Annotated in this window: 53 protein-coding genes (2 of these 53 running past the window's edge); 3 read left to right on the forward strand and 50 right to left on the reverse strand. The window is 41.2% G+C overall.

Annotated elements, in window-relative coordinates; genetic code table 11:
- From ACH9UM_RS04780 to alaS, 11 genes are all read right to left on the reverse strand, one after another.
- A protein-coding gene (locus tag ACH9UM_RS04780; protein ID WP_009243321.1) for a helix-turn-helix transcriptional regulator crosses the window boundary here: on the reverse strand, positions 1-160 show its 5' portion. 65 nt of this gene lie to the left of the window's left edge; only the first 160 of its 225 coding nucleotides appear in the window; its start codon is at positions 158-160; its stop codon lies off the left edge, out of view.
- A gap of 1 nt (position 161) precedes the next feature.
- The gene (locus tag ACH9UM_RS04785) at positions 162-1,325 is read right to left on the reverse strand and encodes an AIPR family protein (RefSeq protein ID WP_009243322.1); all 1,164 of its coding nucleotides are present in this window, start codon (positions 1,323-1,325) and stop codon (positions 162-164) included.
- 339 nt (positions 1,326-1,664) lie between these two features.
- Positions 1,665-2,135, reverse strand: coding sequence for an IS200/IS605 family transposase (tnpA, locus tag ACH9UM_RS04790; protein WP_009243324.1), 471 nt, complete (start codon positions 2,133-2,135; stop codon positions 1,665-1,667).
- Between the two features lie 239 nt (positions 2,136-2,374).
- Positions 2,375-3,007 carry a flavodoxin family protein gene (locus ACH9UM_RS04795; protein WP_004844951.1) on the reverse strand — a complete coding sequence of 211 codons (633 nt, stop codon included), beginning with the start codon at positions 3,005-3,007 and terminating at the stop codon, positions 2,375-2,377.
- A gap of 557 nt (positions 3,008-3,564) precedes the next feature.
- Positions 3,565-4,851 carry an IS110 family transposase gene (locus ACH9UM_RS04800; protein ID WP_004846577.1) on the reverse strand — a complete coding sequence of 429 codons (1,287 nt, stop codon included), beginning with the start codon at positions 4,849-4,851 and terminating at the stop codon, positions 3,565-3,567.
- Between the two features lie 211 nt (positions 4,852-5,062).
- Positions 5,063-7,498, reverse strand: a complete 2,436-nt coding sequence (locus tag ACH9UM_RS04805) for a cation-translocating P-type ATPase (RefSeq protein WP_004844950.1) — start codon at positions 7,496-7,498, stop codon at positions 5,063-5,065.
- A 169-nt stretch (positions 7,499-7,667) separates the two neighbouring features.
- The gene (ftsH, locus tag ACH9UM_RS04810; RefSeq protein WP_004844949.1) at positions 7,668-9,605 is read right to left on the reverse strand and encodes an ATP-dependent zinc metalloprotease FtsH; all 1,938 of its coding nucleotides are present in this window, start codon (positions 9,603-9,605) and stop codon (positions 7,668-7,670) included.
- Positions 9,606-9,668: 63 nt separating this feature from the next.
- Positions 9,669-12,290 (reverse strand): cation-translocating P-type ATPase, encoded by a 2,622-nt coding sequence (locus ACH9UM_RS04815; protein WP_004844948.1) that lies wholly within the window; start codon positions 12,288-12,290, stop codon positions 9,669-9,671.
- A gap of 363 nt (positions 12,291-12,653) precedes the next feature.
- Positions 12,654-13,988 (reverse strand): NADP-specific glutamate dehydrogenase, encoded by a 1,335-nt coding sequence (gdhA, locus tag ACH9UM_RS04820; RefSeq protein ID WP_004844947.1) that lies wholly within the window; start codon positions 13,986-13,988, stop codon positions 12,654-12,656.
- A 251-nt stretch (positions 13,989-14,239) separates the two neighbouring features.
- Complete coding sequence (gene rpsU, locus ACH9UM_RS04825) at positions 14,240-14,416, reverse strand: 30S ribosomal protein S21 (protein WP_004054229.1); 177 nt, start codon at positions 14,414-14,416, stop codon at positions 14,240-14,242.
- 176 nt (positions 14,417-14,592) lie between these two features.
- The gene (gene alaS / locus ACH9UM_RS04830; RefSeq protein ID WP_004844946.1) at positions 14,593-17,235 is read right to left on the reverse strand and encodes an alanine--tRNA ligase; all 2,643 of its coding nucleotides are present in this window, start codon (positions 17,233-17,235) and stop codon (positions 14,593-14,595) included.
- 211 nt (positions 17,236-17,446) lie between these two features.
- Between alaS and ACH9UM_RS04835 the strand changes: the two genes are divergently transcribed.
- Positions 17,447-18,391 (forward strand): DDE-type integrase/transposase/recombinase, encoded by a 945-nt coding sequence (locus ACH9UM_RS04835; protein WP_009243765.1) that lies wholly within the window; start codon positions 17,447-17,449, stop codon positions 18,389-18,391.
- A gap of 125 nt (positions 18,392-18,516) precedes the next feature.
- On the opposite strand, the gene ACH9UM_RS04840 is transcribed toward ACH9UM_RS04835, so the two are convergent.
- The 18 genes from ACH9UM_RS04840 to ACH9UM_RS04925 all read right to left on the reverse strand — a co-directional run bounded on the left by ACH9UM_RS04840 (position 18,517) and on the right by ACH9UM_RS04925 (position 38,889).
- The gene (locus tag ACH9UM_RS04840; RefSeq protein WP_004844945.1) at positions 18,517-20,028 is read right to left on the reverse strand and encodes a 4Fe-4S dicluster domain-containing protein; all 1,512 of its coding nucleotides are present in this window, start codon (positions 20,026-20,028) and stop codon (positions 18,517-18,519) included.
- Positions 20,029-20,147: 119 nt separating this feature from the next.
- A complete protein-coding gene (locus ACH9UM_RS04845; RefSeq protein ID WP_004844944.1) occupies positions 20,148-22,628 on the reverse strand; it encodes a homocysteine S-methyltransferase family protein in 2,481 nt (826 codons plus the stop codon).
- 60 nt (positions 22,629-22,688) lie between these two features.
- Positions 22,689-23,330, reverse strand: coding sequence for a vitamin B12 dependent-methionine synthase activation domain-containing protein (locus tag ACH9UM_RS04850; RefSeq protein ID WP_004844943.1), 642 nt, complete (start codon positions 23,328-23,330; stop codon positions 22,689-22,691).
- An 8-nt stretch (positions 23,331-23,338) separates the two neighbouring features.
- Positions 23,339-24,208, reverse strand: coding sequence for a methylenetetrahydrofolate reductase [NAD(P)H] (gene metF / locus ACH9UM_RS04855; RefSeq protein WP_004844942.1), 870 nt, complete (start codon positions 24,206-24,208; stop codon positions 23,339-23,341).
- Positions 24,209-24,480: 272 nt separating this feature from the next.
- Entirely contained in the window at positions 24,481-25,929 is a 1,449-nt protein-coding gene (glgA, locus tag ACH9UM_RS04860; RefSeq protein WP_004844941.1) for a glycogen synthase GlgA, read from the reverse strand.
- A 92-nt stretch (positions 25,930-26,021) separates the two neighbouring features.
- Positions 26,022-26,813, reverse strand: a complete 792-nt coding sequence (spo0A, locus tag ACH9UM_RS04865; protein ID WP_004844940.1) for a sporulation transcription factor Spo0A — start codon at positions 26,811-26,813, stop codon at positions 26,022-26,024.
- 107 nt (positions 26,814-26,920) lie between these two features.
- Positions 26,921-28,012, reverse strand: coding sequence for a SpoIVB peptidase (gene spoIVB / locus ACH9UM_RS04870; RefSeq protein WP_004844939.1), 1,092 nt, complete (start codon positions 28,010-28,012; stop codon positions 26,921-26,923).
- A 132-nt stretch (positions 28,013-28,144) separates the two neighbouring features.
- Positions 28,145-29,821 (reverse strand): DNA repair protein RecN, encoded by a 1,677-nt coding sequence (gene recN, locus ACH9UM_RS04875; protein ID WP_270188332.1) that lies wholly within the window; start codon positions 29,819-29,821, stop codon positions 28,145-28,147.
- A 9-nt stretch (positions 29,822-29,830) separates the two neighbouring features.
- Positions 29,831-30,289, reverse strand: a complete 459-nt coding sequence (locus tag ACH9UM_RS04880; protein WP_004844936.1) for an arginine repressor — start codon at positions 30,287-30,289, stop codon at positions 29,831-29,833.
- A 4-nt stretch (positions 30,290-30,293) separates the two neighbouring features.
- A complete protein-coding gene (locus ACH9UM_RS04885; RefSeq protein ID WP_004844935.1) occupies positions 30,294-31,127 on the reverse strand; it encodes an NAD(+)/NADH kinase in 834 nt (277 codons plus the stop codon).
- Positions 31,128-31,171: 44 nt separating this feature from the next.
- Positions 31,172-31,990 (reverse strand): TlyA family RNA methyltransferase, encoded by an 819-nt coding sequence (locus ACH9UM_RS04890; RefSeq protein ID WP_004844934.1) that lies wholly within the window; start codon positions 31,988-31,990, stop codon positions 31,172-31,174.
- 16 nt (positions 31,991-32,006) lie between these two features.
- Entirely contained in the window at positions 32,007-33,866 is a 1,860-nt protein-coding gene (gene dxs, locus ACH9UM_RS04895) for a 1-deoxy-D-xylulose-5-phosphate synthase (protein ID WP_004844933.1), read from the reverse strand.
- A 17-nt stretch (positions 33,867-33,883) separates the two neighbouring features.
- Positions 33,884-34,774, reverse strand: coding sequence for a polyprenyl synthetase family protein (locus ACH9UM_RS04900; RefSeq protein ID WP_004844932.1), 891 nt, complete (start codon positions 34,772-34,774; stop codon positions 33,884-33,886).
- The gene (gene xseB / locus ACH9UM_RS04905) at positions 34,764-34,976 is read right to left on the reverse strand and encodes an exodeoxyribonuclease VII small subunit (protein WP_009243330.1); all 213 of its coding nucleotides are present in this window, start codon (positions 34,974-34,976) and stop codon (positions 34,764-34,766) included. Before xseB ends, ACH9UM_RS04900 begins: the two co-directional genes overlap by 11 nt.
- 22 nt (positions 34,977-34,998) lie before the next feature.
- The gene (xseA, locus tag ACH9UM_RS04910; protein ID WP_004844930.1) at positions 34,999-36,207 is read right to left on the reverse strand and encodes an exodeoxyribonuclease VII large subunit; all 1,209 of its coding nucleotides are present in this window, start codon (positions 36,205-36,207) and stop codon (positions 34,999-35,001) included.
- 1 nt (position 36,208) lies between these two features.
- Positions 36,209-36,616: a transcription antitermination factor NusB gene (gene nusB, locus ACH9UM_RS04915; RefSeq protein WP_004844929.1), complete on the reverse strand. Its 408-nt coding sequence runs from the start codon at positions 36,614-36,616 to the stop codon at positions 36,209-36,211.
- Between the two features lie 187 nt (positions 36,617-36,803).
- Complete coding sequence (locus ACH9UM_RS04920) at positions 36,804-37,187, reverse strand: Asp23/Gls24 family envelope stress response protein (RefSeq protein WP_009243331.1); 384 nt, start codon at positions 37,185-37,187, stop codon at positions 36,804-36,806.
- Positions 37,188-37,296: 109 nt separating this feature from the next.
- Positions 37,297-38,889 carry a peptide chain release factor 3 gene (locus tag ACH9UM_RS04925; protein ID WP_004844925.1) on the reverse strand — a complete coding sequence of 531 codons (1,593 nt, stop codon included), beginning with the start codon at positions 38,887-38,889 and terminating at the stop codon, positions 37,297-37,299.
- A 223-nt stretch (positions 38,890-39,112) separates the two neighbouring features.
- Between ACH9UM_RS04925 and ACH9UM_RS04930 the strand changes: the two genes are divergently transcribed.
- Positions 39,113-40,441 carry an ISNCY family transposase gene (locus ACH9UM_RS04930; RefSeq protein ID WP_009321027.1) on the forward strand — a complete coding sequence of 443 codons (1,329 nt, stop codon included), beginning with the start codon at positions 39,113-39,115 and terminating at the stop codon, positions 40,439-40,441.
- 150 nt (positions 40,442-40,591) lie between these two features.
- Here the strand turns inward: ACH9UM_RS04930 and ACH9UM_RS04935 are convergent, their stop codons facing one another.
- From ACH9UM_RS04935 to spoIIIAC, 6 genes are all read right to left on the reverse strand, one after another.
- A complete protein-coding gene (locus tag ACH9UM_RS04935) occupies positions 40,592-41,203 on the reverse strand; it encodes a SpoIIIAH-like family protein (RefSeq protein ID WP_009242161.1) in 612 nt (203 codons plus the stop codon).
- A 23-nt stretch (positions 41,204-41,226) separates the two neighbouring features.
- On the reverse strand, positions 41,227-41,823 hold the full coding sequence (locus tag ACH9UM_RS04940; RefSeq protein WP_004846376.1) for a hypothetical protein: 597 nt from the start codon (positions 41,821-41,823) through the stop codon (positions 41,227-41,229).
- Positions 41,792-42,172: a stage III sporulation protein AF gene (locus tag ACH9UM_RS04945; protein WP_004846375.1), complete on the reverse strand. Its 381-nt coding sequence runs from the start codon at positions 42,170-42,172 to the stop codon at positions 41,792-41,794. Before ACH9UM_RS04945 ends, ACH9UM_RS04940 begins: the two co-directional genes overlap by 32 nt.
- Positions 42,173-42,262: 90 nt before the next feature.
- A complete protein-coding gene (locus ACH9UM_RS04950; protein WP_004847816.1) occupies positions 42,263-43,441 on the reverse strand; it encodes a stage III sporulation protein AE in 1,179 nt (392 codons plus the stop codon).
- Entirely contained in the window at positions 43,438-43,824 is a 387-nt protein-coding gene (locus ACH9UM_RS04955; RefSeq protein WP_004847817.1) for a SpoIIIAC/SpoIIIAD family protein, read from the reverse strand. Before ACH9UM_RS04955 ends, ACH9UM_RS04950 begins: the two co-directional genes overlap by 4 nt.
- Positions 43,825-43,886: 62 nt before the next feature.
- Positions 43,887-44,081 (reverse strand): stage III sporulation protein AC, encoded by a 195-nt coding sequence (gene spoIIIAC, locus ACH9UM_RS04960; protein WP_004847818.1) that lies wholly within the window; start codon positions 44,079-44,081, stop codon positions 43,887-43,889.
- A gap of 276 nt (positions 44,082-44,357) precedes the next feature.
- On the opposite strand from spoIIIAC, the gene ACH9UM_RS04965 reads away from it, so the two are divergent.
- On the forward strand, positions 44,358-45,527 hold the full coding sequence (locus ACH9UM_RS04965; protein ID WP_009243756.1) for an IS110 family transposase: 1,170 nt from the start codon (positions 44,358-44,360) through the stop codon (positions 45,525-45,527).
- A 148-nt stretch (positions 45,528-45,675) separates the two neighbouring features.
- On the opposite strand, the gene ACH9UM_RS04970 is transcribed toward ACH9UM_RS04965, so the two are convergent.
- The 15 genes from ACH9UM_RS04970 to ACH9UM_RS05040 form a co-directional block, all read right to left on the reverse strand.
- Positions 45,676-46,194, reverse strand: coding sequence for a stage III sporulation protein AB (locus ACH9UM_RS04970; RefSeq protein ID WP_009242165.1), 519 nt, complete (start codon positions 46,192-46,194; stop codon positions 45,676-45,678).
- On the reverse strand, positions 46,182-47,123 hold the full coding sequence (gene spoIIIAA, locus ACH9UM_RS04975) for a stage III sporulation protein AA (protein ID WP_004847822.1): 942 nt from the start codon (positions 47,121-47,123) through the stop codon (positions 46,182-46,184). Before spoIIIAA ends, ACH9UM_RS04970 begins: the two co-directional genes overlap by 13 nt.
- A gap of 128 nt (positions 47,124-47,251) precedes the next feature.
- The gene (miaB, locus tag ACH9UM_RS04980) at positions 47,252-48,703 is read right to left on the reverse strand and encodes a tRNA (N6-isopentenyl adenosine(37)-C2)-methylthiotransferase MiaB (protein WP_004847823.1); all 1,452 of its coding nucleotides are present in this window, start codon (positions 48,701-48,703) and stop codon (positions 47,252-47,254) included.
- An 18-nt stretch (positions 48,704-48,721) separates the two neighbouring features.
- A complete protein-coding gene (locus ACH9UM_RS04985) occupies positions 48,722-48,904 on the reverse strand; it encodes a DUF4250 domain-containing protein (protein ID WP_009242169.1) in 183 nt (60 codons plus the stop codon).
- Complete coding sequence (locus tag ACH9UM_RS04990; RefSeq protein WP_004847825.1) at positions 48,874-49,458, reverse strand: 5-formyltetrahydrofolate cyclo-ligase; 585 nt, start codon at positions 49,456-49,458, stop codon at positions 48,874-48,876. Before ACH9UM_RS04990 ends, ACH9UM_RS04985 begins: the two co-directional genes overlap by 31 nt.
- On the reverse strand, positions 49,436-49,657 hold the full coding sequence (locus ACH9UM_RS04995) for a DUF896 domain-containing protein (RefSeq protein WP_004847826.1): 222 nt from the start codon (positions 49,655-49,657) through the stop codon (positions 49,436-49,438). The genes ACH9UM_RS04990 and ACH9UM_RS04995 overlap by 23 nt, the downstream gene beginning before the upstream one ends.
- 135 nt (positions 49,658-49,792) lie before the next feature.
- Entirely contained in the window at positions 49,793-50,191 is a 399-nt protein-coding gene (locus ACH9UM_RS05000) for a hypothetical protein (protein ID WP_004847827.1), read from the reverse strand.
- Between the two features lie 60 nt (positions 50,192-50,251).
- Positions 50,252-51,937 (reverse strand): polysaccharide biosynthesis protein, encoded by a 1,686-nt coding sequence (locus ACH9UM_RS05005; RefSeq protein ID WP_009242171.1) that lies wholly within the window; start codon positions 51,935-51,937, stop codon positions 50,252-50,254.
- Positions 51,938-51,979: 42 nt separating this feature from the next.
- Positions 51,980-52,474 (reverse strand): rRNA maturation RNase YbeY, encoded by a 495-nt coding sequence (ybeY, locus tag ACH9UM_RS05010; RefSeq protein ID WP_009242172.1) that lies wholly within the window; start codon positions 52,472-52,474, stop codon positions 51,980-51,982.
- Positions 52,471-53,466, reverse strand: coding sequence for a PhoH family protein (locus ACH9UM_RS05015; RefSeq protein WP_009242173.1), 996 nt, complete (start codon positions 53,464-53,466; stop codon positions 52,471-52,473). The genes ybeY and ACH9UM_RS05015 overlap by 4 nt, the downstream gene beginning before the upstream one ends.
- Positions 53,441-54,691, reverse strand: coding sequence for a sporulation protein YqfD (locus ACH9UM_RS05020; protein WP_009319801.1), 1,251 nt, complete (start codon positions 54,689-54,691; stop codon positions 53,441-53,443). The genes ACH9UM_RS05015 and ACH9UM_RS05020 overlap by 26 nt, the downstream gene beginning before the upstream one ends.
- Positions 54,688-54,975, reverse strand: coding sequence for a YabP/YqfC family sporulation protein (locus tag ACH9UM_RS05025; RefSeq protein ID WP_009242176.1), 288 nt, complete (start codon positions 54,973-54,975; stop codon positions 54,688-54,690). Before ACH9UM_RS05025 ends, ACH9UM_RS05020 begins: the two co-directional genes overlap by 4 nt.
- 87 nt (positions 54,976-55,062) lie before the next feature.
- Positions 55,063-55,359: a Dabb family protein gene (locus ACH9UM_RS05030; protein WP_004847834.1), complete on the reverse strand. Its 297-nt coding sequence runs from the start codon at positions 55,357-55,359 to the stop codon at positions 55,063-55,065.
- Between the two features lie 33 nt (positions 55,360-55,392).
- On the reverse strand, positions 55,393-56,775 hold the full coding sequence (locus tag ACH9UM_RS05035; RefSeq protein ID WP_022003007.1) for an MATE family efflux transporter: 1,383 nt from the start codon (positions 56,773-56,775) through the stop codon (positions 55,393-55,395).
- A 314-nt stretch (positions 56,776-57,089) separates the two neighbouring features.
- Positions 57,090-57,671 carry the 3' portion of a transglutaminase domain-containing protein gene (locus tag ACH9UM_RS05040; protein ID WP_004847836.1) on the reverse strand. It continues 1,056 nt past the right edge of the window, so 582 of the gene's 1,638 nt are visible here — the last part of the coding sequence; its start codon lies beyond the right edge, outside the window; the stop codon is at positions 57,090-57,092.

The raw sequence follows: 57,671 nt of genomic DNA on the forward strand, positions 1-57,671 counted from the left end.
ATAAATGTTCAAAGTTAATTACCGTTCGTGTGCCGCGAACAATATCGCTTATCGTAGATTCTCTAATGCCAGATATTTGTGCAAGCTTTTTCTGTGTAATATTTCGTTCTTCCAACAATTCTTTAACTTTAAGTTTTACTTTATAATTTTTCTTTTTCATATTATGGCATATTCCTTAACATTATAGTCATATATGCAAGATCCCAAATATTTGAATCTTTACCAACCGCATTAGGATTATCTCCGATTGATGCTGCAAAATTCATAATTTTATTAACGAGATCTTCTTTGTTATTATCCCATACATCAATCGGTCCAACTCCATTTTTCCACTCATATTTCCCTGTAACTTTATTTTTTACAAGAAGTGAACGAAACGCTGCCACTACAGGATATAACAAACCATCCGGTACCTTATACTGCATTTTATTTAAGCCAAATTTGCTTTTTGCTACAATTTTCCCATCTTTGTAACCAGCATATTTTTTTCTTCCATAACGACCGCCACCAGCATTATAAGCATCAGCAAATTCCATTTCAACTGCATCATAAAGATCAAAAATATCCGGCATAATATTTACATATTCTCTATACTCTTCGGGATTTTTAAGGTACATATCCAACATTTTTGCTTTTGATGAATATGCTTGGGTAGGATGATGAAGCGCATCATATAAGCTAATATTAAACATACTTATAATTGCAACAATTTCACGAGCATCAATCATTTTATTTTTCTTACCTGTTTCATCATCTACGGAAATCTGATTCTGCTTAAATGCAATTCTCTTAAAAAATGGCATTCCTTCTAATCCTTCTTTAATAGGATCAAATTTTTCTGCTAATTCAGCCATTGATTTAGCATCTACCTGAACAGACGTATTTCGAGCCTCAGCTAAATTCTCTATAATATCTTCCACTCCTGTCATTACTTCAAACTGCACATACTGTTCTAAATTTTCACCTTTATGTTCGCAGACTATTTTGTATGTATGTCCACCATCAATATTCCCATGGCTCAGTTCATCCGAAAAAATAATCGTTGCAATTTTCTCTTTATTATTGTAATGAACACTCTCTGCAGAAAGAACAATACCTCTGTTCTTTAAATGAAAATATCCATCGTTGCTTAATAAGGACTCTTTAATCGCAGTCGCAACACCTGACGTTAATTTCTGATCCCTCGGATTTGTTGCCATTGGAATTCCTTCTGCCACATCATCTACTTTAACATAAAATACATATTTCTTAGCCGCTCCATTTTCAAAAGGATCTTCCAATTTTCTAAATGTATTTTCCCGTACTTTCATAGTTTTTTTAATCATAAGTGTCCTCCATTTTGTGCTTAGACCCAGAGATCTAACATCCGTTATCGCAATAACATAATAACGATATTGCGTTATTTTGCTTATTACGAAAATATCAATCATAAAAACTATGTTACAATACATCACTTTTTTGTCGCACTTATTTTTTCTGTATCTTCTTTATCTGAATTTCCAAGTTGATATATTCATAAAATTTTCACACCCGGACTTTAGCTCGTCGCTGTGCAAATAAACATCCACCCGCCTAGCGGGTGGTTTTTCATTTTCGGGCATAGCCCTAATATTACTAGCCACGCACAAGTGCGTCTTTTATTGGCCTGCCAGCCACGCGCAGGATTACTTGCTACCCGTAAACGGGTCTCGCGGATCGAATAGACTAATCTGATCCATTTCCTTATCTTGTTTTAGCTGGTTGGCTATGTAACTTTTTATTGCTGCCGTGTTCTTCCCTACTGTATCAACATAGTATCCCTTACACCAAAACTCGCGGTTTCGGTATGCAAATTTCATATTTCCGAATCTCTGAAATATCATTAGGCTACTCTTTCCTTTTAAGTATCCCATGAATCCCGAAACGCTCATTTTGGGCGGGATACTCAGAAGTAAATGAATATGATCCGGACATACTTCTCCTTCGATGATTTCAACACCTTTCCATTGGCACAGTGTTCGGATTATTTCACGAATTGCTTCTTTCTTTTCGTTATAAAATACTTTCCTTCGATATTTAGGTGTAAACACTACATGATATTTGCAATTCCATTTTGTATGTGCTAAGCTTTTTACGTCTGTATTTTGTTCTGACATTATACGGTCCTCCTAATGTGTTTTTATTTACGTAACTGGCAGGTCACGTTTTTATTATACACATTAGGAGTTTTTATTTCTGAATACACCGCTAAAGCTTTCACGGAACCACGCGACTATCGCGTGGTTTTCTTGATACAAAAAGAAACTGCCGTCATTTTGACAGCAGTTTCTCTGTAACCTGTTTCTCTGAATTAAAGATTCGCAACACTTTTTGTATTGATCCAAGTCTTGAAAACTCACGGATTAATAAAACTCGTATAAACCTTTTTCTCTTTTTCAGGAAGACCGAACGCTTCCTTTCCAAGCGCGATACTCTTCATTAGAAAGACCATATTTCTCGCAACACCGCGCATTGTCTGTTTCCCTTCTTCATCAAGCGCCGCCTCTCCGACCTTTCTTCCATGAATACAGTTCCAGTATTGTCCCGATGCGATCGGCATATCTGAAATTGTAAAATATTTATTTAACTCATCAAATGTTGCAGAACATCCGCCTCTTCTTGCACATACGACACTTGCTCCGACTTTCATCGTCTTATCGAATTTAGTACTGTAAAATAACCGGTCAAGACAGGCGATCAGCGTCGCATTTGCAGATGCATAAAAGACAGGACTTGCAATAACCATACCGTCTGCAGCCTCGAATTTCGGTGCAAGCTCATTCACGATATCATCAAACATACACTTTCCGTTTTTATAACATGTTCCGCATGCCGCACATCCTCTGATATCCATTTTCCCAACTTGGATCGTCTCATATTCCACGCCGTTTTCTTCAAAAACATGTTCCATCTCGTGGATCGCGATCGTCGTGTTGCCCTCTGTTCTAGGACTTCCGTTCAAAATCAATACTTTCAATTTTTCTGCCATTTCCCCTTCTCCTTTTCATTTCATCTCTCTTTGTTTTTCTGCTTATACTTTTTACTATATTTTTTACTATATCTCTTACTCTATCTCTATTCTATTTTCCGGTTGTATATTTCTATTCCTCCCTAATAAATCAAGTCTTTTTTCCTTTAAAATAAAGGTTTTTTAAAGTTTCTATCTCAGATGAATGAACAAGAATCATGGATATTTCTCTGTATCTGGTACGAAAATAGCTAGTTTAGGGTATACGAAATAAAACGTCTTTTTTATTCGTTTTAAATGGCCTTGTGTATTCCCTTCCATCTATGGCAACGCACCTCCCGTGTCTACCAGGATCATCACTTCGTGAGTCCTAACTTCCTTCGTTCTGCCTATCCATAATCCGGGTGTCAGCTTAGCTCCTTGTCAGGGTCTTGCCCTATGGAAAATATTCCTGCCAACTACCTGCTCATTCTTTGTTCCTATTATTACTGACTTGCTTCCTGTAACAGCACTTTTCAGTGGACGTTCCCCATTACATTCTGCTTTTGTACCTTTTCGGGTTGGTTACTTCCTGCACTCTATGCTGCAAGCATCTGTGGTCTCTTGATATCTTGCATCATCTTTGCACCGTCATAAGTCACACCTTTAGTCAAAATCGTATAAAAGATTCTTAAGACTTTACACGCAACTGCTATGACTGACTGCATCTTCTTTAGCGGATTTTCTTTTCTAGTTCGATAATACCGGTGTACTTCCTTAAATTCTTCATTCCTTGCAATCAAGGATATGGCTGCTTCATACAGTACATATCTGAGGCGTTTTCTTCCTCTGTAGCTGATGTGACTCTCGCCCTTATGTTTTCCCGAACTACACTCTACAATGGCATATCCAGCTAGTTTTTGCAGTTGCTTTGGATTATCAAAACGTGTGATGTCTCCTACTTCGGCAACAAATCCACTCACTGTTTTCAATCCAACTCCTTTGATTTCCAACAACTTATCTATATGAGGAATCTCTGACAACTTTTCCTCTGTCAGGCTCATCAGGTCTTCCTCTCTATTTTTGTAGATTTCATAATCGTTCAGTAGATTCTTCAATTCAATTCTTGCACTATCAGGTGCTTCCTGGCTTCCAATACTGTGCTCTGCAGCCGTTACCAGGGTCTTTGCCCTCTTCAGTCCAGCCGCTCTCAACTTAGCATCCCGCCAAATCTTATTGATTCCATCTACACCCAGTTTTACGATATCTTGTGGCAAAGGTGCCTCTTTTAATATCATAAGACCACTCACAGAATCCGGATTTCTATAAACGTCTTTGATTTCCGGAAAATAGATGCTAAACCATCTTGCGATACGGTTCTTGATCCTTGTAATTTCTTCCTGGGTTTGTAATCTGAGATTTGAAAGACTCCGAATCTCAGCATAAATACCAGTTGGTATATATGGATATGAAAATCTCCCTTCATTTACCAGCGCCGCAATTGTCTTTGGATCCTTACGGTCATTTTTGTTTGGATTATTGTCATCCAGTTCTTTTGACTTCTTTACATGATGTGGATTTACATGAACCGGTTTCATGCCGTTGTCCTGCAGGTATGCTCCAAGGTTGAACCAATAGTGTCCTGTTGGTTCCATTCCCGGAATCACAACGTTTTTACCGTATTTTTCTGCAAAATCCGCCATCCATGCTTTTAAAGTCATAAATCCAGCTTCTGTATTACTGAATTCCAACGGTTTCTTTGAATACTCGTAATTACGCCAATCGAATGCTCTTGCAAAGTGCGTTTCACTTCCCACATCAATCCCAACAATTAATGTCTTTTCCGTAATAGATTTAATTTTTGCGTTCTGTGTGTTATACTTCATTTTAGATACCTCTCTGTTCAATAAGATTGTTACTAACCGTGCAAAGTCAGTAATCTTATTCTACACTGAGGTATTTTTTTCTCAACCTTCTTTCTTGGAATTCCTTATATTTGAATTATACAGGAAGCTCCTTAATCGGCATCATTCATTTTTAAGCTGCTTTGCTCCTAATATCCATTCATTTTCCGTATCTTTCTTATTCTTGAAAATATTATGTATCATCTGAAGACAGATTTTTGCCTCGCAGCTTCAGATAGTAATATTTCACTTTTTCGACAAGTGTTGTCAAATAACGAAGCACCGGTTCTGTAGCAATCGCAAATACTACAAAGAGCATAATACATTCTTTTGTCATACTTGTAATAGCGAACAGATCTTTTAGGAAGATGCTGCAGAACAATAATCCTGCAATACATCCGCTTACAATACTAAACCGTATTTTATTCATCGGCGCGCTGATCTTATATAAGATCATAAATCCTACGATCGCCAAAAGCATCGTTGCCGCCGTTGATATATCCGTAGAGCTTACGTCAAATGTTCTTCCAAATATGACAAGAGCCGCAACTGCAAGAGCATCTGTCAACGCAGCAGGAAGCGCTTTTAATAGCACATTTGTAAGGAAATGTCCTTTGATCATATTTTTATTCGGTTCCAGAGCAAGGAAGAATGCAGGAACACCGATTGTAAACATACTGATCAATGATACTTGAGACGGCTCCAACGGATAAGTAAACATAAACACGACAGACGCAACGCTTAGCAAAAATGAGAAAATATTCTTCACAAGAAATAAACTTGCCGATCTCTGAATATTATTTACAACCCGCCTTCCTTCCAACACAACTTCCGGCATACATGAAAAATCTGACTCCAGCAAAACAAGCTGAGATGCCTGTGCCGCAGCGTCGCTTCCCGATGCCATGGCAATACTGCAGTCGGCATCTTTCAAGGCAAGCACATCATTAACCCCGTCTCCCGTCATTGCTACCGTATGTCCTGCCTCTTTTAAAATACGGACAAACTTCCGTTTCTGACTCGGCGTAACCCGACCGAAAACCGTATTATTCAGAAGCGCTTTCCTCATGGACTGTTCATCTTCAAACTCTGACGCATCTACATATCTGTCTGCATTTTTAATTCCGGCCTGCTTTGCAACATTGGAAACAGTAACCGGATTATCCCCTGAGATAACCTTTACTTCTACGCCTTGTTCTGCGAAATACTCAAACGTCTCTTTTGCAGCTTCTCGTATAGGATTGGCAAGTAAAACAAAGCCAAACGGAAGAATGCCATGTGTCAGAGGTTTTCCGTCAACCTCTCCGTCATAAATTCCAAAAGCAAGAACTCTGGATCCTGTAGATGCATATTCTGTGATCTCTTCCGCATAATCGTCATACTTTTCTTTTAAAACAAATTCCGGCGCTCCGAGCACATAAGCTCCGTCTTCAAATGTAACGCTGCTGTATTTTGTTGCGGAAGAAAATCCTGTTTTTGACAAAACCTTCTTTCCTGATGCTTTTGTAAAATATTCTTTTAGGGCAGCCATCGTAATATTATCATTTGTCATAGCTGCCGCAAAATCTCCGACAAGCAAAGATAACCCGCCCTTTTCTTTTTCATCGTACTCATCCGTCTTGATCAGCTTTTGGACTTTCATTGTATTTTCCGTAATCGTTCCTGTCTTATCCACACAAAGCACGTCTACACGGGCAAGCGTTTCAATACATTTCATATCATGCAAAAGCACTTTTTTCTGTGCAAGACGAATTGAACTCACCGCAAGCGCCACACTTGCAAGAAGATACAATCCTTCCGGAATCATTCCGATCACCGCCGCGATCATAGATGTCACGCTTTCTCTAAATCCATCATGTTGAATGAAAAATGCCTGTGAAAAAAGAACGATTCCGATCGGGATAATAGCTACTCCTACACATTTAACAAGCTTATCAAGCGAACGAATCATTTCCGACTGTTCTTTTGACTGCATCGCTTTTGCCTGCAATGTCAATTTCGATATATATGAATCCTCTCCTACTTTATCAAGCCGCGCGTGACATTGTCCGGAAACAATAAAGCTGCCTGACATCAGTTTATCGCCTTTACGTTTTGTAATCTCATCGGCTTCACCTGTCAAAAGCGATTCATTCACCTGAACTTCTCCGGCAGATACTTCCGCATCGGCACACACCTGATCGCCGGCTTTAAAAATTACGATATCATCTACGACAAGATCTTCGGCATTGATCACCGTTCTTTTTCCGTCTCGGACAACAGAGGCGCGGGGCGCATTCAACATAGTCAGCTTATCCAGTACTTGTTTTGCTCTAATCTCCTGAATAATTCCAATCAATGTATTTGCAATAATAACCGGAAGAAATGTCAAATCTCTGAAAGATCCCACAAGACAGAGCAATACTGCAAGCACGACAAAGATTAAGTTGAAATAAGTAAATACATTTTCATGAACAATCTCTTTCGTCGTCTTTGACGGAGGTTCAACCGCCTTGTTCGTCCAACCGTGCAGCCGGTGTTCCTGAACTTGCTGACTTGTCAGTCCCTTTTTATATTCGGGATTATATCTTGTTGTCGGGAGCCGTCGTTCCTTTTTTTCTTCTACCTGCAATTTTTTTCTTCTTGCCATACAGCTTTTCACCTCTGTCTCTTCTTTTGTGTCTAACTTCTTATTGCTGTTCTTTTTTATTTTCTATTCATACCGTTGTACAAGGGTAGCGTCGATGTACAGACCGTAAACGGTTCTTTCTGTACAGCGACGCTATCGCCTGCAATTTTTTAATTTTAACAGATAATCTTTATTCCTCAGAAATATGCACTTCTTTGTCTGATGCTTTTTCTTCCTCTAAAATCTGTCTGCCATCTGCCGCAAACTCTGCGCCTGATGCAGTCTCTCCATCTGAAGAAAGTTCTTTCTGTGACAAGATCCGCATAAATTCGTCCCCTGTGATTGTTTCTTTCTCATACAAATATTTGGCAAGTTCATGCAATTTCCCCTGATTATCTTTCAACAGCTTTCGCGCCTTCTCATAAGACTGTTTTACCATATCTACAACCATATCGTCAATAGTTGCCGCTGTCTCAGGAGAACAACTTAAACTGCTGTCGCCTCCGAGGTACGGATTTGACTGCGTCTCAAGAGCAACCATTCCAAATCGGCTGCTCATACCATATCTGGTGATCATTGCCCTGGAAAGCTTCGTCGCCTGTTCAATATCATTTGACGCTCCTGTTGTCACTGAGCCGAATACAAGCTCCTCCGCGCATCTTCCTCCTGTCAATGTCGCAATTTTATTTTTAAGTTCTTCTTCAGTCATCAGATTACGTTCCTCTTCTTCTACCTGCATCGTATATCCGAGCGCACCCGAAGTTCTGGGAATGATCGTAATTTTTGTCACCGGAGCCGAATGTGTCTGTAATGCCGCCACCAAAGCATGACCGATCTCATGATATGCGACGATCAGTTTCTCTTTCGTCGAAAGAACACGGTTTTTCTTTTGGTATCCCGCGATCACAACTTCAATACTTTCCTCTAGATCCGACTGCACAACAAATTTTCTGTTTTCACGGACAGCCCGAAGAGCCGCCTCATTCACCATATTTGCCAACTCCGCTCCTGATGCTCCCGAAGCTGCTCTTGCAATCGCATTAAAATCCACATTATCCCCGAGTTTTATTTTTCGTGCATGCACTTTCAGTATTTCTTCACGCCCTTTAAGATCGGGAAGTTCTACAGGGATTCTCCGGTCAAAACGTCCCGGGCGCAAAAGCGCCGGATCCAATGTGTCCGGTCGGTTTGTTGCCGCAAGTATTACAACACCTTTCGACGCATCAAAACCGTCCATTTCTGTAAGGAGCTGATTCAATGTTTGCTCCCGTTCATCATTTCCTGCCATTCCGTGGCTGTCACGTTTCTTGCCGATCGTATCGATCTCATCGATAAATACAATACAAGGGGCTTTCTCATTTGCCTGTTTAAACAGATCACGCACTTTTGAAGCTCCCATGCCGACAAACATTTCTACAAATTCCGAACCCGAAATAGAGAAAAACGGAACTCCCGCTTCCCCTGCAACGGCTTTTGCAAGAAGCGTCTTTCCTGTTCCCGGAGGCCCCACAAGGAGGGCGCCTTTCGGACATACGGCGCCGATTTCCTGATATTTCTGAGGATTATGAAGGAAATCAACAATCTCTGTCAAAAGTTCTTTTGCTTCATCTTCACCTGCCACATCGTTAAACGTAATACCCGTCGTAGACTGCACATATACTTTTGCATTGCTCTTTCCAAACTGCATAAACTGGTTTCCGCCTGCCGCTCCGCCCATCTTTTTCATGAGTTGACGTGACAAAAACTGTCCGAGGAGAATGAAAATGATCATCGGAATCACGATTGATAAGAGCATACTTAAAAACGGACTCATCTGTCGATCCGCAACTCTTCCGAACTTACATCCTGCTTTTTCCAAACGGTTTACAAGATCCGGGTCATCAAACCTCGTAGTTTCATACTGTCTGGAATCTTCACTTTTATCTGTAAAATAAATGCTTTCGCCTTCGAGCTGTACTTTCGATACTTCTTTGTTTTCTACCATCGTAAGGAACGTGCCGTAATCAACTTCCTCAACATTTCCCCCTACAATGGCAGGGAATACAAAGGAGTTAAAAAGGATCAGCACCGCAATCGCTATCAGATAATATACGATCAATGGCTTTCTTGGTTTTTGTACTTGTTTCATAAAAGTCCTCCTTTCTGTATCCCTCTGCTTCTCTTCTGTTAAACCAATCTTTTAAAGAGAGCTTTATTTTTCTTTTTTCTTCAGCGCCAGACGGATTGCTTTCAAAATCTGGATGATCGGAATATTCACTGCCGCAAGGCCGTATACGATCAAAAGCTGCGTCAAATTCAACGTCTGTACTTTAAAAATACTGTGAAGTCCCGGAATCATAACAACCATTGTCACTAATGCCAGACCTACAACAAATGCACCTATCAAATAAATATTATTTAAAAGCTTGCTTGTAAATACAACAGGTCTGTCTGATTTGCAGTTAAATCCATGGAACAATCTTGCAGAGCACAGTGTCGCAAATGCCATTGTACTTCCAAGCAATGCATTACCGCCTTTATATCCGATCAAAAATGCGATCATTGTTGTGATTCCGATTGACAGTCCTTCTGTTCCGATTTTCAGCATAAAATCTTTTGTAAGGATCGACTCGTTCATCGGTCTTGGTTTTTCTTCCATCACTTCTTTAGAGTGAGGTTCAAGTCCGAGTGCTATTGCCGGAAGGCTGTCTGTCAACAAGTTAATAAACAACAAATGCACAGGTGCGAACGGAACCGGAAGACCTGCGATAGAAGCGTAGAGCACAGCGAGAATCGCGCCAAAGTTTCCCGAAAGCAAAAACTGGATGGAGTTTTTAATGTTCCGGTAAATATTTCTTCCGTTTTCTACCGCTTTTACGATCGTTGCAAAGTTATCATCTGTCAATACCATCGCCGCTGCATCTTTCGATACTTCACTTCCGGTGATTCCCATTGCAACACCAATATCCGCCTGTTTCAGCGCCGGCGCATCGTTTACTCCGTCACCTGTCATAGATACAATATTTCCCTTTTCCTGCCATGCACGTACAATACGGATTTTATGTTCCGGAGAAACACGGGCATATACGGAAATTCCCTCTACAAAATCTTTCAATTCTTCATCGGAAAGTTTATCAATCTCCGCACCTTCACATGCTTCAGACTCATCTTCCAAAATACCGATTCTTTTCGCAATCGCCGCAGCCGTCACTTTATGATCTCCCGTGATCATAATCGGACGAATACCCGCCTTCTTACATTCCGCTACAGCAGCTTTGGATTCTTCACGCGGAGGATCCATCATTGCGATCAAGCCGATAAACGTAAGATTATATTCGTCTTCCAAAGTCAATTCCAACTCGTCTGACACTGTTTTATATGCAAAAGCAAGAACACGGAGTCCCTGTCTTGAAAATGCCTGATTTTGTTCTTCGATATTTTTTCTGTCCTGCTCCGTCATCGGACGCACTTCAGAACCGATCTGTATCTGATCCATACGAGTCAGCAACACATCGACCGCACCTTTTACGATCATCGTAGGAACATTTTCAATCGTATGCTTTGTTGACATTAACTTACGATCGCTGTCAAAAGGATTTTCACTCTCACGAGGATATTTCGTTCTTATTTCTTCCGGATCAAGTCCAAGCTTACTTCCAAGATTGATCAAAGCTGTTTCTGTCGGATCTCCGATTTCTACGCCGTCTGTATTTTTAGAATCGTTGCATAACATACTTCCGATCAACAGCCTGCTCTGGGAAGGGTCATTCAAATCTATATCTTCTGCTTTAATGCAAAGCTCATCAACATAATAATCTTCTACTGTCATTTTGTTCTGTGTCAGCGTTCCTGTTTTATCAGAACAAATGATCGATACGCTTCCGAGTCCTTCCACTGCCTGAAGTTTACGCATGATCGCATGTTCTTTCGCCATCTTCTGCGTACCAAAAGAAAGTACGATTGTAACAATAGAACTAAGCGCTTCCGGAATTGCCGCCACTGCAAGGGCTACTGCAAAAAGAAAGGCATCACCGATCTTATCGCCTCGCAAAATATTGATTCCGAATAAAATACCACAGAATACAAGGATCAAGATCGACAACTTTTGACCAAACTGATCCAGATTGATCTGAAGCGGCGTCTTTTTCTCGGAAGTTGTCTTTAACAGACTTGCGATTTTTCCGACTTCTGTCTCCATCCCGATTCCGGTTACAACAAAAGATCCCCTTCCATATGTGACAAAGCTTCCTGAATAAACCATATTCAATCTATCGCCAAGCGGAACCTCTTCTTCATTTATAATATCTACAGACTTTTCTACTCCAAGACTTTCTCCTGTCAAAGCGCTCTCATCAACTTTCAGGCTGGCGCTTTCCAAAAGACGTCCGTCGGCAGGAATGTAATCTCCTGCATCCAACATTACAATATCACCGACTGTTACTTCCGAAGACGGAATCGGGATAACTGTTCCGTTTCTCAGCACTTTTGCTTCCGGACCGGAAAGTTTTTTCAGGCTGGCAAGAGATTGTTCTGCTTTCACAGTCTGAACTGTTCCCAGTATTGCATTCATTGTGATTACGATTAAAATAACCGCCGTACTTTCCACATCTCCCATAAATCCCGATGCAATAGCCGCAATGATCAGGATGATAACAAGAAAGTCCTTGTACTGTTCAAGAAAGATCTGAAGCACCGTCTTTTTCTTGCCCTCCACAAGCTCATTCCGACCGTATTTTTCCTGATGCTCTTTCACCTGCGATTCAGTAAGCGGTTCGGCAGAGCCGTTTAACTGCTTCATCGTATCCTCTCCGGACATTTGATAAAATGTTTTCATCTGTTTTCCTCCTTAAGATTATATGAGTGTGCATTATGCACGGAGCTTTTTCATCCTATAAGAAGTAATATTTCTCATACAATAAAAAAGAGACTCCTATTGCACACTAATTATGTAATGCAATAAAAGTCTCACTGTTTAATCACGATACGGATGCATATGCATCGTACTGACGACATCGCAAACGCTTTTAACAAGCGCCAGTTACTCCCTTTTACTAAACAGTAATATATCTGAAATAAAAGTATGTGTCAACGCCTTTTCTTAAATTAACAGTTTTTTCACAAACTATCGATCAAAGCTTTTACTTTCCTGGCAGCATGTTCTAAACGAATAAAAAATGAAAATATCTTATTTCCTATATTAACATACTCCCTGCGCTGTCATTGCATCTGCAACTTTCTCAAATCCGGCAATGTTGGCTCCTACTACATAGTTACCTTTAAATCCGTATTTTTCAGCTGCATCAGCCATGTTATGGCAGATATTTACCATGATCGACTGCAGTTTCGCATCTACTTCTTCAAATGTCCAGCTTAAGCGCTCGCTGTTCTGGGACATTTCCAGAGCAGATGTTGCGACACCGCCTGCATTTGCTGCTTTTCCCGGTGCGAAGAGGACTCCGTTCTCCTGAAGGTATTCTGTTGCTTCCATCGTAGTCGGCATATTAGCGCCTTCTGCAACTGCCATACATCCGTTTGCAACAAGCATTTCTGCATCTTCAAGATGAAGTTCATTCTGTGTTGCGCATGGAAGAGCGATATCAACTTTCACAGACCATACTCCTTTTCCTTCGTGATATTCGGAATTCGGACGATATTTTTTATACTCTGTCAGTCTTGCACGATTTACTTCTTTAATTTCTTTCAATGCTGCAAGATCAATTCCTTCCGGATCATATACCCATCCTGTAGAATCACTTACTGTCACTACTTTTGCTCCAAGTTCCTGTGCTTTTTCCGTCGCATAAATTGCAACATTACCTGAACCTGAAACTGCAACTGTCTTTCCTGCCAGTTCTTTTCCGTTGATCTTAAGCATCTCCTGTGTCAGGTATAACAGACCATATCCTGTCGCTTCTTTTCTTGCAAGAGAACCGCCGTAACTTAAGCCTTTTCCTGTAAGAACGCCTTCGTAAACGCCGCGGATTCTCTTATATTGACCGAACATATATCCGATCTCTCTTGCGCCTGTTCCGATATCTCCTGCCGGAACGTCTGTATCTGCGCCGATATATTTACAGAGTTCTGTCATAAAACTCTGACAAAATGCCATAACTTCTCTGTCGGATTTGCCCTTTGGATCAAAATCACATCCGCCTTTACCGCCTCCGATCGGAAGTCCTGTAAGGGAATTTTTAAATATCTGTTCAAATCCGAGGAACTTAATGATACCAAGATTTACTGAAGGATGAAGGCGAAGTCCGCCTTTATACGGTCCTATTGCACTGCTGAACTGTACGCGGTATCCTGTATTAACCTGAACCTGTCCGTTGTCATCTACCCACGGAACACGGAACTTAATCTGTCTTTCAGGTTCGACGAGTCTTTCAAGAAGAGCTTCTTTACGGAACTTTTCCTCATTTGCTTCAATTACAACACGAAGAGATTCAAGAACCTCTTTTACTGCCTGATGGAATTCCGGTTCTGCCGGGTTTTTCTTCACAACTAAATCAATTACCTCATCAACGTATGACATCTCAAATTACCTCCTGAATGAATTTACGGATCATATCCGACATAGAATTTTTTCTACTCGTACATTTTAAAAGGAAAATGAAAGATTGTCAACGTAAAATTTCAATTTTTTGCCTTTATTACATATAATATATCCTATTTTGAAAGAAAAACATCTTGTTTTATTCATTTTGGGCGCTATATAATTTAATCAGATTCTTTCTTCCATAACGAAAAACAGGATGCCGTCGGCATCCTGTTTAAGTGCACTTATTAATTATATTTACGTTTTCTAGCAGCTTCAGATTTTTTCTTACGTCTTACGCTTGGTTTTTCATAGTGCTCCCTTTTGCGGATCTCCTGCTGAATACCAGCTTTAGCACAGTTTCTTTTGAATCTGCGTAAAGCGCTATCTAACGTCTCGTTTTCTTTAACGATTACATTTGACATAGTCTCACACCTAACCTCCCCTCCAGCCTTGTATTGTGCATAATACGACTGTTCGGGTATTTTTATTGCACTAATAAAGATTATAACATATTTTTTTCTCCCGTCAACTATTTCCGAGCAAAAACTTCATAAAAGCTTATAAAAAATGCATTTTTCTATATTTTTACAAAATAAAACTATTCTTTGATCTGTTCTGCAAGAACTTCTTCCGCTTTTTTCAATGCATCCTGGATTCCTGACGGATTCTTTCCTCCCGCCTGCGCCATATTCGGACGACCACCGCCGCCGCCTCCGACACATCCTGCGATCGCTTTCACAAGATTTCCGGCGTGAGCGCCTTTTTTCATCGCTCCGTCTGTCGCAGTAGCCATCAGACTGACTTTACTATCGCTTCCTGATGCAAGGACGACAACTCCGTCTCCTAATTTTTCTTTCAACTGATCGCCAAGTTCTCTAAGTCCGTTCATGTCAACGCCCTCGATCTGCGCTGCCAAAAGTTTTATTCCTTTTACTTCTTTCACCTGATCCAGTACGTCTCCTGCCGCACTTTGAGCGATCTTACTTTTCAGACTTTCCACTTCGCTGTGTAATGTTTTGTTTTCAGCAATCATATGATGAATCTTATCTGATAAATTGTCAGGCGTTGCTTTTAAAAGCGCTGCCGCATTTTTCAATTTTTCTTCTGTCTGCGCATAATATTTCATCAGCCCTTCTGAAGTCAAAGCCTCAATTCTGCGAACTCCTGCCGCCACACCTGTCTCTGAAACAATTTTCAGAGCCATAATCTCCGATGTGTTATTCACATGAGTTCCGCCGCAAAATTCAATAGAATAATCTCCCATATTCACGACACGGACTATATCACCGTATTTTTCTCCGAACAGAGCCTGCGCTCCTGTCTTTTTTGCCTCTTCGATCGGCATATTTTTAATATCTACATCGTATGCTTTTGCAATACTTTCATTGACAAGTTTCTCAACCTGTGTGATCTCATCTTCTGTCATCGCCGAAAAATGTGTAAAATCAAAGCGAAGTCTGTCTTCATTTACGCTTGATCCTGCCTGTTCTACATGACTTCCCAACACTGTACGAAGTGCTTTTTGAAGAAGATGAGTTGCGCTATGATTCCTTGCTGAAAGAGCACGCTTTTTCGCATCCACTTCCAGCACTACTTTATCTCCGGATCTGATCATTCCCTTTGTCATAACTCCGACATGACCGACTTTTCCGCCGAGCAATTTCACTGTATCTTCTACTTTAAATTCACCTTCTGCAGTACGGATATATCCTGTATCCGCCTCCTGACCTCCGCTTGTCGCATAAAACGGGGTCTCCTGAACAAAGACCGTACCGTGCTCTCCTTCAGATAATGCGTCCGCAATCTCCGTTTCCGTTGTAAGAACAGTCACGTCTGATTCCCATGTAAGATGTTCATATCCGACAAATTCACTTGTCACATTCGGATCGATAGACTCATATACTGTTACATCAGCTCCCATATAATTCGTCACTTCACGGGCGTCACGGGCTTTTTTTCTCTGAACTTCCATGGAGGCTTTAAATCCATCTTCATCCACACAGAGTCCTTTTTCTTCCAAAATTTCTTTTGTCAGATCGAGAGGGAATCCATATGTGTCATACAGGCGGAAAGCATCTTCGCCGTTTAATATCTTTTCTTCTTTTTTCTCCATATCAGAGATCATCTCTGCCAAAATTCCAAGTCCCTGATCTATTGTTTTATTGAACTGCTCTTCCTCTTTGGAAATCACGTTCAAAATAAATTCTTTCTTCTCCTCCAGCTCCGGATACCCGTCTTTTGATCCCGCAATGACAGTTTCTGCAAGCTCCGGCAGGAATCCTTTGTGAATGCCGAGAAGTCTTCCATGACGGCAGGCTCTTCTAAGCAGACGGCGAAGAACATAACCGCGGCCTTCATTAGACGGCATAATTCCATCTGAGATCATAAAAGTCACAGAACGGACATGATCTGTAATGACGCGGATCGAGACATCATTGTTGTACTCTTCCCCGTATTCTTTTTCCGCAAGGCGGCATACGTGATCACGAAGCGCTTTAATCGTATCAACATCAAAAATAGAATCTACATCCTGCACAACAGACGCCAGACGTTCCAATCCCATTCCCGTATCAATATTCTTCTGCTCCAGCTCACTGTAATTGCCGTTTCCGTCATTGTCAAACTGTGTAAATACATTATTCCAAATTTCCATGTAACGGTCGCACTCGCAGCCTACTGTACAATCAGGACTTCCACAGCCGTATTTTTCTCCCCTGTCATAATACACTTCTGAACAGGGTCCGCACGGACCGGAACCATGCTCCCAGAAATTATCTTCTTTTCCGAATTTAAAGATACGTTCTGCCGGAATCCCCATCTTCTTATTCCATATTTCAAATGCTTCCGCATCGTCCTCATATACGGACGGGTACAGTCTATTCGGGTCAAGGCCGACTACTTCTGTCAGAAATTCCCATGTCCACTGAATCGCTTCTTCTTTAAAGTAATCTCCAAACGAAAAATTTCCGAGCATTTCAAAAAATGTACCGTGACGCGCTGTCTTTCCGACATTTTCAATATCTCCCGTACGGATACATTTCTGGCAGGTAGTCACTCGCTTTCTCGGCGGAATCTCCTGTCCTGTAAAATATGGTTTTAACGGCGCCATACCCGAATTGATAAGCAGAAGGCTCTTATCATTGTGCGGCACCAATGAAAAACTCTTCATCGCAAGATGTCCTTTACTCTCAAAGAACTCTAAAAACATTTTTCTAAGTTCATTTACTCCATATGCCTTCATTGCATTTTCCTCCTCTTTCGCTCCAAAAGCCTGTTTTATAATATATCATAGAGGGTTATATTTGTAAAGCGGACGCCAAAAAAAGGCGCCCGCTTACTTGTAGGATTACAATACATGTGTTACAACTGAATAATTAAAAAGCGGAAATACCTTTTCTGTGTTATGCTTTAAGCTACCAAACCTAAACATTTAAGAAAGGAAGTATTCCCGCATGGCAAGTATAACACAAGATATGAGGTATCGTCTATCCCTGATCCGTTTCGCCGAAAAATATGGTGTCTCAAAAGCAGCAATTAAATATAAGACAAACCGCCAGTATATTTATCGTTGGAAGCGCCGCTATGACGGCACAATAGAGTCTCTCCGCGATCGTTCACGCCGTCCCCATCACCATCCCAATCAGCATACACCTGAAGAAATCAAGCTGATCCAAGATATGCGTAGGCGCAATCCCCATTCTGGTCTGGTTGTCTTTTGGGTCAAACTTATGCAGCGCGGTTATAAACGTTCCATCCCAGGATTGTATCGTTTTCTGAAGAAACAGGGAATCTTGGCTCAAAAACTTCCGAATCCCAAATATATTCCGAAGCCTTATGAGCAGATGAAATATCCCGGACAGCGTATCCAGGTCGATGTGAAATTCGTTCCTGCATGTTGTCTTGTCAATAATGCGAAAGGAAAGAAATTCTATCAGTATACCGCCATTGATGAGTACTCCCGCTGGCGGTATGTGGAAGCTTTTGAAGAACACAGCACCTATTCATCCGCACAGTTCCTCAAGCATCTGATCCAACGCTTTCCTATGCCAATCGAATGCGTTCAGACAGACAACGGCGTGGAGTTTACAAAGCGCTTTTCCACTTCCGGCAAAGAAACATTGACTTTATTCCAACGGACTTTAAAAGAACTTGGCATCCAACATAAACTGATCCGACCCTTTACACCACGTCATAACGGAAAAGTGGAACGCAGCCACCGCAAGGATAATGAACGTTTTTATACCTCGCATACTTTCTATTCCTTTGAGGATTTTTCCAAGCAGCTTCAAACCTATAACCGTAGGGATTATAACCAGTTTCCCATGAGACCTCTGGGGTGGAAATCACCACAAACTGTTCTGAGGGAATTTATTGATCGGGGTGTAACATATGTTTGACAAACCTACAACGCCAAAAAAAGGCGCCCGCTTACTTATCTTATCCCATATTTTATCTGCAATTTTCCGTTTACGGCATTTCCGCTTTCTTTTCTTGCAGTCCGGCTGTCAAATTTGTATTTATTTTAATCAAGTTCGATCTCTTCTAATTCTTTCGGCGGAATTGACTTACTTGAGTTTTTCACGAAAGCCGCAAGATCTTTCTTCGCCTTCGGAAGAGGAATATTCGTTCCCGCTCCGGCAATACATCCTCCCGGACATCCCATTCCTTCGATCAGACAACCGTTCATCTTGCCTGCCTTTGCCAGAGTTAATATCTTTTTACATTCCTTCAATCCTTCTGCGTGCTCAATATTCACCTGTACATCAGGATAATATTCGTTAATACATTTTTCTATTGCCTCGGCAACTCCGCCTGCACATCCGTATCCCCTGCCAGCTCCGGTTGCATCATGGAAGGAAGACTCTGCTTCATACTCTGTCAGATCGATCTCTTTTGCATCAAACATTGCCTGCAATTCCTCAAAAGTAACAACAAAATCAACGTCACTTCGCACGCTTCTTCTTGACGCTTCCAGTTTCTTCGCGGCACATGGTCCGATAAAGACTACTTTTGCTTCAGGGTGTTTCTGCTTAATTGTCCTTGCCGTCGCCACCATAGGAGTAAGTTCCTGGGAGATCTGGTCGATCAGATCCGGGAAAAATTTTTTTGCCATGACAGACCATGAAGGACAACAGGATGTCAAAAGAAACGGCAGTTCACCCGTCACAACTTTATCCACATAGTGATGCGCCTCTGCAATCGCGCCGATGTCTGCTCCAAGCGCAACTTCATACACTTCCGAAAATCCGAGTTCACGAAGAGCGGCTTTAATATTTCTCGGTGTAATATTATCACCGAACTGTCCTACAAATGCCGGAGCGATCTCCGCAATTACATTTTCACCTTCTGATAACGCCCGTGCAAGCTGGAATATCTGAGACTTATCCGAAATCGCGCCAAACGGACAACTTACCATACACATACCGCATGAAACACATTTTTCATTATCAATATATGCTCTTCCCATTTTGTCGGATTTAATCGCATTCACACCGCAGGCTTTCTGACATGGACGCTCCTTTTTCGCGATCGCATCGTACGGACAGACTGATTTGCATTTTCCGCATTTGATACATTTTTCCTGATCGATATACGACCGCCCGTTCACCATGGAAATAGCGTCTTTCGGACAGACTTCCTGACACGGGTGCGCAAGACAGCCTTTACAGATATTGCTTACCTCGTATTTATTCTCTTCGCAGCTTTCACATGCGGACGGAATAACCTGCATCAGCGGAGGCTCATAATATTTTTCAGAGATATTGCTTGCTTCCACGCCCGCAGTTAAATGAACCGGCTTATTTTCCGGACGCAGGGAAAGTCCCATCGCCAAACGCAGCCGTTCCCTTACGATCGCCCGTGCGCGGTAAACGCTTTCTCTGTATTTCTCTGAATCTTCATTTACGATCGCATACGGAATGGCTTCCATATCCGCAAGAAGCGTATCCTCATCTGCCTTAAATCCAAGCTGCGCCACTTCCTTAAACACTCTTCTCCGGATTGCCCGTACCGGAGTATGTAATCCTCTCATCATCTGCACTTACCTCCTGATATACTAAATTGAAACGACGAGCACATCTGTTCCTATTTCTTTAAATATATCTGTTTACAAAATCATTGTCAACAACCGAATATTCTTTCTCTGACAAGTATTTATTCTTTTTTATCGGCACTTTTTTGCAGCGCATCTTTAAAAATCTTTTCGGCGTAATGTACGGACTGCATCGCATCTTTCCCATAAAAATCCGCACCGATCATATCTGCATACTCTTGGTTGAGCACAGCTCCCCCGACCATCACTTTACAGTCCGGTTTCTTTTCCCGAAGCATCTTTATCGTCTCTTCCATACTGACTACCGTTGTTGTCATAAGAGCGCTTAATCCGACAAGCGGAACTTGCTTTTCACATGCCGTTTCTACAATTTTTTCAGGCGATACGTCTTTTCCAAGATCGATCACATCAAAACTGTAATTTTCTAAAAGCACTTTCACGATATTTTTTCCGATATCATGAATATCTCCTTTCACGGTCGCCAAAATGACTCGTCCCTTTTTTTCTCTGATCTCACCGCTTTTTTCCATCTTTTCCTTCAGAACAGAAAATGCGGATTTTGCAGCTTCCGCACTCATCAGAAGCTGAGGCAGAAAAACAGTTCCTTTTTCAAAGCCGTCGCCGACATGATTTAATGCAGGAATCAATTCTTCGTTGATAATATCGAGCGGAGCTTCTGTCGCAATCATATCTGTTGTAATTTTCCCCGCGTCATCCCGCAGCCCTTTTTCGATTGCCTCTTGAAGCGTCATTTTTGAGCTGCTTTTTCTGCTTCTGTCATTTTCCCCCTTTAATTTCGTTTCGGAAAGTTCAGATGTTTTCATTATATTTGTGCTCACTACCGAATTGGCATATTTTTGAATATATTGTTCACAATTATTATCCAGATTCATAAGAGCATGGTATGCATACCACGATTTCATCATGTCTTCCGATGATGGATTTATAATTCCGGCACTCAGACCGTTTAGCATTGCCATTGTATAAAAGGCTGCGTTTACGATCGGGCGGCATGGAAGTCCAAAGGATATATTAGAAACTCCGAGAACTGTATTGACTCCGATCTCATCTCGAAGTCTGCGAAGCGTCTCCAATGTCACTTTTGCTCCTTCCGGCTCAGAACTGATCGTCATTGCGAGTGCGTCGATTACGATATCTTTCTTTTTAATCCCGAATTTTTCAGCTGTTTTTATGATTTTTTCCGCAATCCTCACACGGCCGTCCGCATCCGCCGGAATTCCGTCTTCATCCAAAGTCAGACCGATAACAACTCCGCCGTATTTTTTTACAAGAGGAAACACTTTTTCCATTGACTCTTTCTTTCCGCTTACGGAATTAACCATTGCCTTTCCGTTGTAAATACGAAGCGCTTTTTCCATCGCTTTTTCATCAACCGTATCTATCTGCAGCGGAATATTAACGACGCTTTGCAGTTCCTGAACTACCTCTTCCATAAGCGCCGGCTCGTCAATATCCGGCAGTCCGACATTCACATCAAGAATGTGAGCTCCCTGATCCTGCTGTGTAATCCCTTCTCTTAAAATATAGTCAAGATCGTGTTCTTTCAGCGCTTGTTTAAACCGTTTTTTACCGGTGGGATTTATCCGCTCTCCGATAATTTTTGAACCCTCACCCAAAATAACGCTTTGCCCGTAAGAGGAAACAACCGTAAACTCTTTTTCTGTCACCGGAACAAGTTCTGCGTTTTCACATCTTTTACGCATGGCACGGATATGTTCCGGCGTCGTTCCACAGCAGCCTCCGATCACACATGCCCCCATCCGGACGATTTGCTCCATATATGCCGCAAATTCATCTTCTGTCACATCATAATATGTTTTCCCGTCTCTCTGTTTCGGAAGTCCTGCATTTGGCTTTACAATAATCGGAACAGACGAATATTTGATCAGTTCTTCCAACACCGGAAGCATCTCTTTTGGTCCCATTGCGCAGTTTATCCCGAGAGCATCGACGCCTAAACCTTCTAAAAGCGCAACAACAGATGAAACATCCGCTCCTGTCAAAAGTTTTTTCCTCTCGTCAAATATTACGGTAGCAAATACCGGAAGAGACGTGTTTTCTTTCGCCGCTAAAACAGCTGCTTTTAATTCGTATGTATCGCTCATTGTCTCTATATGGATTAAATCTGCTCCCGCCTGCTCTCCTAAGATCACTACTTCCTTAAAAGCTTCATATGCCGTCTCAAATTCCAGATCTCCCATAGGTTTCAGCAATTTCCCCGTAGGTCCGACATCAAGAGCCGTATAGATTTTACGCTCGTCTCCTGTTTGTAAGAGCGCCTCCCGCTCTGCTTTTTTCACATGGCTGACCGCCGCCTTTATAATCTCTTCTAAAGAGCAGGAATCATCATGAAACTTCAGCGCATTTGCACCAAATGTATTCGTCAAAATGATATCGCTTCCGGCTTCTATATATTGCCTGTGTATCTTGTATATTTCTTCCGAATGTGTCAGATTCCACGTCTCCGGTAATTCTCCCGGCGCGAGCCCTTTTTCCTGAAGCAGAGTTCCCATTCCCCCATCAAAAAAGAGGAGGTCTTTTCCAAGTCGTTGTCTGATCATCTCTTTCTCCTTTTTTTCGTCGTTTTCCTTCTCTACATATTTGTCTCATACATCTAACTGTCAGCGTCTGTAAATACACTCTTTCTTATCGCAGACTTCGCAGCCTGCAATCGGGCATCTCTCTTTTATTCGACTTGCCCCGATCACTGCGGTAACAGATTTCGTCGGTGTCATCATAAAACTTTCCGTCATCGTAAGTCCGATTGCCTTTGCACAATCCAGCATCTGCATAAATGATTTCTGAAAACCGATATCAAAATCGCCGTATCCCGGACTGAACCTCGGGCGCAGATAAAGACCTTCCTTTTCAAGTTCCTCGCCGATTTCAAATTGTTTCTCATCACAAAATTCTTCCAGCATTGCCGCTGCACATGCCTGAAGCACAACAGCGTTTGCCATATCTGTCAGAGATGTTCTTGCTATCAGACGATCCACTCCTGTCCCTAATGTCGCACCGAACAAAACAGCCTTTTCACAGTGATTTAAGTTTCTTGCAAGGCTTTTGCTGCTAATCTGTAATGTTCCGATCGCAACTTTTTCTTCATCTATCCGATTCATTTCAAAAATACGAAACACCGAGCGAAGCGCCGATACTTTTTCCAGCTCCAAAAAACCTTTTTCAACAAGACGGCTTGTTGCCTCATCTACCGGATTTTTCCCATACCCCAAATAGCGGACAGCTTCCTGAAAACATTTTTCCATTCTATCACCTACGCCTTTATAATCTCCGACAAATTGTTCATAATTGCAGCTGCAACATGCGGTTTATTCATTGTATAAATATGAATATTGTTCACACCGTTAGAAAGAAGATCAATGATCTGATCGGTCGCATATGCGATTCCCGCCTGTTCCATCGCCGCCGCCGAGCTGCCGAACCGATCAAGGAGAGCTAAAAATCTTCTCGGAAACACTGTCCCTGACAATTCCTGACTTCTTTTCATCTGTTTCTCACTCGTCATCGGCATAATTCCCGGGAGTACCGGAACATTGATCCCTGCTTCCCTGATCCTGTATAAAAAATTATAATGGATATCGTTATCAAAAAACATCTGTGTCGTAAGAAAATCAACGCCGCTATCTACTTTTTGTTTTAAATACCTGATATCTTCTGCCTTATGTTCGTTTTCTACATGACCTTCCGGATAACATGCAGCTCCGATACAAAAATCGCCATGCTTACGAATCTCCTCTATCAACTCATATGCATATCTAAAACGATTTCCGTTCGGGAACGGCATGCCTTCCGGGATATCTCCCCGAAGCGCAAGAATGTTTTCAATCCCGTTTTCTTTCAGATTTTCAATCACATCTCTTACTTCCTCTATCGTTGAAGAAGCACATGTCAAGTGTGCAAGACTAACCACTCCGAGATCATCCTTTATATGAGATGCGATCTTTGCCGTATTCTTACTCGTACCGCCGCCCGCACCATATGTCACGCTGATAAACGCCGGATTTAACTTCGCCATAGCATCAGTTGCCGCGATCACTTTTTCAAATCCCGCATCGGTCTTCGGCGGAAACACTTCAAATGAAATATGTATTTTGTCTTCTTTTAATCTGTCTATAATTTTCATCTTTACTCTCCTGACTGTTTTTCTCTGTCGTACGGCTAAGTATTAGAAATCCATTTCCTTCGACATTTTTTAGGTAAAATTATCCTCTAAAACGCTTTTTCTGTCAAGTATTGTTTCTTCAAACGACCGAAAATACCAAAAGCACATTTTGGATTTGCAAACGAGTGGCAAGAACTTAGATAAATTTAACCCCCTGTTCGGCGCTGCTGCAAAAAAACACAAGACGAAACGAATGTCCGTCTTGTGTTTTTATATGTACCTCTTACTATGTCTTATTCCCCGATCAAGCTCTTGTATAATTCCTGATATTGTCCGGCAGAATTCTTCCATGAAAAATCTTTGCTCATCGCACGTTCTACGATCTTATTCCAGTCACGTTTTCTGTCATAATAAATTCTTTCCGCATAACGAACTGTATTAAGCATCTCATGTGCATTATAATTAGTAAAGCTAAATCCTGTTCCTGTCTTGTCAAATTCATTATACGCTTCAACCGTATCTCTAAGTCCGCCTGTCTCACGCACAATCGGAATCGTTCCATAACGCAGGCTCATCAGCTGACTTAATCCGCACGGTTCAAACAGTGATGGCATAAGAAATGCATCGCAGGAAGCATAAATCTTATGTGAAAGTTCATCCGAATAAAAGATGTTTGCGGATACTTTTCCGGAGTACTTCCATGCAAAATGACGGAACATATTCTCATATTTCACATCACCTGTTCCAAGCACAACGATCTGAACCGCATCCTGACAAAGTTCATCCATAACGTAATCGACAAGATCAAATCCTTTTTGATCTGTAAGCCGTGAGATCATTCCGATCATCATCGTTTTTGTATCTTTCTCTAAACCGAGTTCTTCCTGCAGCGCTTTCTTATTAAGAACTTTATTCTTCCTGAAATCTTCAACCGAAAAGGTTTTTGCAATTCTAGGATCTGAAGCCGGATCCCAGTCTGTATAATCCAAGCCGTTGACAATACCGCAAAGATCATTTGCCCTTGCCGACATTAATCCGTCAAGACCTTCACCGTAAAACGGTGTTTTGATCTCTTCTGCATAACTGTTACTTACCGTTGTCACTTTATCGGCATATACGATACCGCCTTTAAGCAAGTTTGCATCTTTATATGCCTCCATCTTATCCGGAACGAAATAGTATTCCGGAAGTCCGGTAATTTCGCGAACAGATTTCGTATCCCATACCCCCTGGAATTTCAGATTGTGGATTGTCATCACAGTTTTAATTCCGCGATAGTATTCTCCCAGATATCTGAAATTATCAAGATAAACCGGTATCAGTCCCGTCTGCCAGTCATGACAATGAATCAGTTCCGGACGAAATCCGATCACCGGAAGTATGCTCAGCACTGCTTTTGAAAAGAAGGCAAACTTTTCTATATTCCACTTCGGATCCCCATCATACGGAGCAAATCCACTGAAATAATATTCATTATCGATAAAATAGAAAATAATACCGTTCAATTCAATCTTCAGTACTCCGACATACCTGTCCTGACCTGCAATGTCCATATAAAAATGGGCAACATACTCTAACTTCTCTTTCCACTCCTGTTTCATGCACATGTAATTCGGAATAACAACACGAACATCATATTTTTCTTTGTCGAAATCTTTCGGAAGCGAACCGACAACATCTGCCAGACCTCCGGTTTTGATAAACGGTACACACTCCGATGCAGCAAACAAAATATTTTTCATATCCTGATCCTCCCATTCTTCACATAAATTCCCGGAAAGAATTCTGTTAATTGTTATTATACCCTATTCTCTGCGCAATGAAAAGGACTTTCCTAGTTTTTATGCCTGTATTCAAGCTGAATTGTATCGGCAATCAGCGCAATAAACTCTGAATTGGTCGGTTTCCCCTTTCCTGTACTCACAGTATATCCAAAAAGCTCATCAAGCGTATCCAATTTTCCGCGGCTCCATGCCACCTCGATCGCATGTCGAATTGCCCGTTCGACGCGGCTTGACGTTGTCCGGTATTTTTTTGCAACTGTAGGATACAATATTTTTGTAATTGCATTCAGCACATCCATGTCGTTTACTGCCATCATGATCGCATCCCGCAGATAATGATACCCTTTGATATGCGCCGGTATTCCAATCTCATGAAGCATATTCGTCACTCTGCTTTCCAGATTTTCCCGTCTTGATGAAACTTCCTGTATACTCTCTTCATTTTTCTTTTCAAAAACCGCCGGCTTTTTTCGGATCGATTTGATCCGATCCAATAAAATCGTATGATTAAACGGTTTCATAATATAGTAATTTGCACCTTTATTAAATGCATCTTCTGTAATTTTTTCCTGTCCGACAGCAGTAAGCACTATAAAATACGGTCTTTTGTCGACAAACTCCTGCTTGTTTACTTGCTCCATTACTGTCAATCCATCCATTTTCGGCATGATCAGATCAAGCAGGACAACATCCGGCTGTCTGTCCTTTATGATCTGACACATCTCTTCTCCATTTTTCGCTTTTCCGACGAGATCCAGTTCCTTGTCCGTTTGTATGATGTCGTCAAGCATATCTAGAATTCTCTGGTTGTCGTCAGCGATCGCCACACTCAAATGCTCCATTCTCGTCTCTCCTTTAGTTTTGAGACCATCCCTTTAAAACGCCACTCGCTTATTATATCTATGCCATTTTGCATAATCAAGCGAATCTTGTAGTAACAATTCGACATTTATCCACACATTTCCGGTAAATTCACCTGTTTTAACATATTTTCTATGAATATTCCGTAACCTTTTGTCGAGTCTTGTACGAAAACGTGGGTTACTGCTCCGATCAATTTCCCGTTTTGTATGATCGGACTTCCGCTCATCCCCTGAATAATCCCTCCTGTTTTTTCAAGAAGTTCTTCGTCCGTCACCTTAATCACAAGTCCTTTATTGATCTCCTGAGACATCATGTCGACTTGAGTCACTTCAATATCAAATTCTCTAACTTCATTATCTACAAAACATCGGATTGTAGCAGGTCCTGTTATAATTTCTTCTTTTTTTGCAGTCCTGATTGCCGTCTGTTCTGTGAAAAGTTCATCAATTTTGTCGATTTTCCCATAAATCCCAGCCTCTGTATTTTTATCGATTGTACCGAGAATATTATAATTGTTATAAATGATCATACCCTCCATACTTCCCGGAGATCCGCTCTGTCCTTTTGTGATATCTCTGATACTCGTGCGGTATACATTTCCTTCCGCAATCGACATAAGAACACTTGTATCCACGTCATGAATCCCATGCCCAAGCGCGCCAAACCGACTTTGATCCGTTAAAAAAGTAACTGTTCCCAAGCCTTGTACATTATCGCGAACCCATATACCAAGCCGATATTCTCCCGTTTCATATTCAACCGGCTTTATTTTCAAATCTATCGTCTCCCCATTTCGTCTGACCGTCAACACCACGAACGTTCCGGTTAGATTTCCGACAGCCTCCAAAAGCTCTTTTTTTCCCGTAATTTCACAATGATCTACTGCCATAATATAATCGCCTGCTTTAACAATTCCTTTTGCTGGTTCATGCTCCTTTCCATCCGCTCCGGCAATCTGCTCTGTATTAAGAACCATCACTCCGTCCGTTTCCATATAAATACCAATCGGCATTCCTCCGACAAGCACCGTATCATTATTCATCGCTTCTATTCCCGCATCTGTCGAAACCGGTTTCTTTCCACGAATCATTTGATACTGCAAAATACCCATAGCCGCAAAGAAGAAGGAGAGGAATAGACAGAATACAGCGGTCACATACTTTTGTTTTTTCAACATATCCACACCCTTTCTCTGATATCTCGATAATTTTTTATCCGCATCCGCTCCTTCTTTCCTATATAAAAAGAAACGGATACTTCTCTGTATCCGTTTCTAGTATATGTGGTTTCTTCTTTTTCCACACTAGTATTATATTTCACTCTTTGCCATTTCTTTCATTTCACGGGCACTTTCCATAATACTGGATGTAATCTTATCTCCACCCAGAATACGCGCCAGTTCTTTTACCGAATCTTCTTCGTTCAATAGACGAATCCTTGTTTTTACGCTTTCGTTTTCCGCAGATTTTTCAATCAGAAAATGACTGTCTGCCACTGCTGCTATCTGTGAAAGATGAGTAATGCAAATCACCTGCCTGCTTTTACCTATCAGCTTTAGTTTTTCTCCGACTTTTGCTGCCGTAACTCCCGATATTCCGGCATCAATCTCGTCAAAAATCAAAGTCGGCGTATCTTCCGCATCTGCCAGAACCGTTTTTATCGCAAGCATAATACGGGAAAGTTCTCCGCCTGATGCAATATTCTCAAGCGGCTTTACAGGCTCGCCGGGATTAAGCGCAAGATAAAATTCCGCTTCGTCTTTTCCGTTCGCGCTAAACTGTCCTGCATCTTTTAAATGTATCTCAAACCTTGTATCGAGAAAATTTAATTCCTTCAGATGAATACAGATTTCGTCAGCAAAAACTGTTTTATATCGATTTCTTACATCATGAAGTTTTTTCGTTACACGTTCTACTTTTTTTAACGCTTTTTCTTTCTCTTCTTCAATTTGTTTTATATATGCATCATAATCATTAAGCTGTTCTATTCTATGGCGTTTTGATTCGCAATATGCAAGGACATCGCTTACAGAACTTCCATATTTTGCTTTTAAATGATTGATCAGATTCAACCGTTCCTCTGTCTCTTTGAACTCTTCTTCTGAAAATTCAAATTTTGAGGCATATTCGGACAGTTCTCTGTTAAAATCATTCAGAAGGCTGTCCACATCCATAAGCAGAGCGCACAGACGGTCTCCCTCTTCATCAAATTCCGCCGCCTCCCGAAACGCACGTATCGCCCGAGTAAGACAATCACCTGCATTTGCCGAACTGTCCTCGCATGTATAGCGATAAGTCTGCGCAACTGCATCCGTGATTTTTCTGCTCTCCGTCATCCTTCGGTATGTTTCCTCTAATTCTTCATCCTCATTTTCCCGAAGAGCAGCCTCTTCGATCTCGTGTACTTCAAATTCATAAAGAGAAAGTTCTCTTCGCCTTTCTTCATCATTTAAAGAAGTTTCTTCCGCCTTTTTACAGATCGCCCGATATTCTTTATAACATTTTGACATTTCTGATTTGATCGGAGCAATCTCTTTTCTCCCAAAAAGATCCAGAAGCACCAAATGATTCTTCCTTTGAAGTAAGGTTTTATTATCATGCTGACCATGAATGTCAATCAAAAGCTCTGCCGCTTCTTTCAACTTTCCTGTATTCACTGTCTCTCCATTAATGCGGCTTATGCTTCTGCTTCCTGTAAACTTTCTTGTTAAAGTAACCATACCGTCATCCGGAATAATATCCATCTCTTCCAGTTTTTGTATGATCTGTCCGTCGTCAACCGAAAAAGTCAGCTCTACCAGACCATTTTCCGCCCCGTTTCTCAAAAGATCAGAACTATACTTTCCTCCAAGAGCCAGTCCGACAGAGCCGAGCAAGATAGACTTTCCCGCCCCGGTTTCTCCTGTCAATATATTCAATCCTTGTCCGAAATCTACTTCTGTCTCATCGATCAAAGCAATATTTTTCACATGTAGATTTTGTAGCATACCATTCACCTATACTTCTCTTGAAACGATCTTTCTTATCTTATCCATTACGGCCGCTGTATCTTCTACAGTTCTGATTGCACACATGATCGTATCGTCTCCTGCAATACAGCCTACGACCTCATGCCATTTCATTGCGTCTACAGCGGCAGCCACAGCCATTGCCATACCGGAAACAGTCTTGATCACTAGAATATTCTGCGCCATATCCATCGCCACATACCCATCTTTTAAGACACGTATATATTTTTCACTCATTCCGGGTTCTTCGATCCTGTGAAGAATATATTTCTGATGTCCGCTTCCTGTAGATACTTTTGACAACTTCAGATCACGTATATCTCTCGACACAGTAGCCTGCGTCACTTTAAACCCCGCATTATTCAGATATTCTGCCAGTTCTTCCTGTGTTTCAATATCATACTGACTGATAAGTTCAATAATTTTTGCATGACGGCTGACTTTCATATGTTCAATTTCCTTTCATTTTTTTACGCATTGTTTTCATAAAGCTTTCTTTGCTTAATTTGATCAGTTTTGCCGTATGAGACGACCGCTTAATACAAACTCTTTCTCCCGTGACAAGAGTTGTCTGTTCTGCACCGTCAAAGCAAAGAGAAACCTGTTCCTGCCTTCCATAACGTCCTTCGCACACTTCTACCTCAATCAAATCATCGGCTGACAGAACAATACTGCTTGTATTAAGCGCGTGTGAACAAATCGGAGTGATCACGATCATCTGTGCTGTCGGTTCAACGATCGGGCCTCCCGCCGACAGATTATAACCTGTACTTCCGGTTGGAGTCGATATGATCACTCCATCTGCGTGATAAGTATTCAGAAGCGCCCCGTTGACATAAATATGAAAACTTACGATACGAACCTTTCCTTCTCTTGCAATGACAATATCGTTCATCGCCATATCTTTCCGAGAATTACGAAAGCTTCCTTCCAGCATCATCCGTTCTTCAATAACCGGAGTCTCTGAAAACAAATGATCCAATGCACTTTCAAAATCTTCCAGATCCACATCTGTAAGATATCCGAGCGTTCCAAGATTGATCCCAAGCAGCGGAAGGCTTCGCTCTCCAAGATCTCTGACCGCACGGATTAAAGTTCCGTCACCACCTAGTACCAATCCGCATTCTGCTTCCTTAGGAACAGTTCCCGGAATAATATGGCCCTCACTGTCTTTTTCCGACAAAAAACATTTTTTACCGGAAGATTGAATATATTGTTCAATCTGACTCGTGATCGCATAATCTTTATCTTTTAATTTATTTGTAATAATATAAAAGCAATCCATTTTAGTCCTCTTGTTTTTACAAAATACTGCATCGCATACATTACTTAAGCGTGCTGCTTTGCCAGCGTCTCAAATGCTCTGTCTGAAACAATAACAGGATCAAGTCCGCCGAGATTTTCACCGGCCTCATTTTCACTCTTTTTTAAATGAATCAAATACTCTATATTTCCTTCCGGTCCTTTGATCGGAGAAAAATCAAGAGCACACAGATCGAAACCGATCGACATAGCATAATCCATAATTTTCTGAATCACTTCCCGGTGTGTGCTCTTTTCTCTTACGACACCTTTTTTTCCTACTTTTTCCCGTCCTGCCTCAAACTGCGGTTTAATAAGAGCTACGATCTCACCGTCTTTTGCCAAATAATTACGAATCGGCTCCAATACTTTCGTAAGCGAAATAAATGAGACATCAATAGAAGAAAAATCAATTTCTTCTCCCAAATCTTCAGGTGTCACATATCGAATATTCGTCTTTTCCATGCAGATAACTCTCGGGTCGTTTCTCAGTTTCCAATCAAGCTGTCCTCGTCCCACATCGATCGCAAACACCTTTTTTGCACCGTTTTGAAGCATGCAATCTGTAAAACCGCCCGTTGAAGAACCGACATCCGTACAGACTTTATCTTTTACGCTGACATCAAAATTTGCGATCGCTTTTTCTAATTTCAAGCCGCCTCTGCTTACATACGGAAGTGTATGCCCCCGAACTTCGATACTGACTTCTTCCGGGAACGTGCTTCCCGCTTTATCTTCTCTTTGTCCCTCCACAAAAACATTTCCGGACATAATGATCGCTTTTGCCTTTTCCCTTGACTCCGCCAGATTTCTTTTTACAAGTAATACATCCAAGCGTTCTTTCATATTTTTTTCCTTTCAGTTACACATATTCATCAATTATCTGCTTTACGATCGTATCTTTATCAAGACCTACTTCCCTGCGGAGCAGATCTACATTTCCATGTTCTACATAGTCATCGGCTATCCCGAAATTTTTCACGCGTACATTAATACCTGCTCCTGAAATATAATCAAGAACCTGTTCCCCGAATCCGCCTGTCAGCATGTTTTCTTCAATCGTTACATACAGATCGTGATTCTCCGCTAATCTTTCCAGCAATTCTGTATCAAGAGGTTTTACAAACCTTGCATTTACAAGAGAACAGCAATATCCTTTTTCTTTCAGGCCTTTTCTCACCTGATCTGCAAGTTCTGCCATATGACCTACAAATATGATCACAATCTTTTCTTCTTCATACAGCAGTTCACTTTTCCCGTAACAGATCGGACTGCGGAATTGTTTCATTCCTTCATATGCCTCGCCTCTTGGATACCGCACTGCGATCGGATATGGAAAATCTGCCGCAAACCGTATCATATCTGCCATTTCCCATCTGTTTTTCGGAGAAATGATCGTCATATTCGGGATCATTGATAAAAATGACAAATCAAACACCCCCTGATGTGTTTCACCGTCACTTCCGACAAGTCCCGCCCTGTCTACCGCGATCACAACCGGAAGATTTTGCAGACAGACATCATGAAGCGTCTGGTCATACGCTCTTTGCAAAAACGAAGAATATACTGCAAATATCGGTTTCATTCCCCCCGCCGCAAGACCTGCCGCAAATGTCATCGCATGTTCTTCCGCGATCCCCACATCAAAAAAACGATTTGGGAAATGCTTTGCAAACGGAGTAAGACCTGTTCCGTCCGCCATCGCAGCCGTAATCGCAACGATACGCTCGTCTTTTTTTGCAATATCAAGCAGCACTTTAGAAAATACTTCCGTATAAGTATCCGCCCCTTTTGATTCTTTCGCATCTCCGGTCTCAAGATGGAACGGACCTGTCCCATGAAATTTTGCCGGATTTTCCTCTGCCGGAAGATACCCTTTTCCTTTTTTCGTAAGTACATGTACTAAAACGGCATGATCCACCCTTTTTGCCTCATTGAACACACGCACCATCTCTTTAACATCATGTCCGTCCACAGGTCCTAAATATGTAATATCCATATCTTCAAAAAACATTCCCGGAACAAATAACTGTTTAATCCCACTTTTTGTCTTTTTCAGCCTGCTGACGATCCGATCGCCTGTCCCCGGTATTTTTTTTAAAGTATCTTCAACACCCTTTTTCAGATCAGTATACGCCTGTGCTGTCCGCAGGCATCCCAAATATTTCGATACTCCGCCGACATTTTCAGAAATTGACATATTATTATCATTCAGCACGATAATAAAATTACTTTTCAAACGGGAAGCATTATTCAATGCCTCAAATGCCATTCCCCCGGTCATTGCTCCGTCTCCGATCACTGAAACGACATTGTATTTTTCCCCTTTCAGTTCTCTTGCCGCAACATACCCCAGACCTGCCGAAATAGATGTAGAACTATGCCCTGTATCAAAAGCATCACATTCACTTTCTTTTCGTTTCGGAAATCCACTCATGCCGCCATATTTACGCAGATCGTCAAAACCATCTTTTCTTCCTGTAAGAAGTTTATGCGTATAAGATTGATGACCTACATCCCAGATCAATTTATCCTGCGGAAAATCCAGTGTAAGATGAAGCGCCATCGTCAATTCTACAACACCCAGATTTGAAGCCAGATGTCCTCCTGTACAACTGATCTTATCAAGAAGAAATCCCCGGATCTCTTCTGCAAGTTCTTTTAGCTGTGTATGATCAAGTTTTTTTATATCGTTCTCTTTCTGGATCATTTCAATTATCATGATTGATCCTCCTAGTTCTATTTTTCTCTGTATACAAGTCTTCGGAGCAGTTCCTCCATAAATCCGCACTCTTTTCCGATAGAACGAAGTTCTTCTACCGCCTCTTCCGTCAGACGAGCAGCCTCTTCTTTTGCCTTTTCAAGCCCCTTCCAAGTAACGTAAGTCGTTTTTTCGTTTTTTTCATCGCTGTGCACCGGCTTTCCGAGTATTTCTGTCGTACTCGTCACATCAAGAATATCGTCTTGTATTTGGAATGCCAGTCCTATTTTCCCGGCGATTTCTTCCATTTTTCCGATTTCCTCTTCTTTTGCCCCTGCAAGAACAGCTCCGATCATTACAGACGCCTCAATAAGCGCTCCTGTTTTCAATCTATAAATAAACGCAAGAAGTTCTCCTGATATTTTGCATCCTGCAGATCTTACATCGACCACCTGACCTCCGATCATTCCGTAAATTCCGGCTTTGCCTGCAAGAATTTTCAGAGCTCTTCCGATCAGGATGCTGTTTTGAGGATCTGTTTCAAAGGCGCTGCATGCAGTCTCAAATGCGTAATTCAAAAGTGCGTCCCCTGTCAAAATTCCCATATCTTCTCCGTATACGACATGAGTCGTCTTCCGTCCTCTTCGATAATCATCATTATCCATGGCCGGAAGGTCATCATGAACAAGAGAATATGTATGGATCATCTCGATAGCGGCCATAAACGGCTCGATGACCCCGCCTTTTCCGCCAAACAAGTCAAACGTCTCTTTCATGAGCATCGGACGAAGGCGTTTTCCACCTGCCATCAGACTATATTCCATCGCTTCTTCTATGATCTGCTGATGTCCTGTCTGATCAGGCAGGTATTTTCGTAAAATCTCTTCTATTTTTTCTGTTCGTTTTCTACAGTCTTCTTTAAAATTCATCTGTCTCTCCATTTTCATCAAGAACGAGAACCTTTTTTTCTACCTCGTCTATGGATAAGTTACATTTTTTAAGAAGTTCCATTCCGTTATTATATAGATCAAATGTTTGTTCTAACGTGATTTCTTCATTTTCCATCTTTCCGATCAGTTCTTCCAAATCTTTGAACATCTCCTCAAGATTTTCTTTCTTTTTCTCTGACACTTTAACCTCCGCCGATCCGTTTTTATCCGTGAATCATTGTTTCCGTATTATGAACCTCCGCTTCGATCTTTCCGTCGCTTACAAAGATTTCCAATTTTTCTCCCCGTTTCACCTGAGCTGTCGATCGTATATTTTTTCCTTCTTCGGATCTTATATACGAGTATCCGCTGCTCAGTTTTAAAAGAGGAGACACTCTTTTCATTCGTTCGGCATTCAAGGCCAGACGATGTTTTTCCTGCGTCAGTCTTCGTTCCATAATATCGCGAATCCTGTTTTCCATCTCTGCCGTAAATTGCCTGTGCTCATATAATTTGTGCCGTGGATGAAGCAGTTTCAGCCTCATTGAGAAACGCTCCGCTTTCGTCCTGAAAAGACCGATCTGTGACAAGGCAGCCCGAACAATTCTGTCTTCATACGCAGACATCGTTTTTTTACATTCGCGGATCTCGTACACTGCCAATTCGGCGGCTGCTGAGGGAGTCGGAGCTCGTAAATCCGCAACAAAATCTGCGATTGTAACATCTGTTTCATGACCTACCGCAGATATGACCGGAACGGAACATTCAAAAATTGCACGTGCAACCTCTTCTTCGTTAAACGCCCACAACTCCTCAATACTTCCGCCGCCTCTGCCAACGATCATGACATCCACACCTTGTTGTTCTAGCATCCGTATTCCTCTTATAATGCTCTTCACCGCTCCTTCACCCTGAACAAGGGCCGGATAAAGAATGAGCTGAACATATGGATTTCTACGTTTTGCAACATTGATTATATCTCTTACCGCCGCTCCGTTTTGCGCCGTCACAATCCCAACTGTTTTTACATAGGCAGGAATTCGCTGCTTATATTCGTCTGAAAACATCCCCATTTCACAAAGTTCCCGCTTAAGCGCCTCGAACTTTTCATAGAGTTCTCCTGCTCCGTCCAGCTTGATTTCTCTTGCATAAAGCTGATATTTGCCATCTCTTTCATATACGCTTACTGAACCGAATGCGATGACCCGCTGGCCGTTTTTCAATGTAAAAGAAAGCCCCGCCCTTGAGCCTGCAAACATAACACAGGCAATCGTGCCGGACTCATCTTTCAAAGAAAAATAAATATGTCCTGATGGGTGATATTTACAGTTGGAAATTTCTCCCTTTACATAGATACGGTTCAGCATGAAATCCTGTGTAAACATATTTTTTATATAAGAATTAACCTGCTTCACTGTATAAATGCCGTTCATTTTATAACTCCTGTTTTGCAAATTTAGCAAGCACACCATTTACAAACGACGAGCTATTATCTCCTCCGAAACGTTTCGCAAGCTCAACAGCCTCGTTGATCGCAACTTTTGCCGGAACGTCCTCATCCCATTTTATCTCGTAAAGCGCCAACCGTAAAATTGACAGATCGACTTTGTTCATTCTTGTCGTTTTCCAGCCTGTCGCGTTCTCATTTAAAAGTCCGTCGATTTCTTCTATGTGTGATAAAATCGCTTCATATTTATTTTGTATATACTGTTTGTCTTTTTCTTTTGCATCTTCAAGCGTCTCAAAATAGTAGTTCAAATTCTCCGGCATATCAACAGAATCATTAAACTCGATCTGAAAAAGCATTTTAAATATATGTTCCCGAAGTTCCGTTCTTACCATAGTAATTCCTCTCTATTGTCATAATCATCTTCTGTCGGCGCACACGGCCTTTTGCCATCTTCCTGTCCTGCTCGTACCCGCTTGTATCTTATTGCCGCGCAATATTGAAAAAGGATGTCTTGCGACATCCCTTAGTATCAATGTCAGGGGCGGATCGCCTTGTCACATATTGCAATACGAAAGCAGATCAGTTCTGTTTCTCCATCTCTACTCCGGCAACCTTAATATTGACATCCGCAACCTCAAGCCCCGTCATATTCTCAACCGCATTTTTCACCTTTTCCTGAACTTTTTTCGTAACTTCCATAATACTGTAATCATATTTCAGGTTTAATGCCAGAGATACTGTAACGACACCCTCTAATACATCTACCTTTACGCCTTTTGACAGGTTCTTGATTCCAAGCTTTCCAATCACTTCATTCGTAATATTTCCGGCCATGGAAGCAACGCCATCCACTTCCGTAGCAGCCAGAGCCGCAATGATCGCTACAACTTCATCCGCGATCTTAACTTCGCCGAGACTCGCATCATTTTGTATTGTATAAGCATTTCTTTCGTCCTTAGCCATATTCAAAACCTCCCGTTTTGTATCATCTCTTTTCTTATTATAACAAATCTCCATCCGTTTGCAAAGAAAAAGTTCACCGCCAAGAGAACTCTGTATTTGAATCCGATTTTTAAGATCTTCCAAACTCCGAAAGAACAAGTCCGTCATTTCTTTCCAACGTCATTCTAATGCTCCACTCATGGATGAACAAAAGTAACGGCCGATCTTTCAAATCTTTTATTTTCTTCATATCCGACGTTCCGCTTATACGGTCAAGATCCGTATCCGCACTCTCGATCCATCGGATATATTCGTACGGAAGGTTTTCGAGGAGGATCTCTACATTATATTCATTTTTCAAACGGTATTTCAATACATCAAACTGCAAAACGCCGACAACGCCGACAATGATTTCTTCCATTCCTGTGTTATATTCCTGAAAGATCTGAATTGCTCCTTCCTGTGCAATTTGATTGATTCCTTTTACAAACTGTTTCCTTTTCATCGTGTCAACCTGACGCACTCTTGCAAAATGCTCAGGCGCAAATGTCGGAATTCCTTCATAAGCAAATTTTTCTTTTGACGTTGTCAGTGTATCGCCTATCGAAAAAATTCCCGGATCAAATACACCGATAATATCTCCCCCATATGCTTTGTCTATAATTTTCCTTTCACTGGCAATCATTTGCTGCGGCTGGGAAAGCCTTACGTCTTTTTTCCCCTGAACATGATATACGTTCATCCCGGCATCAAACTCACCCGAACAAATACGCATAAACGCAATTCTGTCCCTATGAGCTTTATTCATATTTGCCTGAATTTTAAAAACAAAGGCCGAAAATTCTTTTTCTTTCATCGGATCGATCGCACCATGATCTGACATCCTCGGCAAAGGGGACGTCGTCATGGAAAGAAAATGTCTTAAAAACGTTTCCACTCCGAAGTTAGTAAGTGCAGAACCGAAGAACACCGGAGAGAGCTCGCCTTTATCGACAAGCTCTCTGTCAAATTCTGCCGAAGCGCCGTCCAAAAGTTCGATTTCTTCCATCAGAGTTGTCTTTGCTTCATCTCCGATCAGCCAGTCAATCTCCGGATTGTTCATAGCTACAACTTTCACTTCACCTGTCGCTGTTCCTTTCCTCGTATCCGAGAAAAGCTCTACTTCCTTTTTCTGTCTGTCATACACGCCTTTAAATGCTTTTCCCGAGCCGATCGGCCAGTTTACCGGACAAGTCGGAATGCCGAGCTCCTTTTCGATATCATCCAAAAGATCGAACGTATCTTTTGCGTCACGATCCATCTTATTGATAAAGGTAAAAATCGGAATATGACGCATCGCACATACTTTAAACAGTTTTCGCGTCTGAGCCTCCACACCCTTCGACGCATCAATCACCATAACCGCCGAATCTGCCGCCATCAGTGTTCTGTAAGTATCTTCCGAGAAATCCTGATGCCCCGGCGTATCAAGGATATTAATACAGTATCCATCGTAATTAAACTGCAATACAGAAGAAGTAACCGAAATACCTCTTTCTTTTTCTATTTCCATCCAGTCTGAAACTGCATGTTTGGATGTCGCTTTTCCCTTGACAGAACCTGCCTGATTGATCACCCCTCCATATAATAGAAATTTTTCCGTCAGCGTTGTCTTTCCCGCATCGGGATGAGAAATGATGGCAAATGTTCTTCTCTTTTTTATTTCATTCGTTATCTCTGACATATGTTTCTTTTCTCCTAATGCTTATAAAATGCATCTGTTCGTTCTTTTATTTTTCCCGGAACATCTTCCGGACATACCAATTTAGTTTATCATATCTCAAAAGATACTTCAACCACGGGATTCAGGCATGTTATTAACTTGTGATAATGTCTCCTTAAGATTCACTTGAGGTTTTGTCTCTTTTTGGTATTCTATTAAAGCTATGAAAGAAGGTAAAATTACATTGTCACAAGAACAACTGAAAACGCTGACTGTCATCAACCGTTTCATTGACAAGTCTATTTCCAGACAACAGGCTGCTGAACTTTTGGGTCTCTCCACACGCCAGATCACACGCTTAAAGAAAGGAGTCCTTACCTCTGGCGCTCAATCCCTCATTCATAAAAATACCGGTAGAAAACCCGTTCACTCCGTTTCTGACGAATTGAAGGAAGCTGTCCTTAAGATTTATTCCCGCCCAGAATTCTCTAATGCCAACTTCCTCCATTTCAAAGATATACTCTCTGCAGATTTCGGAATTCAACTTTCCTACTCTGCTCTTTCCAGTATACTAAAAAATGCTGGTTTTGAAAGCCCTAAAAAGAAAAAAATCCGACACCGCACACATCGGCGCAAACGTAAGCCCCATCCCGGACAGCTCATCCAGATCGATGCCACGCCTTACGAGTGGTTTGGGGGAAATATCAAATACGCCCTTCATGGTGCTATCGATGATGCTACCGGGCAGGTCGTCGGACTTTTCCTGACACAGAATGAATGCCTTTACGGTTATCTGGAAACCATGCGTCAATGCTGCTCTGATTTCGGCATCCCACAGACGGTTTATTCTGACAACCATACCATCTTCCGTTCTCCTAAAACCGGAAAGCTGACTGTTGATGAACTAATCGCAGGCAAGACTGTCCATCTTACCCAGTTCGGACGTTCCCTGCACGAATTGGGCATTGACCTTATTTTCGCAAAGACTCCTCAGGCAAAGGGGCGGATTGAACGTTTATGGGTCACACTGCAGAGCAGGCTCCCTGTTGAGTTCGCAAAACGTGGGATTACTACTGTGTCAGAAGCAAACCGTTTTCTGGAAACAGAGTACAGGGAACTTTTCAATCAGAGGTTTGCCGTTGAGCCGGAAGCAGAGTCTATTTTTGTCTCTGCCGCAAAAGATTTGAATCTGGATTCCATCCTTTGTGTAAAGCACACGAGAAAAACAGATGCAGCCGGGACATTTTCGTTTAAAAATCGGTGTTTTCAAATCCTAGATGAGGGATTTCCGATTATCAATGCCCGCCGTGAGATCACTGTATTAATTAACCCACGTTTTGGAATTCGTGTAGAGTACGGCGGACGAATCTATAATACCATCCGTTATCTGAAACCTCAGAACAAAAATGCCAATACAGAAGTTCCCCAAAAAGTGTCAAAAACAGTAGAACCACACCTTCAGCTGCGTCACAGCAGTGATGAATGGAAAGCAATCTGGTGGATGGAGGATTATAATCTGTCACTTAAATTTTTATATGAGCTATTTTTCGAGAAGCAGCAGTCAGCTTCATAAAAGGGCATTAGCCCTTTTATGAAAGTGACATTTTTTCAAATAAATTTCTATATTAAAAAGTGACATTTTCATAAGTTATTGACACCACGGGATTCAGGCAAACATTCAGATACAATCGAATTTTTCATTTTCACATACAGCAGATACTTTTTATTCACGAATCGGGGTGATCACAATATTTTGCGGTGCAATTTTTGTCTTTCTTGTCACAATATCCTCGATTTGAGCTCGATTCGCATCTGTAAGTTCTTCTGCTTTTACTACGATATCCGCAGAGTCTGCGTCAATACTTACAACCGCTTCCGAAAATCCTTTTGAAGCCATCATTGTCTCCACTGCCGCTTCCTGCTCTGCAATCTGAGTCATCTGTACAAGCTGTGATACCGCTTCTTGTTTTTCCGACTCACTTAAATTTGTATTATCTATAATTGCCTGAAGCGTCTCTTTATTCTGAGCTCTTACCTGCTCCCGTGTTACCTTTGCCTGTGCAACTGTCGTTTCTGCGCTTCCATTCGTCAGTACAGCTTCCCCCGGTGTTCCCTCTACATCGGAATCATTACTTGCAATCTCGTCTCCTACCGTCTCTATATCCTCTTCCGAAATATCGAGCAGCTCCTGATTTGCAAGATCTGCATTTGCTTCCTCAGCTCCCCCGTCTTTTTCATGAAATATTTTTCCGGAATAATTCAAATATCCCGCCACTGCGATCATCACCGCCAACGCAGCTATGATAATCTGATTTTTCTTAAATACTCGTTTCACTTCACAAGCCTCCTTTTTATGTATCATCCCCGTTTCATTATTTTTATCTTATGCGCTTCCACACCAAATAATGCCTGTACCGCTTCTGTAAGATTACGGGCAACAACTGCATCACCTCCTCCGTCCGCAATCACAATCACCCCTTCAACTTCCGGCGTCAGTTCTTTGCTTACATAAGGAACAGATGCTCCGTCTGCCGTCTGCTCATATACGCTGATTTTCTCCGACGTACTTTCCGAATCTTTCCGAACATTGCCGTCGGATGTCTCTTCTTGGGTCTGCGTACTTCCTGAATGATCTTTTTCAATCAATTTCTGTCCGTTTGATTTAAGCGTCACCATCACGGTTACTTTTCCTGCTCCTTTCACCTGCGACAGCACGGAAGATGTTTTTTCTTCTATGTATGTTTCATATTCTCCCGTTTGTGAATTTTTATTTTCTTTTCTTTTATTTTCATCTAATCCGCCTTTTTCCGAAGTCGGGGCAGAGGAACCGGTCGGAAGAACAATAACAAACAGCAGCGCACCAAGCAAAAACATAATGAGAAACATATTTTTCTTCGGAAACTTTTCCCCGTTTTTTAATGCCTTAATATACTCTTGAGCCTTTTTCAAATCCATCTTTTATCGACTCCTTTCCGGCATCTGTATCCGCTTTTTTTGTTCCTGTATGTTCTTCCTCTTTATTTTCTTCTATATAATTTTTCAGCATTTCCTCATAAGAGTTCCCGGCCTCTTCCAGTTCTTTTCTTTCTTTTTCATATACCTGATTACTGTAGATTGCTCCGAATGTTTCTTTCATGCCAAACACACTTAAGACCGGCATAAAAATAAGAACGATCAATACAAGACCGGAAAAAAAACGAATATATCTTTCATAATCTTTTCCCGGTACCGCATGAAGCATCGCCGTCACTACAACAAGATATACTGCTATATTTTGAATCCATTTATATACTTCTTCAAGCATTTTTGCCTCCTTTTAACGAAACAAAGCATACACATATGTATTTTCAGTCCTGCACTTTTTGTTCTTTATATAGTTATCATTTTTCATATTTCATGTAGTTACTCCGGCCACAACCGCTATTGTAAGCAAAAATAAAAATCCTACTGTAAAAATAACGGAAACTATCATTTCATACCCCTCGCTCACTCCGCGGATACAAGCGGTAATTCTTTTGTCCGAAACCGGCTGTACCGCTGCCGCCGCCATTTTATACAAAAGCGCAGACAACAACATTTGCAGAATCGGAACCGCACATATTAAAACCGCTATAAAAGCTCCTGCCATTCCGATTCCGTTTTTAATCAAAACAATCGTTCCCATTGTCACTTCCGCCATTCCTCCCATCACATTTCCTATCCACGGAAGTGCCTCTGCCGTCCTTGTAAGCGCACTTCTTTTTACCGTATCTATCGCAGGTGCCAACAGCCCTTGCACAACATTCACCCCGACAATACATGCAACGATCGTACGAAGCGTCCATGTCACCGCTTTTTTCAACAGATCGGCAAATTCAGAAAAGAGATCTTCTTCCGTTAAGTTTCCAAGCATTTGCACCATAATATAAACATTTATCACCGGGAAGAGAAACCTTACGATCACAAGCTCTGAAATATAAATCAGAAAAAGAATCAAATTATAAAAAAAGATTGAAGTCGCGCTTCCCGACGAAAACGCCACCGCAAGAAAATATCCGGGACAAAGAACTCTCATAAACGTCGTAAGAGACTCCAATTTTTCACTGATTCCATAAACCGCCGTCCGAAAAGACATCAAACAAAGCGTGATCAAAAGCATATATACAACGTAAAAACTTATTCCCGAAATCTGTCTGCTTTGAAAAGCTCCCGCAAAATTGCTGAATACAGCCGCCATAACGGCAATCAATATAATATAAACGAGAGTTTTTTTGCTGTACAAAAACTCATAGGCTATCTCGTCTCTTATGTATCCCGTAAGCAATTCTAACATTTCCCCCGGCTCTCCTGACAGAAAAGAAAATACAACTTCTTCAAAGGAAATTTTCTCTTTTGGAAACAATTCCGATAGACTTTTTTCAATTTCTTTAAAATCAAACTCTTCTTCCAATATTTTTGTTTCCGCTGTTTCTATGCTTTTTTTATCCGATTGAAAATTATCCGTTTCATCTGCCCGGACGATCCTTGTCCCGAACCCAAATACGAGAAGCGTTAAAAATAATGTAAAAAGAAATCTCCCTTTTCTTCCTTTCATGACAGAAACTCCCTGACTGTTTCAAGCAAAGCTGTCAAAACCGGCATCCCAAGCGCCAATATCGTCAGCTTTGCGAACGTTTCTATCTGTCCCGCAATCGTTTGATATCCTGCATCTTTGCAAATTCCGGAAGCAAATTCCGCAATATAAGTAATGCCGACCATCTTAAGAATTACGGAAAAATAGCTTGTTTCAAGATGAGCGTATGCTATAAGTTCTTTTACAGTACGAACGAAAATACCAAGCCTGTCTGAGATGAGCACAAATAGAACAATGCTTACCGCTACGCTTACATAAATCCCGTATTCTGCCTTGCTTCCTTTTAACTGGATCGCCAACATTGCACCGATCACTCCGATCATTCCGGCCTGTATCATGCTCATCTGCTCTCACCTCTTCCTCTTCTATTTTCATTTTCTTTTCTCATTTCCCGCACTTTCGTTTACTATAATGAGAATAATTGTCTGACAGTACGAAAAAGATCATAAATGTAAGGAAGCACCCATGACAACACTAAAATAAGTCCGGCCAGACTTGCAAGAAATGCCTGTTCTTCTCTGCCGCTGTGTTTTAATACCTGACTTAAAATAGAAACAAGTATTCCTACTGCCGCAATTTTAAAAATAAGACTGATATCCATATTTCCTTGTATGATAATTAGGAAGTTAATTATCACACGTTTCCTTTCTTTTAATATCGTGGTTCAATACAATTCAGATACTATGGACTTTTGATTTTTCCCTGTAGCCTTGACTACTCGACTGGAGTGTATTGCCGCTACCTTTATCTGAATTGTTTATTAGCTGGATGTTGCCGGAGTGTTTTTCACTCAGAGTACTTATTTCTATCAAGTCTACGATGATAATCGATGGTGGACATCATGGTATCAGACTTTATGAAAGGGAGGTACAACCTCATGAAAATTTTTGTAGGCATTGATATTGCCAAACTCAACCATTTCGCCGCTGCGATTTCTTCGGACGGTGAAATACTCATTGAGCCGTTCAAATTCACAAACGACGCTGATGGCTTCCAACTGCTGGTCTCTAAGCTCGAATCATTCGATAAGAACAGCATCATCATCGGTCTTGAGTCGACGGCACACTACGGTGACAACCTTGTTCGATACCTTGTTGCTGAGTTCTACCAAGTGTGTGTGTTGAACCCCATCAAAACCTGTCAGATGCGTAAGAACAATGTTCGTAAAACAAAGACAGATAAGGTCGACACATTTGTTATTGCTAAAACTCTTATGATGCAGGATGACCTAAGATTTATTACCTTCTTTGATCTCGATATGATGGATCTTAAGGCCTTGGGGCGCTTTCGGCAGAAAACCATTAAGCAACGCACCCGATTGAAAATCCAACTGACAACCTATGTTGATCAAGTATTCCCGGAGATTCAATACTTTTTCAAATCCGGTCTGCATCAGAATGCTGTCTATGCTCTTTTAAAAGAAGCACCTTCTCCAAAAGAGATTGCTTCCATGCATATGACTCATCTGGCAAATCTGCTCAAAGTGAACTCGCACGGACATTTTACTAAAGAGCAGGCCAAAGAATTAAGAATTCTCGCACAGAAGTCTGTCGGTGCCAACGACAGCGCTATATCTATTCAGATAACTCAAACCATTCAACAAATCGAGTTACTGGATAGCCAATTAGAAAAGATTGAAGCTGAGATGACGGATATCATGAAATTTAACGATTCTGTCATCATGACCATTCCTGGTATCGGTTATATCAATGGTGGAATGATCCTTGGTGAAATAGGCGATATTCACCGTTTCTCCAATCCAAACAAGCTGCTTGCTTTTGCAGGCCTGGATCCTTCTGTTTATCAGTCTGGTAACTTTCAGGCTAAGACAACAAGGATGTCCAAACGTGGCTCTCGTGTTTTACGATATGCTCTTGTAAATGCAGCTTGGAACGTTGTCAGGAACAACGCAACCTTCAAGGCTTATTATGATGCCAAGAGGGCTGAAGGCCGGTCTCACTACAATGCACTTGGGCACTGTGCCGGCAAGCTTGTCAGAGTCATCTGGAAGATGCTCACTGACGAAGTAGAATTTAACCTCGAGTAAGAGATCTGTATACCTATATCGATAGATTTTGAAAAAGCACCCTAAGGGAGCTCTATTAAAGTTACCCTTTTTTACCACCGATATGAAAAAGAAATTTTTTGCTAATTTATGGTTGACTTTTCATAGCTGGTCTCCTGCTGTTATCCGGTCAAATCAACAGCACTATAAAAAATAAACCCGCCATAACTCCGAGACACCTGCCGACTTTTACCTTCGACGCCAGTTCCGCTCTAAGTTTCTCGATCTCCAGATCCATTTTATTCAAATACATTTCCATTGCACGATCTGATATATCTTTTTCAAAACTTCCGAGAAATGTTCCGGGTTCTTTTATAAGTATCTTATGCTCCTGTTTTAATCCCGGTATTTCCAAATACTTGTCCGTACATCTGTTCCATACCCTCGCAAACCCTGATAAGTCTCGACACTCCATTTCTTCCGCCGTTTTTTTCAGCCACCTTCGGTACGGTTCTTTCACACGGGCAGAGACGCCGAAAAAAATTTCAGGAAGAGGTGCGCAAGTATATTCTATCTCCCCCCTGATTAGTCCAAATACATATCGCAGATAAACCATGTTCCGTAAATATCTTTTCAATTCATTTCCATACACAACACCGGCTCCTGCAGTTGCAGATAATATAAGAATCCCTCCGATCACTTTCTGCACAAAACACTCCCCCGCTCATCATAAATCTCTTTTACTTTCCCCGGATGTCCGTCATTTCCAAGCACAATATACCGTTCAAACATTTTTCTGCGTATCATTTCCCCCAGAACCGGCTTTCTCGCCGCCTCCTCCATATCCATGCCATGTACACTGGCTATCAGTTTGCAGCCACACTGCATCGCATATTCAATAGCATGGATATCTTCTGCCGTACCGATTTCATCCACTGCCACGACCTGAGGAGACATCGAACGAATCAGCATGATCATTCCTTCTGCTTTCGGACAGCAGTCTAGAACGTCCGTGCGCATACCGAGATTGTTTTGCACAATCCCCATATAGCATCCTCCGATTTCCGAACGTTCGTCTACTACGCCGACCGAACAGCCTTTTACATATTCATTTCCATCTGATATCTGACGAATCAAATCTCTGAGAAGTGTTGTTTTTCCACAACGCGGAGGTGAAATGATCAATGTATGGCATACTTTTTTATTTTTCGTAATATATGGAATCAATTCATCGGCACAACCTATCACTTCGTGAGCGATTCTGATATTAAGCGATGATATGTACTGAATATTTTTTACTTTCCCACGGTCGACGATCACTTTTCCTGCAACTCCCACCCTATGTCCTCCTTCCAATGTCAGAAACCCCTGCCTTAACTCATTTTCATATGCATATAAAGAGTATCTGCTCATATATTCTATCGTCTCTTTTATTTCTTCCTTTGTAACAATATGTGCTCTTTCTTTTAACGGAAGTATCTGCTCTTCACCATCGATCATAACAGTAAGCGGCTGTCCGATCCTCATTCTTATTTCCTGAAGTGCTCCGCCTTCACGCAAAATATTTTCAATAATTATACGCACCGATCTGGCTAAAACTCCTGTCACATGTGATATTTTCTTCCCTGTTTTTTCCATCTTGTCCACCTCTTTACACAATATATGTACATCTCCCGAAAATATGAATCAAAAAAGTTTTTAAAATAACAAAAAGGCAACTATCCGATGTTTCTTACGAATAGTCACCTTTGTTCTTACGTCTTTTTTTATTTTCCTACAATTTTTCCTATATAATAAAAGCCTTTGCATTCATCAAGACTCACATCCGCAAACGTACCGATCATAGATTCATCTCCGGGGAAATGTACAAGCAGATTATTGCTCAGACGACCTGTCATCAACCTCTCGTCATGCTCATTGCAAGACTCTACAAGTACTCTTTGAACTGTTCCTTCATGCCTTGAGCACATTTTTGACGAAATCGTCTGTACTTCTTCAAGAAGACGTCCGAACCGGTCTTTTACAACATCATCCGATATCTGATCTTCCATAGCAGCCGCAGGCGTTCCTGTACGCTTAGAATAGATAAATGTGAACGCACTATCATATTGAACTTTACACACAACATCCAGCGTTTCCCGGAAATCTTCTTCCGTCTCTCCGGGAAAACCTACAATAATATCCGTTGTCAGTGAAATATCCGGTATTGCCTTTCTAAGCTTTTCCACAAGTTTAAGATAATGTTCTTTTGTATAACGTCTGTTCATTTTTTCTAATATGCGCGTGCTTCCCGACTGCACAGGAAGATGTAAATGACGACAGATTTTTTTTGACTGTGCCATCACTTCGATCAGTTCATCCGAAAGATCCTTTGGATGGGATGTCATAAAACGGATTCGTTCAATTTTATCAATCTTCTCGATTTCTCGAAGAAGCTGTGCAAACGTCATCGGATGCTCCAGTGTTTTCCCATAGGAATTGACATTTTGTCCAAGCAGCATTACTTCTACAACACCGTCCTCTGCCAGGCGCTCGATTTCCCTTATGATTGCCTTCGGATCCCTGCTTCTTTCACGACCTCTTACATAAGGAACGATACAATAACTGCAGAAATTATTACATCCGAACATAATATTAACTCCTGACTTGAACGGATACTTCCTTTCACTCGGCAGATCTTCTACTATCTTGTCGGTATCTTTCCATATATCGATCACCATTTTTCCTGAATTCATCCGTGAGACGATCAGCTCAGCGAATTTATATATATTATGCGTTCCGAAAATAATATCTACAAACCGATAACTTTTTTTCAGTTTTTCCACAACCTCCGGTTCCTGCATCATACATCCGCACAGAGCGATCATCATATGAGGATTCGTTTTTTTAATCCTGCCTAACTGTCCTAAACGACCGTACACACGTTGATTTGCATTTTCCCGAACAGTACACGTATTATAAATAACAAAATCTGCTTTTTCCTCATCCGGTTCTTCTACATATCCGATCTGTTCCAAAATACCAACCAGCTTTTCCGAATCTCTCGCATTCATCTGACAACCGAATGTTGTAACGCAAAATGTAAATTCTCTTTTTTCCTCTTCCTTAAGCTTTGTTAATTTTTCTTTCGCTTTCTCTATAAAATAATATTGTCTTTCCGGCTCTGTTACCGGAATATTTCTCTCTGCATCTGCTGTTATAAATGTTTTATTTTCCATAACTTCCTCTTATTCCACTCACACAAACTGATTACTGCCTGCATCATATGTATAATCGATCATCTCTAATTTACCGATCAATTCTTGTTTATCAACCTGCATATCTTCACACAACACATCCAGCGTCGAATAATAATCTCTTAATTTTGTATTTACAACACTTAAGAGCATCACCGGATCTCTTGGCAAGCCTGCCGACATGTGATCATCTCCTTTTCCGTAATAATATAATCTACAGGTACGTCATGCACTTCCGGAACAATCTGCTCCACACATTGAAAATCAAATGCCACTCCGACTTTTATGCAATCCGCCTGCTTCAAATATGAGTCATAATATCCTCCGCCATAGCCGATTCGGTTTCCCGCTCTGTCAAACACAACTCCGGGCACGATTACAAGCAGCTTGCTTCCACACTTTGGAATTTCCCGACACCATGATTCCGGTTCCGGTATCCCATGAAATCCCGCTTTTAAATCTGCCATACTGTGAATCAGGGCAAACTTCATTTTTTGCTTTCCGGTCACTTTCGGAACCGCAGCACATTTTCCTCTTCTAAGCGATTCTTCTATAATTTCTTCCGTAGGGACTTCACTTCCGAAAGACGCATAGCAGCATACTGTGCCGGCGTCTTCATACACCTTTGAAGAAAAAAGGCGCGCCGCGATGATGCGCCCCGCCTCTGCTCTTTCTTTTTCAGACATTGCGGCACGAAGCGCCGTCATCATTTTTCTAATGTCCCTTTTTGTTTCCATATTTTTCTCCGAGATTGATCACACTTCCGTCCTTTTCTTCAATGTCGATATTATTGAGCTGACTTCTTAAATTTCTCTTCACCGAGTCCATATATTCTGTCCTTAAAATCTTCTGTTCTTTTTTCTCTGCTTCAGTCAGGCCTTCCGCTTTCGATTTTCTGTATAATTCATTGATCCTTGCTATCTTCTGTTGATCCATTATAATCCCTTTCACTTTTTATCTTCTATCCATAATAACTTCTTATTTTACAGGTCTGTATTATACACTATTTCTTTGATTACGTCCATCGCCATTTTGCGGCTTTTATCATTCCGGCCTTTTCCGTTTTGCTTTTCAACTCGAATAATTTTCTAAAAAAGCATATAATTCTTCTGCAGTTGCAATTTGCTTTCCCTGTGCAATTTCCTGGCGCACTTCTTCCGGAAGATCTGACAGAGGTATTTCGGTAAATTCATAAATCGTTTTTTTATCTTCAAGATAAACGACGACAAATCCGTGAAGTTCCTTAAGATAAAACCCCTTTTTTGCTCCGCCTTTTACTGCCTCTCCTTCGGCCGCAATACTTTCCGTTTTTCCGATGCCGTCTGCCTTTTGTACATCTTCGTTTCTTTCACTCACCTTTTCCATATACTTGTCCATCGTATAATCATATGTCATTTTATATGCAAGCGTTATAAACAAGAAAAATGCCGCGCCCGCACACAAAAAGCCGATCCTGTATTTTGAGTTCATATAATCTACCCCTTTTCTATACAGTATCAGCTTTTTTCTTTTATTTATTCACTTATTTTTTTATTCTTCGCTTGGAGGCATCAATTTCAGCGCCTGACATCCTCTCAATATCCGTGTTCCCATCGGAAGCGCCTGAATATCTTTCTCCGAAAGAGCTCCTAATTTTAAAATAAGGACTCCATAAACAATAACTGCCACGATAATTGCCAAAACAGTCGGGATAACTCTTCCTCCGATCAGACGGTGAAGTCCGAAATGAACAGCATACGTTATAACACCCATAATCGCCGAAGCGATCAACGGCTTTACAAATGTTCTTCGTATATTGATTCTGAATCCGCATACCTGACGTATTTTTCTTTGATTTAAAACACACATAATAACAGCAAATACAATGTTGCTTCCTACGAGCGCATATACATTCAATTTAAACACTGTGAGCATTAAAACAAGCGCTCCCAGATGAACGACCAATGCCGCTGCCGCGTTTTTTGCCGGAGAAGATAAATAATTCAATCCTTGCAAAACTGCATTTGTAATTGTAGACCATCCGTACAAAATAATAACTACGGAACCTAACATTAAAAGCTGCGCCGGCACTTTTCCCGCATCATTATATAGAAGCACCATAAGCGGAGATGCCAGTACAAGAAATCCAACACAGCTTGGAAGCGTTATGATCGTTGTTAAACGAAGCGTCTGATCTATCTGATAATGTGTCTTTTTCCTGTTTCTTGCCATCACAACCGTTGTCAGTGCAGGAACGATCGATGTGCTAAGGGCATAAGGTATTGACATCGGCACGTTAATAAGCGGATCATATTTTCCGGTATAAATTCCCTGAAGAGCCATATACTCACTTTCTGTAAAACCTTGCGCATCCATAATATGATTAAAAACGGTAAGATCCAATATCTGGTTGATGTTGTAAATCGCCGTGCTGAAAATAACGGGAATTGCCGTCATAACGAGAATCTTCAAAATATGAGAATAACTTTCTTTTCCTTTTGTATGATCCCTTTGAATCTGACGGCGTATTCCGCCTTTAAATATCCAAAGAACAAACAACAAGAACAAAAGTCCCGCCGCGGCTCCGATTACTGTTCCAAGCGTACCTCCCGCCGCTCCATAAGCAGGACCTAACAGCTCTTCTCCCGCCTTCTCTCCCGCACGACTTCCCATTCCGAAAAGGACGCTTGCTCCGACAATACTGACAACTGCATTGATGATCTGTTCGATAATCTGCGATACCGCTGTCGGAACCATCGTTCCCAGTCCCTGAAAATATCCTCTTAAAACAGCCATAACAGCAACGATCAAAAGCCCCGGCGACAGCACTTTAAGTGCGTAAACACTGAAAGGCGCTTTCATCATATGTTCCGAAATCGCTCCTGCTCCGAGAAAGATCGCAAGAGATATAATAATTCCTACCGAAACAGCAAATATAAGGGAACATAAAAATACGCGGAACGCATTGCGCCTCTGTCCGACAGCCATCCTTACCGACACAAGTTTTGATACTGCTGTCGGAAGACTTAATGAAGAAAGCATCAATGCAATCGCATATACTTGATAAGCATATCCGTAAAAACCGTTTCCCTCATCCCCTAATATGTTTGTCAGCGGGATACGGTACACAACTCCGATAATCTTCGTGATCACAACCGCCACAGCCAGGATCGACCCTTGAGCGATGTAATCTTCTCCCCTTGTTTTTTTTCTTTGATTTGCCTGTGTATCCCCCATAGTTGTTCTCCTTTTATCCAATGATCCCGAACCTGAAAACATTTATCTTGTAATATTCACAAGTTCCATAATCTTTTTTTGATGCATCTCCATTTCTTTTCTTTCCACTTCTTCCATATGATCGTAACCAAATAAATGAAGCATGCTGTGCGCAATTAGAAATGCATATTCCCGAAGCAGCGAATGTCCGTATTCTTCTGCCTGTTCAAACACTTTATCTACAGAGATCACAATATCCCCAAGCATCAGCTCTCCTGTATCGGGATGAAACAGTCCGGCATCTTCATCCAAATGCGAAAAATCTCCCGGTGTCTCATAATCTGCCATAGGAAATGACAAAACATCCGTTGCCCGGTCAATCTGCCGCTGCATCCGGTTTATTTCTTTAATCTCTTCATCCGTTGTAAGAAGAAGACTGACCTCTGTTTCATAAGGACATTTCACATAATCAAGCGATGTTTCGATTACAAGCTCCGCAATTTTTCTTGCATCAAACGGCAGTTTTCTGTCTGTCTCTATTTCCATAAATAAACTCACGATTTTTTCCTCCTGCCGTTTTTCCCTTTCGGATTATTCTTTTTCTCATACTCTTCGTACGCACGGACAATCTTCTGCACAAGCGGATGGCGAACAACATCTTTACTTGTCAAACTGCAAATACTTACACCTTCCAGATCTTTTACAACCTTTACCGCTACATCCAAACCTGAAACCGTTCCTGCCGGAAGATCTTTCTGCGTAGAATCTCCCGTAATGACAACTTTTGATCCAAATCCGATTCTTGTCAAAAACATCTTCATCTGAGCCGGTGTCGTATTCTGAGCCTCGTCAAGAATAATAAATGCATTATCTAACGTTCTGCCTCGCATATATGCCAGAGGCGCAACTTCAATCAGACCTTTTTCTGAATTTTTCAAAAAACTTTCCGCTCCCATGATCTGATAAAGAGCATCATATAACGGACGCAAGTACGGATCGATCTTACTTTGAAGATCTCCCGGAAGAAATCCCAGTTTTTCTCCTGCCTCGATTGCCGGTCTTGTCAATATGATCCTGTTTACCTCATTGCGTTTAAATGCTGTAATCGCCATTGCCATTGCCAAATATGTTTTTCCTGTTCCTGCCGGACCAAGTCCGAATGTGATCATTCCTTCCCTTATAGAATCTACATATTTTTTCTGTCCGAGAGTTTTAGGCTTGATCGGTTTTCCCTGCAGAGTATGACAGATCAGATCCCGGTCAATTTCCACTATTCCCTCCTCCTGATCTTCAAAAACAAGTGAAATTGCATAATCCACATTCTGTTCCGTAATAGTATTTCCACGCCGTGATAATTCCAAAAGCTGAGTGAGAACACGATGCGTTTTTTCCGCAGCCGTATTTTCTCCTACAATCTTCATACTTCCGTCTCTTGCAATCAATGTGACATGAAATGTTCTCTCTAGTTTCTTTGCATAAGCATCAAACTGCCCAAACACGTTTGCCTCGTGCTCTGCAGGTATATCAATCATCAGTTCCGACAGACTCATCTGTTTCTTTCCTTTCGATCGTTATTATTTCTGTATCTGCCTCTTGTGTAATCCTCTCATTCAAAAAAAGAGTACCCATTGCTTTGGCAGATTTTTCATACAGATGTATTTTAACACTATTTTCTCTTATTTGAATACCTTTTTTCTGTAAATCTTTACAAAATCGCTCAAAATCTTTACTGAGAACCGCCCTCATCTCTTCCTTTGTATATATCTTTTCACGCAAGTGATAAGAACGGACGGTTTCCATCCCATATGAAAAAGGAAGATAAAAATTTTTTCCTGCTTTTACTCCGTATTCTTTTGATATAAATTCACAGCGGTTCGGTTTCATTTTTACACTTCCAAAGGAAACCCGGGTATCTTTAACTTTCACATAAAAACGATGTTTTTCTTTTTTATCATATACTTTTTCCTCATATGAAGCCGATAATTCATCTTCGTACTCCATCTGTGTATCCGCAAAAATGTCTGCATCGGCATGACAGTATTTATAGCCGATCACTTCCTTACTGTCGTTTACGATCTCCACTCGTCCGCTGACAAGAATATCTCCTTTTTTTACTGTATCACCGACATGAACTTGAGGCGTTCCTGTTCTTGTCACAATTTTTGTGATCACCCCATCTGAAGACGCGACAAGATCTACAGCGTTCTCATCTTTCTTTTTTTCTTCCTTCTCGAAAGAATCTTCATTTTCTTTAATTTGAATTTTTAGTCTGCTTCCGTCCAGTGATGCGGATACCCATACAACGTCATCATATTGCGTCCTGATCTCTTTTACGATTTTTCGGCAGTCTGCCTCTTTTTTTAGCATCCCCGCAAACACACCTTTCTCTCTTAAAAAAGACGACAACGCTTCATCCGTTCGCGTCTCATTCCCCGTAAAATGAATATCCCATATAAACATTGAATAAATCTGCAGTAAAAAAATACAGATAATAAAACCGGCAAAAAATAACTTTCGCTTCCGATTATTATAAAGAGAAAACGGAAATCCATATTTCTCTTTCACCCTTACTTTTGTATGCGTCTTTTTCGCAAAAGGTCTGATCCTTTTAAAATCTCGTACACTCATACAAAGTTCATAGCAGTGATCTTCATAGGCCAATCCCCAGATTAAAATATGGTGATAGGAACACAGATTCAAAAAACGCTCAGGAGAATATCCCTGAATCTGTATTTTTACATACCCCCGCAGATATCGCATTCCATTTTCAATCATCGGAGATTCCTCCCCTCCTGAAATTCAATCAAATTGATCGAACCGGTAATCTTCATTTCGTCATTCGTATAAAACTCTATTTCCAAACAACTTCCTTTTAACTGTATCTGTCCGTGTTTTGTTCTTATACGTACGAGAGTGTCTGTATACTCCGTGATCCCGCTGTAATTTTCAATACACACTTCCGACATTCCCAGAACTGTAACAACCGAAGCTCCCATAATAACATCTTTCGGCATACTTGCAGCCGATGCCAATTTCTTTTTAATCTGTTCTTTTTCCATATAAAAAATGCCACACATACGCCTTTTATAACAAGTATATGTGCGGCACTTTCTGTCCTATTCTTCTTTATTTCCGTTGATCGGCAATCAATAATCGAGACATGCTCTCTCTGTCACAAACGGCCTTACATATGTATCGGCAACAGCTACATGAGCCGGGTGTTTTGCGTAAACAGAAATATCTTCTTCCTTCTCAAACGTACTGACTAAAGCCATATCATGAGTGCTCGATCCGAACGGACAAGCAACAAACTCAAGAGTCAAAAGTCCGGGGATTTTTCCTACAAGAGCTGTAAGATTTTCTTCCATAGCTTTTTTTAATTCTTCTTTTTTATTTTCTTCTATTTCCGGTTTGAATTTCCACATAACAATATGATGTACCATTTTTCTACCTCTTTCTTAATATTTTCCTGCTTTTTATGTATCTTGTATTTTTTTGTTCTCCATTGTTTGCAGCGCTTTCTTGAATCGTACTGTAAACAAGATCGCCGTAAACGTCACAGCCAGCAGATCTGCCGCCGGTTCTGCAAGGTAAACAGCCATCGTTTTATTTGACGAAAACAGCAGCGGCATTATGTAAATCAGTGGAAGGAGCAAAATAAACTTACGCATCACGGCAACCACAATAGACTCTACAGCTCTTCCGAGTGCATTAAACGTCATCTGACACGCCATCTGAATTCCGAAAATCAGCATAACCGCCATATAAATACGAAGCGCCGGACGGGTAAATACGATCAAATCGGCTTCTGTCGTAAACATTCCTGCAAACACATCCGGGAAAAGCATAACCGCTCCCCATAAAATTGTCGAATAACAAAGACTTACTTTTAACAAGAGCTTAAACGCACTTTTTACACGCCCTGCATTCCCCGCTCCGTAATTATAACTGATGATCGGCTGCGCACCCTGTCCGAGGCCTTGAAGGGGAAGCAGTGCAAACTGCATAACACTTGTCAAAATCGCCATCGCGCTTACTGCCATATCTCCTCCGTAACTTTGTAAAGAAGCGTTAAAGCAAACAGAAATCACACTTTCGCTCGCCTGCATAACGAACGTCGCCGCTCCCAATGCCAGACACGGAAAAATAATTTTCGGGCGAAGGAGCAAATTTTCTTTTCGGATCTTCAGCATCGTTTTCCTTCCCATTAGGAAAGAGATTACCCAAATACAGGACAATGCCTGCGATATAATCGTGGCAAGAGCCGCTCCTTTGACACCCATTCCGAATCCAAATATAAAGATCGGATCAAGTATGATATTGGAAATCGCACCGATCAATACAGACAACATTCCCGTCTTTGCGAATCCCTGCGCTGTAATAAACGCATTCATGCCAAGTGTAAGTTCTACAAAGATCGTACCGACTGCATAAATGTTCATATAGCTGACTGCATACTCGATTGATTTTCTGCTCGCGCCAAACAGCATAAGCAGATCTCTGCTCCATATAAGCAGCACTGCTGTCAGGATTGCAGATATTATTATCTGCATTGCAAAACAGTTTCCCAATATCTTTTCGGCTGTTTCATTGTCTTTCTTTCCCATATAAATCGACACCCGCGGAGACCCGCCATAGCCGACGAGGGCCGCAAACGCCGAAACAAGCATAATCAAAGGCATACATACTCCGACTCCCGCGAGAGCGGAAACTCCTACATTTGGGATATGTCCGATATAAATCCTGTCAACAAGATTATACAGCATATTGATCATTTGCGCCGCAACTGTCGGAAGCGCCAGTTTTAAAAGCAGTTTTCCGATCGGTTCTTTTCCTAAAAACGCTTTATCCTGTTCCATTTTTTAGCTCCTGTCTTTTCCGTTATTTGTTTTTAACCATAAAGAACATTATAATTCTTAAAATTCAAGTGTCAAGCTAAAAAATATCATATACACATCTACAAAAAATATCATATACACATCTACACATCATTTCCATATGAAAACAATTACAAAAATTTAATCCCCGCTCCGTCTTTGATATGCTCCCCCTCCTCGATAAACAGTTTTATTATTTTAACTGTCTACCTAGAAGGGGACATATCACTTTCAACGAAACGGGGATTTTTTCTGCCTCTTATGTTTCACTTATGAAATCTGATTCACGATATCTTTTATAACGAATCAATTTTACCACACACATATCTTAAGATTTTCCGCAGATCTTTTATATCTACCTTATCGTCTTTTTCCACATCAGCCGCAAGCTCCTGCATCTCGTTCAATTCTATCTTCTGACATATGCTGCGCAATACTACACGAACATCTCCGATCGCGACATTTCCATCCAAGTCCACATCACCTTTTTTGTAGTCGGAAGTATCTGCCACAAAAGTGCATCCGTTTTTCTTCGCAAACTCTTCTGCATATGTACCTCTGTTTCCGTAAACCGTAACCTGCTTCAAATTCACTCCGTTAAACGCATCCGCCTCAATAGATTCAAGACTGTCCGGAAGATATAATTCTTTAATGCCTGTACAATAGTTGAATACATATGGCATAACCGTCGTAATACCTTCCTCCAGTTCTATCTTCGTAATATTTGATCTTGAATCAAATGTTGTATTATCAAGCACAACCGTTCCCGGTACTTTCACTTCTGTTTTTGCTTCCGGAATTGTCAAAAGCAACGTTTTCTCTTTGTTATATATACAGCCGTCATAGGAAGAATACTTACTGTTTCCCTCTTCCACATG

This window comes from Mediterraneibacter torques, from assembly GCF_044591705.1.
In the GTDB taxonomy this organism is placed as follows: Bacteria; Bacillota; Clostridia; order Lachnospirales; family Lachnospiraceae; genus Mediterraneibacter; species Mediterraneibacter torques.

Bases quoted from the DNA above. Each gene is read 5' to 3' on its own strand.
- ACH9UM_RS04850 (WP_004844943.1), bottom strand. From the start codon at position 23,330: ATGGAAAAATGTTTTCAGGAAGCTGTCCGCTATTTGGGGTATGGGAAA.
- ACH9UM_RS05030 (WP_004847834.1), bottom strand. From the start codon at position 55,359: ATGGTACATCATATTGTTATGTGGAAATTCAAACCGGAAATAGAAGAA.
- dxs (WP_004844933.1), bottom strand. From the start codon at position 33,866: ATGATAATTGAAATGATCCAGAAAGAGAACGATATAAAAAAACTTGAT.
- alaS (WP_004844946.1), bottom strand. From the start codon at position 17,235: ATGAAGGCATATGGAGTAAATGAACTTAGAAAAATGTTTTTAGAGTTC.
- ACH9UM_RS04920 (WP_009243331.1), bottom strand. From the start codon at position 37,187: ATGGCTAAGGACGAAAGAAATGCTTATACAATACAAAATGATGCGAGT.
- spo0A (WP_004844940.1), bottom strand. From the start codon at position 26,813: ATGGAGCATTTGAGTGTGGCGATCGCTGACGACAACCAGAGAATTCTA.
- glgA (WP_004844941.1), bottom strand. From the start codon at position 25,929: ATGAAAAATATTTTGTTTGCTGCATCGGAGTGTGTACCGTTTATCAAA.
- metF (WP_004844942.1), bottom strand. From the start codon at position 24,208: ATGAAAATTATAGACAGATTAAAAGAAGACAAAATACATATTTCATTT.
- ACH9UM_RS04815 (WP_004844948.1), bottom strand. From the start codon at position 12,290: ATGAAAACATTTTATCAAATGTCCGGAGAGGATACGATGAAGCAGTTA.
- ACH9UM_RS04940 (WP_004846376.1), bottom strand. From the start codon at position 41,823: ATGGATTTGAAAAAGGCTCAAGAGTATATTAAGGCATTAAAAAACGGG.
- ACH9UM_RS04995 (WP_004847826.1), bottom strand. From the start codon at position 49,657: ATGGATCAACAGAAGATAGCAAGGATCAATGAATTATACAGAAAATCG.
- ACH9UM_RS04845 (WP_004844944.1), bottom strand. From the start codon at position 22,628: ATGATCAGACAACGACTTGGAAAAGACCTCCTCTTTTTTGATGGGGGA.
- spoIVB (WP_004844939.1), bottom strand. From the start codon at position 28,012: ATGTTGAAAAAACAAAAGTATGTGACCGCTGTATTCTGTCTATTCCTC.
- ACH9UM_RS04950 (WP_004847816.1), bottom strand. From the start codon at position 43,441: ATGAAAGGAAGAAAAGGGAGATTTCTTTTTACATTATTTTTAACGCTT.
- ACH9UM_RS04785 (WP_009243322.1), bottom strand. From the start codon at position 1,325: ATGATTAAAAAAACTATGAAAGTACGGGAAAATACATTTAGAAAATTG.
- ACH9UM_RS04985 (WP_009242169.1), bottom strand. From the start codon at position 48,904: ATGTCGGCAGGCTTGCCAAGAGATCCGGTGATGCTCTTAAGTGTTGTA.
- ACH9UM_RS04885 (WP_004844935.1), bottom strand. From the start codon at position 31,127: ATGGATTGCTTTTATATTATTACAAATAAATTAAAAGATAAAGATTAT.
- ACH9UM_RS04890 (WP_004844934.1), bottom strand. From the start codon at position 31,990: ATGAAAGAACGCTTGGATGTATTACTTGTAAAAAGAAATCTGGCGGAG.
- gdhA (WP_004844947.1), bottom strand. From the start codon at position 13,988: ATGTCATACGTTGATGAGGTAATTGATTTAGTTGTGAAGAAAAACCCG.
- xseA (WP_004844930.1), bottom strand. From the start codon at position 36,207: ATGAACGGCATTTATACAGTGAAGCAGGTTAATTCTTATATAAAAAAT.
- ACH9UM_RS04795 (WP_004844951.1), bottom strand. From the start codon at position 3,007: ATGGCAGAAAAATTGAAAGTATTGATTTTGAACGGAAGTCCTAGAACA.
- ACH9UM_RS05015 (WP_009242173.1), bottom strand. From the start codon at position 53,466: ATGAGTCTGTCGGAACTGATGATTGATATACCTGCAGAGCACGAGGCA.
- miaB (WP_004847823.1), bottom strand. From the start codon at position 48,703: ATGGAAAATAAAACATTTATAACAGCAGATGCAGAGAGAAATATTCCG.
- ACH9UM_RS04835 (WP_009243765.1), top strand. From the start codon at position 17,447: ATGGCAAGTATAACACAAGATATGAGGTATCGTCTATCCCTGATCCGT.
- ACH9UM_RS05035 (WP_022003007.1), bottom strand. From the start codon at position 56,775: ATGGAACAGGATAAAGCGTTTTTAGGAAAAGAACCGATCGGAAAACTG.
- ACH9UM_RS05025 (WP_009242176.1), bottom strand. From the start codon at position 54,975: ATGGAAAAAGAACAGATTAAAAAGAAATTGGCATCGGCTGCAAGTATG.
- ACH9UM_RS04990 (WP_004847825.1), bottom strand. From the start codon at position 49,458: ATGGAAACAAAAAGGGACATTAGAAAAATGATGACGGCGCTTCGTGCC.
- ACH9UM_RS04840 (WP_004844945.1), bottom strand. From the start codon at position 20,028: ATGATGAGAGGATTACATACTCCGGTACGGGCAATCCGGAGAAGAGTG.
- ACH9UM_RS04800 (WP_004846577.1), bottom strand. From the start codon at position 4,851: ATGAAGTATAACACACAGAACGCAAAAATTAAATCTATTACGGAAAAG.
- ACH9UM_RS05020 (WP_009319801.1), bottom strand. From the start codon at position 54,691: ATGATTGAAAATGGAATGCGATATCTGCGGGGGTATGTAAAAATACAG.
- rpsU (WP_004054229.1), bottom strand. From the start codon at position 14,416: ATGTCAAATGTAATCGTTAAAGAAAACGAGACGTTAGATAGCGCTTTA.
- ACH9UM_RS05005 (WP_009242171.1), bottom strand. From the start codon at position 51,937: ATGGGGGATACACAGGCAAATCAAAGAAAAAAAACAAGGGGAGAAGAT.
- spoIIIAC (WP_004847818.1), bottom strand. From the start codon at position 44,081: ATGGATATCAGTCTTATTTTTAAAATTGCGGCAGTAGGAATACTTGTT.
- ACH9UM_RS04945 (WP_004846375.1), bottom strand. From the start codon at position 42,172: ATGCTTGAAGAAGTATATAAATGGATTCAAAATATAGCAGTATATCTT.
- ACH9UM_RS04805 (WP_004844950.1), bottom strand. From the start codon at position 7,498: ATGGCAAGAAGAAAAAAATTGCAGGTAGAAGAAAAAAAGGAACGACGG.
- ACH9UM_RS05000 (WP_004847827.1), bottom strand. From the start codon at position 50,191: ATGAACTCAAAATACAGGATCGGCTTTTTGTGTGCGGGCGCGGCATTT.
- ACH9UM_RS04925 (WP_004844925.1), bottom strand. From the start codon at position 38,889: ATGTCAGAGATAACGAATGAAATAAAAAAGAGAAGAACATTTGCCATC.
- recN (WP_270188332.1), bottom strand. From the start codon at position 29,821: ATGCTACAAAATCTACATGTGAAAAATATTGCTTTGATCGATGAGACA.
- ftsH (WP_004844949.1), bottom strand. From the start codon at position 9,605: ATGAAACAAGTACAAAAACCAAGAAAGCCATTGATCGTATATTATCTG.
- ACH9UM_RS04955 (WP_004847817.1), bottom strand. From the start codon at position 43,824: ATGAGCATGATACAGGCCGGAATGATCGGAGTGATCGGTGCAATGTTG.
- ACH9UM_RS04900 (WP_004844932.1), bottom strand. From the start codon at position 34,774: ATGAATTTTAAAGAAGACTGTAGAAAACGAACAGAAAAAATAGAAGAG.
- ACH9UM_RS04965 (WP_009243756.1), top strand. From the start codon at position 44,358: ATGAAAATTTTTGTAGGCATTGATATTGCCAAACTCAACCATTTCGCC.
- tnpA (WP_009243324.1), bottom strand. From the start codon at position 2,135: ATGTCAGAACAAAATACAGACGTAAAAAGCTTAGCACATACAAAATGG.
- ACH9UM_RS04880 (WP_004844936.1), bottom strand. From the start codon at position 30,289: ATGAAAGTCAGCCGTCATGCAAAAATTATTGAACTTATCAGTCAGTAT.
- nusB (WP_004844929.1), bottom strand. From the start codon at position 36,616: ATGGTAAGAACGGAACTTCGGGAACATATATTTAAAATGCTTTTTCAG.
- spoIIIAA (WP_004847822.1), bottom strand. From the start codon at position 47,123: ATGGAAAAAACAGGGAAGAAAATATCACATGTGACAGGAGTTTTAGCC.